Source organism: Sphingobacterium sp. UBA2480 (assembly GCF_002341965.1).
Taxonomy (GTDB): Bacteria; Bacteroidota; Bacteroidia; order Sphingobacteriales; family Sphingobacteriaceae; genus Sphingobacterium; species Sphingobacterium multivorum.
Map to the genome: position 1 here is coordinate 576,715 of NZ_DDPA01000009.1, position 57,671 is coordinate 634,385.

At 39.9% G+C, this 57,671-nt stretch carries 51 protein-coding genes and 1 pseudogene (2 of these 52 only partly in view); 37 read left to right on the top strand and 15 right to left on the bottom strand.

The annotated features are described in order from the left end of the window. Together B3600_RS22995 and B3600_RS23000 are read right to left on the bottom strand one after the other, a co-directional pair. On the bottom strand, positions 1 to 246 hold the 5' portion of the coding sequence (locus B3600_RS22995) for an NUDIX hydrolase (RefSeq protein ID WP_286754528.1). The gene continues 159 nt to the left of window position 1, outside the view; the window shows 246 of its 405 coding nt (coding positions 1-246); its start codon is at positions 244 to 246; the stop codon falls past the left edge of the window. A gap of 134 nt (positions 247 to 380) precedes the next feature. Further along, on the bottom strand, positions 381 to 1,169 hold the full coding sequence (locus B3600_RS23000) for a PhzF family phenazine biosynthesis protein (protein WP_286754529.1): 789 nt from the start codon (positions 1,167 to 1,169) through the stop codon (positions 381 to 383). A gap of 329 nt (positions 1,170 to 1,498) precedes the next feature. On the opposite strand from B3600_RS23000, the gene ligD reads away from it, so the two are divergent. Then, positions 1,499 to 4,198 carry a DNA ligase D gene (gene ligD / locus B3600_RS23005; protein ID WP_286754530.1) on the top strand — a complete coding sequence of 900 codons (2,700 nt, stop codon included), beginning with the start codon at positions 1,499 to 1,501 and terminating at the stop codon, positions 4,196 to 4,198. A gap of 39 nt (positions 4,199 to 4,237) precedes the next feature. Further along, positions 4,238 to 4,423: a hypothetical protein gene (locus tag B3600_RS23010; protein WP_046675983.1), complete on the top strand. Its 186-nt coding sequence runs from the start codon at positions 4,238 to 4,240 to the stop codon at positions 4,421 to 4,423. A 77-nt stretch (positions 4,424 to 4,500) separates the two neighbouring features. Here the strand turns inward: B3600_RS23010 and B3600_RS23015 are convergent. Further along, positions 4,501 to 4,683 (bottom strand): annotated as a pseudogene (locus B3600_RS23015) (zinc-binding dehydrogenase); the annotation flags it as partial. A gap of 636 nt (positions 4,684 to 5,319) precedes the next feature. Here B3600_RS23015 and B3600_RS23020 point away from each other — a divergent pair. The 11 genes from B3600_RS23020 to B3600_RS23070 all read left to right on the top strand — a co-directional run bounded on the left by B3600_RS23020 (position 5,320) and on the right by B3600_RS23070 (position 16,775). After that, the gene (locus tag B3600_RS23020) at positions 5,320 to 6,156 is read left to right on the top strand and encodes an SDR family NAD(P)-dependent oxidoreductase (protein WP_286754531.1); all 837 of its coding nucleotides are present in this window, start codon (positions 5,320 to 5,322) and stop codon (positions 6,154 to 6,156) included. A 99-nt stretch (positions 6,157 to 6,255) separates the two neighbouring features. Then, positions 6,256 to 7,206: a helix-turn-helix domain-containing protein gene (locus B3600_RS23025; protein ID WP_286754532.1), complete on the top strand. Its 951-nt coding sequence runs from the start codon at positions 6,256 to 6,258 to the stop codon at positions 7,204 to 7,206. A gap of 142 nt (positions 7,207 to 7,348) precedes the next feature. Further along, positions 7,349 to 7,921: a Crp/Fnr family transcriptional regulator gene (locus tag B3600_RS23030; protein ID WP_286754533.1), complete on the top strand. Its 573-nt coding sequence runs from the start codon at positions 7,349 to 7,351 to the stop codon at positions 7,919 to 7,921. A gap of 78 nt (positions 7,922 to 7,999) precedes the next feature. Then, a complete protein-coding gene (locus B3600_RS23035) occupies positions 8,000 to 8,389 on the top strand; it encodes a RidA family protein (RefSeq protein WP_286754534.1) in 390 nt (129 codons plus the stop codon). 240 nt (positions 8,390 to 8,629) lie between these two features. Then, positions 8,630 to 9,247: an alpha-ketoglutarate-dependent dioxygenase AlkB family protein gene (locus tag B3600_RS23040; RefSeq protein WP_286754535.1), complete on the top strand. Its 618-nt coding sequence runs from the start codon at positions 8,630 to 8,632 to the stop codon at positions 9,245 to 9,247. Positions 9,248 to 9,517: 270 nt separating this feature from the next. Next, entirely contained in the window at positions 9,518 to 12,361 is a 2,844-nt protein-coding gene (locus tag B3600_RS23045) for a response regulator (RefSeq protein ID WP_286754536.1), read from the top strand. A 210-nt stretch (positions 12,362 to 12,571) separates the two neighbouring features. Then, on the top strand, positions 12,572 to 12,940 hold the full coding sequence (locus B3600_RS23050; protein ID WP_112374817.1) for a nuclear transport factor 2 family protein: 369 nt from the start codon (positions 12,572 to 12,574) through the stop codon (positions 12,938 to 12,940). A 49-nt stretch (positions 12,941 to 12,989) separates the two neighbouring features. Then, a complete protein-coding gene (locus B3600_RS23055; protein WP_239468885.1) occupies positions 12,990 to 13,829 on the top strand; it encodes a helix-turn-helix domain-containing protein in 840 nt (279 codons plus the stop codon). 35 nt (positions 13,830 to 13,864) lie between these two features. Next, positions 13,865 to 15,016 carry an FAD-dependent oxidoreductase gene (locus B3600_RS23060; protein ID WP_286754537.1) on the top strand — a complete coding sequence of 384 codons (1,152 nt, stop codon included), beginning with the start codon at positions 13,865 to 13,867 and terminating at the stop codon, positions 15,014 to 15,016. Between the two features lie 116 nt (positions 15,017 to 15,132). Further along, entirely contained in the window at positions 15,133 to 15,849 is a 717-nt protein-coding gene (locus B3600_RS23065; RefSeq protein WP_286754538.1) for an FAD-binding oxidoreductase, read from the top strand. Positions 15,850 to 15,983: 134 nt separating this feature from the next. Continuing rightward, entirely contained in the window at positions 15,984 to 16,775 is a 792-nt protein-coding gene (locus B3600_RS23070) for a hypothetical protein (RefSeq protein WP_070568446.1), read from the top strand. 138 nt (positions 16,776 to 16,913) lie between these two features. Here B3600_RS23070 and B3600_RS23075 read toward each other — a convergent pair whose 3' ends face one another. Beyond that, positions 16,914 to 17,795 (bottom strand): DJ-1/PfpI family protein, encoded by an 882-nt coding sequence (locus B3600_RS23075; protein ID WP_070568443.1) that lies wholly within the window; start codon positions 17,793 to 17,795, stop codon positions 16,914 to 16,916. Positions 17,796 to 18,200: 405 nt separating this feature from the next. Here B3600_RS23075 and B3600_RS23080 point away from each other — a divergent pair, with 405 nt between their 5' ends. Then, positions 18,201 to 19,136, top strand: coding sequence for an alpha/beta fold hydrolase (locus tag B3600_RS23080; RefSeq protein ID WP_286754539.1), 936 nt, complete (start codon positions 18,201 to 18,203; stop codon positions 19,134 to 19,136). A gap of 53 nt (positions 19,137 to 19,189) precedes the next feature. Here B3600_RS23080 and B3600_RS23085 read toward each other — a convergent pair whose 3' ends face one another. Continuing rightward, entirely contained in the window at positions 19,190 to 19,429 is a 240-nt protein-coding gene (locus B3600_RS23085; RefSeq protein WP_286754540.1) for a hypothetical protein, read from the bottom strand. Positions 19,430 to 19,634: 205 nt separating this feature from the next. Here B3600_RS23085 and dinB point away from each other — a divergent pair, with 205 nt between their 5' ends. Both dinB and B3600_RS23095 read left to right on the top strand, forming a co-directional pair. Beyond that, positions 19,635 to 20,816, top strand: a complete 1,182-nt coding sequence (dinB, locus tag B3600_RS23090; RefSeq protein WP_070568437.1) for a DNA polymerase IV — start codon at positions 19,635 to 19,637, stop codon at positions 20,814 to 20,816. Then, a complete protein-coding gene (locus B3600_RS23095) occupies positions 20,797 to 23,733 on the top strand; it encodes a DNA polymerase III subunit alpha (protein WP_286754541.1) in 2,937 nt (978 codons plus the stop codon). The genes dinB and B3600_RS23095 overlap by 20 nt, the downstream gene beginning before the upstream one ends. A 9-nt stretch (positions 23,734 to 23,742) precedes the next feature. Here B3600_RS23095 and B3600_RS23100 read toward each other — a convergent pair whose 3' ends face one another. Continuing rightward, positions 23,743 to 24,378, bottom strand: a complete 636-nt coding sequence (locus B3600_RS23100) for a DUF4382 domain-containing protein (protein WP_286754542.1) — start codon at positions 24,376 to 24,378, stop codon at positions 23,743 to 23,745. Positions 24,379 to 24,612: 234 nt separating this feature from the next. Between B3600_RS23100 and rsgA the strand changes: the two genes are divergently transcribed. Then, the gene (rsgA, locus tag B3600_RS23105) at positions 24,613 to 25,665 is read left to right on the top strand and encodes a ribosome small subunit-dependent GTPase A (RefSeq protein ID WP_286754543.1); all 1,053 of its coding nucleotides are present in this window, start codon (positions 24,613 to 24,615) and stop codon (positions 25,663 to 25,665) included. A gap of 650 nt (positions 25,666 to 26,315) precedes the next feature. Here the strand turns inward: rsgA and B3600_RS23110 are convergent. Together B3600_RS23110 and B3600_RS23115 are read right to left on the bottom strand one after the other, a co-directional pair. Beyond that, entirely contained in the window at positions 26,316 to 26,552 is a 237-nt protein-coding gene (locus B3600_RS23110; RefSeq protein WP_112374587.1) for a hypothetical protein, read from the bottom strand. 158 nt (positions 26,553 to 26,710) lie between these two features. Further along, positions 26,711 to 26,995, bottom strand: coding sequence for a hypothetical protein (locus tag B3600_RS23115; RefSeq protein ID WP_070568770.1), 285 nt, complete (start codon positions 26,993 to 26,995; stop codon positions 26,711 to 26,713). 317 nt (positions 26,996 to 27,312) lie between these two features. On the opposite strand from B3600_RS23115, the gene B3600_RS23120 reads away from it, so the two are divergent. Beyond that, a complete protein-coding gene (locus tag B3600_RS23120; protein WP_286754544.1) occupies positions 27,313 to 27,585 on the top strand; it encodes a hypothetical protein in 273 nt (90 codons plus the stop codon). A 67-nt stretch (positions 27,586 to 27,652) separates the two neighbouring features. Here the strand turns inward: B3600_RS23120 and B3600_RS23125 are convergent, their stop codons facing one another. After that, entirely contained in the window at positions 27,653 to 28,261 is a 609-nt protein-coding gene (locus B3600_RS23125) for a hypothetical protein (protein WP_286754545.1), read from the bottom strand. Positions 28,262 to 28,677: 416 nt separating this feature from the next. Between B3600_RS23125 and B3600_RS23130 the strand changes: the two genes are divergently transcribed. The 3 genes from B3600_RS23130 (at position 28,678) to B3600_RS23140 (ending at position 31,563) form a co-directional block, all read left to right on the top strand. Further along, a complete protein-coding gene (locus tag B3600_RS23130; protein WP_286754546.1) occupies positions 28,678 to 29,424 on the top strand; it encodes a nucleotidyltransferase domain-containing protein in 747 nt (248 codons plus the stop codon). Beyond that, entirely contained in the window at positions 29,421 to 30,488 is a 1,068-nt protein-coding gene (locus tag B3600_RS23135) for a DNA polymerase beta superfamily protein (protein WP_286754547.1), read from the top strand. The genes B3600_RS23130 and B3600_RS23135 overlap by 4 nt, the downstream gene beginning before the upstream one ends. A gap of 328 nt (positions 30,489 to 30,816) precedes the next feature. Continuing rightward, the gene (locus B3600_RS23140) at positions 30,817 to 31,563 is read left to right on the top strand and encodes a hypothetical protein (RefSeq protein WP_286754548.1); all 747 of its coding nucleotides are present in this window, start codon (positions 30,817 to 30,819) and stop codon (positions 31,561 to 31,563) included. An 81-nt stretch (positions 31,564 to 31,644) separates the two neighbouring features. On the opposite strand, the gene B3600_RS23145 is transcribed toward B3600_RS23140, so the two are convergent. Next, positions 31,645 to 32,172, bottom strand: a complete 528-nt coding sequence (locus B3600_RS23145; protein WP_286754549.1) for a hypothetical protein — start codon at positions 32,170 to 32,172, stop codon at positions 31,645 to 31,647. A gap of 205 nt (positions 32,173 to 32,377) precedes the next feature. Here B3600_RS23145 and B3600_RS23150 point away from each other — a divergent pair, with 205 nt between their 5' ends. The 4 genes from B3600_RS23150 to pgl all read left to right on the top strand — a co-directional run bounded on the left by B3600_RS23150 (position 32,378) and on the right by pgl (position 36,833). Next, on the top strand, positions 32,378 to 32,983 hold the full coding sequence (locus tag B3600_RS23150; RefSeq protein WP_286754550.1) for a DMP19 family protein: 606 nt from the start codon (positions 32,378 to 32,380) through the stop codon (positions 32,981 to 32,983). A gap of 212 nt (positions 32,984 to 33,195) precedes the next feature. Further along, positions 33,196 to 34,614, top strand: coding sequence for an NADP-dependent phosphogluconate dehydrogenase (gndA, locus tag B3600_RS23155; protein ID WP_286754551.1), 1,419 nt, complete (start codon positions 33,196 to 33,198; stop codon positions 34,612 to 34,614). Between the two features lie 9 nt (positions 34,615 to 34,623). Then, positions 34,624 to 36,105, top strand: a complete 1,482-nt coding sequence (zwf, locus tag B3600_RS23160) for a glucose-6-phosphate dehydrogenase (protein ID WP_070566428.1) — start codon at positions 34,624 to 34,626, stop codon at positions 36,103 to 36,105. Between the two features lie 17 nt (positions 36,106 to 36,122). Next, positions 36,123 to 36,833, top strand: coding sequence for a 6-phosphogluconolactonase (gene pgl, locus B3600_RS23165; RefSeq protein WP_286754552.1), 711 nt, complete (start codon positions 36,123 to 36,125; stop codon positions 36,831 to 36,833). A 143-nt stretch (positions 36,834 to 36,976) separates the two neighbouring features. Here pgl and B3600_RS23170 read toward each other — a convergent pair whose 3' ends face one another. After that, entirely contained in the window at positions 36,977 to 38,071 is a 1,095-nt protein-coding gene (locus tag B3600_RS23170) for a hypothetical protein (RefSeq protein ID WP_286754553.1), read from the bottom strand. Between the two features lie 151 nt (positions 38,072 to 38,222). Here B3600_RS23170 and B3600_RS23175 point away from each other — a divergent pair, with 151 nt between their 5' ends. Beyond that, complete coding sequence (locus B3600_RS23175) at positions 38,223 to 40,568, top strand: TonB-dependent receptor (RefSeq protein WP_286754554.1); 2,346 nt, start codon at positions 38,223 to 38,225, stop codon at positions 40,566 to 40,568. Positions 40,569 to 40,782: 214 nt separating this feature from the next. On the opposite strand, the gene B3600_RS23180 is transcribed toward B3600_RS23175, so the two are convergent. Next, the gene (locus tag B3600_RS23180; protein ID WP_286754555.1) at positions 40,783 to 41,058 is read right to left on the bottom strand and encodes a hypothetical protein; all 276 of its coding nucleotides are present in this window, start codon (positions 41,056 to 41,058) and stop codon (positions 40,783 to 40,785) included. A 629-nt stretch (positions 41,059 to 41,687) separates the two neighbouring features. Here B3600_RS23180 and B3600_RS23185 point away from each other — a divergent pair. From B3600_RS23185 to B3600_RS23200, 4 genes are read left to right on the top strand one after another with little or no spacing between them, the layout of a single operon-like run. Next, the gene (locus B3600_RS23185; protein WP_286754556.1) at positions 41,688 to 42,803 is read left to right on the top strand and encodes a hypothetical protein; all 1,116 of its coding nucleotides are present in this window, start codon (positions 41,688 to 41,690) and stop codon (positions 42,801 to 42,803) included. 18 nt (positions 42,804 to 42,821) lie between these two features. Next, complete coding sequence (locus tag B3600_RS23190; RefSeq protein WP_286754557.1) at positions 42,822 to 43,946, top strand: thiol-activated cytolysin family protein; 1,125 nt, start codon at positions 42,822 to 42,824, stop codon at positions 43,944 to 43,946. Next, positions 43,933 to 44,955, top strand: coding sequence for a thiol-activated cytolysin family protein (locus B3600_RS23195; RefSeq protein ID WP_286754558.1), 1,023 nt, complete (start codon positions 43,933 to 43,935; stop codon positions 44,953 to 44,955). The genes B3600_RS23190 and B3600_RS23195 overlap by 14 nt, the downstream gene beginning before the upstream one ends. After that, positions 44,948 to 46,489, top strand: a complete 1,542-nt coding sequence (locus B3600_RS23200; RefSeq protein ID WP_286754559.1) for a thiol-activated cytolysin family protein — start codon at positions 44,948 to 44,950, stop codon at positions 46,487 to 46,489. The genes B3600_RS23195 and B3600_RS23200 overlap by 8 nt, the downstream gene beginning before the upstream one ends. A 428-nt stretch (positions 46,490 to 46,917) precedes the next feature. On the opposite strand, the gene B3600_RS23205 is transcribed toward B3600_RS23200, so the two are convergent. Continuing rightward, positions 46,918 to 47,202: a hypothetical protein gene (locus tag B3600_RS23205; protein ID WP_286754560.1), complete on the bottom strand. Its 285-nt coding sequence runs from the start codon at positions 47,200 to 47,202 to the stop codon at positions 46,918 to 46,920. Positions 47,203 to 47,468: 266 nt separating this feature from the next. Here B3600_RS23205 and B3600_RS23210 point away from each other — a divergent pair, with 266 nt between their 5' ends. The 3 genes from B3600_RS23210 (at position 47,469) to B3600_RS23220 (ending at position 49,249) form a co-directional block, all read left to right on the top strand. Beyond that, on the top strand, positions 47,469 to 47,942 hold the full coding sequence (locus tag B3600_RS23210; RefSeq protein WP_286754561.1) for a hypothetical protein: 474 nt from the start codon (positions 47,469 to 47,471) through the stop codon (positions 47,940 to 47,942). Between the two features lie 111 nt (positions 47,943 to 48,053). Continuing rightward, a complete protein-coding gene (locus B3600_RS23215) occupies positions 48,054 to 48,851 on the top strand; it encodes an SOS response-associated peptidase (protein WP_286754562.1) in 798 nt (265 codons plus the stop codon). 11 nt (positions 48,852 to 48,862) lie between these two features. Next, positions 48,863 to 49,249 (top strand): hypothetical protein, encoded by a 387-nt coding sequence (locus B3600_RS23220; protein WP_286754563.1) that lies wholly within the window; start codon positions 48,863 to 48,865, stop codon positions 49,247 to 49,249. Between the two features lie 49 nt (positions 49,250 to 49,298). Here the strand turns inward: B3600_RS23220 and B3600_RS23225 are convergent, their stop codons facing one another. Next, on the bottom strand, positions 49,299 to 50,081 hold the full coding sequence (locus tag B3600_RS23225; protein ID WP_286754564.1) for an AraC family transcriptional regulator: 783 nt from the start codon (positions 50,079 to 50,081) through the stop codon (positions 49,299 to 49,301). Positions 50,082 to 50,162: 81 nt separating this feature from the next. On the opposite strand from B3600_RS23225, the gene B3600_RS23230 reads away from it, so the two are divergent. From B3600_RS23230 to B3600_RS23245, 4 genes are all read left to right on the top strand, one after another. Continuing rightward, positions 50,163 to 51,296 carry a 2-isopropylmalate synthase gene (locus B3600_RS23230; protein ID WP_286754565.1) on the top strand — a complete coding sequence of 378 codons (1,134 nt, stop codon included), beginning with the start codon at positions 50,163 to 50,165 and terminating at the stop codon, positions 51,294 to 51,296. A gap of 316 nt (positions 51,297 to 51,612) precedes the next feature. Next, entirely contained in the window at positions 51,613 to 52,476 is an 864-nt protein-coding gene (locus B3600_RS23235) for a hypothetical protein (RefSeq protein WP_286754566.1), read from the top strand. Positions 52,477 to 52,516: 40 nt separating this feature from the next. Further along, positions 52,517 to 53,635: a lipid A-modifier LpxR family protein gene (locus B3600_RS23240; protein WP_286754567.1), complete on the top strand. Its 1,119-nt coding sequence runs from the start codon at positions 52,517 to 52,519 to the stop codon at positions 53,633 to 53,635. A gap of 11 nt (positions 53,636 to 53,646) precedes the next feature. Then, on the top strand, positions 53,647 to 54,273 hold the full coding sequence (locus tag B3600_RS23245; protein ID WP_286754568.1) for a hypothetical protein: 627 nt from the start codon (positions 53,647 to 53,649) through the stop codon (positions 54,271 to 54,273). Between the two features lie 192 nt (positions 54,274 to 54,465). Here the strand turns inward: B3600_RS23245 and B3600_RS23250 are convergent, their stop codons facing one another. Further along, on the bottom strand, positions 54,466 to 57,671 hold the 3' portion of the coding sequence (locus B3600_RS23250) for an AAA domain-containing protein (RefSeq protein ID WP_286754569.1). 1,303 nt of this gene lie beyond the right edge of the window; 3,206 of the gene's 4,509 nt are visible here — the last part of the coding sequence; its start codon lies beyond the right edge, outside the window — the gene reads right to left on this strand; the stop codon is at positions 54,466 to 54,468.

Below are 57,671 nucleotides of genomic sequence, written 5' to 3' on the forward strand. Positions count from 1 at the left end.
GATTACATCGGCCTCTTTGCCATCGGCCGGGGCTTGGAAGGTCTCAAAATAACGGATCGAATCTTCTTGGACCTCAACGTTGAGTTCTTCCTTAATTTCTCGCTTCAGACATTCTATGTCGGATTCATTAGGTTCTCTTTTGCCTCCTGGCAAATAGAGCTTTGATTTTGATTTGGAAAGTGCCGTCAACACTTTTTTATTCGAAATGCTGATCAATGCGACCTTATCTATAACCTTATTGTCCATATTATAAATTTAGTGAATTAAAATGATGTAAGCGGTTAACAAGCTATGATCACTTCGCTTTTTCCTGTTTGGATTAAAGTTTTTTTTTATTCTTATTACAGCATTTTAACGATGTACTTCTAAAGCAATGATCGTTAATCGATCCAAATGAAACCCTGAGAATAGGTACGGGCCTTACCGGCCACGATCACTCTATCGTTTTTGTTTTCGCAATAAAGTTGCCCCTCTCTTTCAGACAGCTGACGGGAAAAAAGAGTATCCTTGCCCAATCTTGATGCCCAAAACGGAATAAGGGAACAATAGGCAGACCCAGTAACGGGATCTTCGAGGATCGTTGATTGTGGTGTAAAGTATCTGGATACAAAATCACTGTCGTTTCCTGTTGCTGTGACGACCACACCTCCGGGATCAAGATTAATCAGATCAAAAATGGATCTGTTAATGTGGATGTTTCTGACCTCTTCCTCAGATTCGTATAGTAAAACATAATCTCTTGATTTATAAATCTCTTTGGGTTGTATGTTAAGCGAGTTTTTAATAACGTCGGGCAGTGCGGAAGGCTGTGGCATTCTGGATGGAAAATCCATATAATAAACTTCGTCTTTTATATCAACAGTTAATTCACCTACTTGCGTTTCAAAAACAATTTTGCTTTTTTGATAGTCTAGGTGCTTAACCAGGCAATGCACGGTCGCTAAGGTTGCATGGCCACATAGGTCCATTTCAATTTCAGGTGTAAACCATCTTAAATGGATTGTATCACCGTTATCTATGAAAAAGGCCGTTTCCGCCACCGCATTTTCACGTGTAATTTTAAACAGTGTCTCATCGGGTAACCACTCTTTTAACGGTACCACGCAGGCTGGGTTTCCCCGGAAAATTTCTTCTGTAAAGGAATCTATTTGATATAGTTCTAACTTCATGATGGATAAATTGCTGTCGTTTGTAAAGTTAATTCAATTCATGAAGATTAGCTTCATTGTTTACAGAATTTGACAGTAAACGCTATATTAACCGATGCTGTACAATCCCTTTGAACAGGTCCCGGGCTGTCAAATCCAAAGATTATTATGTTCTTTTTCGCTCAAATTTTTCCTAACTGTAATTAGGTAGAAATACAGCAGATGTTATTGTGAAGCAAAATGATGAATAGTAATAAACAGTTGAACAACATTTTGAGGGAAATATTTTAAACCTTTTTCATGCTACTATTGTGTTATAGAGAAAATGGGGGTAAAGTAAATAAATAGCTATGGGACTATCGAAATATCGTGAAAAGCGTTCTGAAGAGAAAACCCCGGAACCGTTTGGGGGACAGCCAAATGGGACTGAACTACGCTTTGTTGTGCAGAAACATGATGCCTCTCATTTACATTACGACTTTCGTCTTGAGATGGATGGTGTTCTGAAAAGTTGGGCGGTGCCAAAAGGACCTTCTATGGATCCTAGTATTAAGCGCCTCGCTATGATGGTAGAAGATCATCCCTATGATTACCGAGACTTTGAAGGGGTGATCCCCAAAGGTCAATACGGTGGCGGTACCGTGATCGTCTGGGATGAAGGGACGTATGAGCCAGCTGAAAGTGGCATTAAGGAAGTAGCTAAACAAGAAAAAGACCTGTTGCATCAGCTCTATTCCGGCAAGCTTAAATTTAAGCTCAATGGTCAAAAGTTAAAAGGAGAGTTCGCTCTTGTTAAAGCCCACGGACGTGGAGATAACGGGTGGCTGCTCATGAAACTAGACGATAAATATGCCAGTGAGAAAGATATTACAACAAAAGATAAATCAGTGATCTCAGGCAAGACAATTCCACAGATGGAAAAATCACCCGATCAGGTTTATGGTAAACATATTATCAAAAAAGACAGTACGGTAAAAGATAAGCGTTCAACAAAAAACAAAGCATCTGAGCTAATCAATGATCAGCTTGAAGCTGTTCCTACGGCGACTTCCAAAAAGAAAACGAATATTCAGGCACTTTTAAAAAATGCGCCAAAACAAAGATTCTATTCCCATATCGAGCCTATGCTCGCTACCTTGGTCGATAAACCCTTTGATGATGAGGGCTGGATCTATGAAGTCAAGTGGGATGGATATCGCGCAGTAGCTTTTATGAATAAAGGTGAGGTGGAACTAAAATCCCGTAATGACAAGAGCTTTAATGAAAAATTCTATCCCATCTATGATCAATTGAAGGAGCTGAAATTAGATGCCATCTTGGATGGGGAAGTTGTTGTTTTAGGTGGAAACGGCACGGCCAATTTTGGCTCGCTCCAAAATTGGCGGAGTGAAGCGGATGGCGATCTGGTTTATTACGTTTTCGATATCCTTTGGTATCAGGGACAGGACCTGAAAGACCTAACATTGCTCGAGCGTAAGGCAATTTTAAAAGAAATCATTCCCAAAGGCAACAGCATCCTGGTCAGTGAACATTTTGAAACTTCCGGAATACATTTTCTGGAGGAAGCTAAAAAGCTTGGTTTAGAAGGGATTATGGCGAAGCGTAAAGATAGCACCTATCATATCCATAATCGTTCAAAGGACTGGCTTAAAATTAAAGCAAACAAAAGACAGGAAGTTGTCATAGGCGGGTATACACTGAATGATGATTCAAGTAAGCAGTTTAGTAGCCTTCTTGTAGGCGTCTATGAAGGAAAAAAATTGATCTACACCGGAAAAGTCGGTACTGGCTTTAATGTTAAGCTTCAAAAAGAAATGATGAAGCTATTTAAACCGCTTGTTATTAATAAAGCACCTTTTTCTGAAGAGCCCGACGTCAATAAGCCCTCGCGTTTCAGGCCAAATCCGCCACATGCTACCGTGACATGGCTTAAACCTGAACTTGTCTGTGAGGTGAGCTTTGCGGAATTAACCAGCGACGGTATTATGCGGCATCCTTCGTTTGACGGAATGCGGGAAGATAAAAGTGCCAAAAAAGTAATTCTCGAGGAGGAAACTCCTACAGAAAAAATGGTAGACGATATGGAAGATAAAATTGTTACACCCAGAGTAAAAGGGCCGCGGAAAACACTATTAAATCCGACCGATAAAACCCAGGTCAGAAAGGTAAATGGCCATGAACTAAAGTTTACCAATTTAGATAAGGTGTTTTGGCCGAAAGAGGGAATAACCAAAAGAGACCTCATCAATTATTACTATCAGGCTGCTCCATTTATATTGCCCTATCTTAAGGATAGGCCACAGAGTATGAACCGTTTTCCGAACGGCATTGAAGGCGAAGGTTTTTATTTTAAGAACGTGACTGATACGGCACCGGAATGGGCAGATACCTATCTCTACCACAGTGAAACAGATGAAAAGGACCGTCATTATCTTGTGGGCAAGGACGAAGCCACATTGCTCTATATGGCAAATCTTGGCTGCATTGAAATGAACCCCTGGAGCAGTACGGTTAAAAAGCCTGAAAATCCATCGTTTTGTATAATTGACCTTGATCCGGACAAAAATTCGTTTGATCAGGTTGTTGAAGCTGCTCAGGTCACAAAGAGCATATTGGATGATATGGGGGCGACTAGCTATTGCAAAACCAGTGGCTCTACAGGGCTTCATATTTATATACCGCTCGGTGGCAAATATACCTACGAACAATCTAAAGAGTTTGCCCGGGTAATTGTCACGCTAGTCCATCATGAGCTTTCTAAATTCACCAGTCTAGAGCGGTCCATAAAAGACCGCAAAGGGAAAATGTATCTTGATTTTTTGCAGAACAGGCCACATGCGACCATTGCAGCCGCATATTCTGTCCGCCCCAAGCCAGGAGCGACAGTGTCTATGCCACTTCATTGGGACGAAGTGAAAAAAGGGTTAAAAATAAGCGATTTTCATATTTTAAATGCGATTGAAAGAATGCAGAGCGAAGGAGATATTTTTAAACCTGTATTGGGAAAAGGGATTAACCTAAAAAGTATAGTGGATAAATATTATAAATAAATTTCATTTTTAAAAATCAATAACTTTAAACGAGTATTTATGAACGTAAAACGCTTTTTCGGAACAATACTGACTATTCTTGGTATTGTCGGTTTAATTTATACAGGCTATGAACTCATCAATAAAAGCACTGCGTACACCAATTTAGGGGTAGTGGGCGTATTAGCTTTGATTTTCTTTTTTGCCGGTATCGGTCTGGTGAAAAATACCAAAGACGAGTCTTAGTATTAGCCACCAGTTAAAGACCAGCAGGGATTATAGTATATGGTGATCTCGATACATTTTTTGCATCGCTGACCGTTTTATAAGGTAACCACTATCTTTCCGACGGTACGGCCGGTTTCGATTTGTAGATGAGCTTTTGCCATCTCGTCGAAACCGAAAACATACGAAATGTGTGGTTTTAAAATACCATTTTCCAATAAGGATGCTATTTTCTGCATATCGCGACCATTTGAATAGACCGACATGAAATAACAGGCATGTAACTGTTTTTTTTGAGCCTGAAGCTCATCCGCTTTGCTGGCTTATGAATTTGGATTTACAGACGAAAGCCATATCAACAAGTTCTTCAAAAGACATAAGGGTATGATTTTAAAAGGGTTTCGTACCAGTGCGCTCTTGGGTAACAGGGAAGAGGCTTAAGTCAGATGCTCGGCTTTTTTATAAAAGATCAAACGAATACTCCATTTCGGTTGTTCCTAATACGAAAAATGAGACGATTGCTTTTGCTGGCCTGATTTACACTTTGTCAAGCCAGCATTTTTTGAAACCGACTATCCCTTATTGGGATCATAACTATATATCAGGGCCGGACTATTCCGGCCTTTTTTAGTATATGGTAGCAAATCTTGAACCTGGGATATTTATTGTATATGTCGGGTTGCCTTTTGCAGATATTGCCTTTAGCTACTTCATCTTGCTGTACGACTAATGTTTTTTCTAGATCATCCCAATGCTGTTTCACAGCCTTGAAAACATGTTGAGAAATTTTCTAATACCATGATACTAAATTCCAGTAGCCCGTTGTTCTTTATTTTGGTTAGGATAATCCTCATTATGGCAACGTAAGTAAATCCATTTTAGAAGCAACTTTGCATTCATATTAATATTAGTTAAAAATGGAAAATAGGCAAAAGGAAAAAGTTTGGTTCATTACAGGATCTTCAAGAGGATTTGGAAAAATATGGACAGAAGCCGCTTTGAAACGTGGCGACAAGGTGGCAGCTACAGCACGTAATATAAATAGTATTGCCGCGTTAAAAGAAACGTATGGCGATCAGGTTTTGGTTCTTGAAGTGGATGTAACCAATCGCTCCCAAGTGCAAAATGCGATCCACCAAGCCAAGCAGTATTTTGGCAGATTGGATATTGTGCTCAATAATGCAGGGTATTCTTTAGTGGGGACCATTGAAGAGAGTAGCACTGATGAGGTAAAAGCCATGTATGAAACAAATATTATCGGACCTATCCATGTGATTCAGGCAGCATTACCCATACTGCGAGCCCAAGGGCATGGCCATATTTTAGGTACATCCAGCGCTGTCGGCATTTATAGTAATCCCCTAATCGGCTACTATTGTTCTTCGAAATTTGCGTTTGAAGCTATTTACGATAGTTTGTCTAAAGAAGTTGCGGCATTTGGCATCAAAGTAACGCTGATTGAACCTGGGGCTTACAATACCGAATTTGGCAGCACCGAATCACTGAAAATAGCCAGCAAAAAGCTACCGGATTATGACGATTTGAAAAGTCAGGTGATGAAAAATTTACAAACGATGAAGCGGGGAAATCCTAGTGCCACTGCCGATGCGCTATTTGCTGTTGTAGATGCTGAAAACCCACCGTTGCGATTCCTTTTGGGTAAAAATGATCTGCCATATATCCGTCAAATTTATTCAGAGCGTCTCCAGGAATGGGAAACCTGGAAAGCGATTTCTCAAGCAGCCCAAGGCTAGTGATCTATGTCGTCGTTAACAATCTTGCGATCTATTCGCTTTTCTTTTTTGTGAGGAAAAGCGAATATTGTTTAACTTGTAACCTAGAATTTTTATAATATGGTTTCCAAAAAATCGAATCATTCCGTAAAAAGATTTAATACGCTGGCCGATGTCATGCAGGCATCAGGTTTTCCGCCGCCGCAGCATCCCTTAATTGTTTTGTTGAATGGGGTAGACAAGCCACTTGAAGGTCATGCTCCTCCTAAATCACATGTGTTGAACTATTATAAAATAGCTTTTAAACCAGATGCCGGAGGGGAACTAATCTATGGCCATACCAAATTTGATTTTAAAGAGGGCGGTCTGTTTTTTGTTGCTCCTCAGCAGATTCTCTCTGCTATAGAAACGGATAAGCAGAAGGAAACTAGAGAACAAAGCATACTTCGCCCACAGATCACGCTGCTCATAGATCCTGATTTTTTATTGCACTATCCGTTAGCCCAAAAGATCCATCAGTATCACTTTTTCTCCTACGCTACCAATGAAGCGTTGCACCTTTCGAACAAAGAAAAAGAAACCATTCTATCACTTTTCAGAAATATAGAAGAAGAACTTGAGAACCGTATAGACGAGATGAGCCACAATGTGATCATCGCCCAGATTGAACTGTTGCTTAATTATGCCCAACGATTTTATAACAGGCAGTTTCTGACCCGAAAACAAAACTATCCAAGTATTGCCGAGCGTATTGATCAATTGCTAGAGGATTATTTCAATAGCGATAAGGTCCTGAGTGGAGGAGTTCCTACTGTGAATTATCTTGCTGAGCAGCTGCATATGTCAGCGAGTTATTTAAGCGATCTGTTGCGAAACCTTACCGGTCAAAACACCCAGCAAATCATTCATGATAAAATGATTTATCGGGCAAAGAATAAGTTATCTACCACAACTCTCCGTGTTTCTGAAATTGCATTTGAATTAGGTTTTGAACAACCGCAATCTTTTAGCAGATTGTTTAAATTAAAAACCAAACAAAGTCCACAACAATATAGAGCCCAATTCAATTAATTTTTACGGATACTTAAACTCTCCGCACTATTTTTTCCGCGGCGGATTTGTATCAGCGTTTTTGAGAAAACACTTCATTTAGTCAATTTTACAATGGAAGTTTTAACACTTGTAATCAGCAGTAAATGGTACTTACAATCTAATGGAAGATAAATATAATCTGTTAAAAGAACATATAGAGAAAGTCGTTGTACTTACTGAAGATGAATTTGACTTGGTAAAAGCATGTTTTATTCAACGGCAGTATAGAAAGTCGGAATGTATTTTTAGGGAGGGCGATACCGTAAACTATATTTACTTTGTATTGTCTGGTCTTCTTAAATTTTATTATACAGACCATGACGCTAAGCAACATATTGTTTCATTTGCAATGGAAGACTGGTGGGAAACCGATGTTTCAGCCTTTTACACGGGCGGAAATGCTTCATTTACTTTGGAATGTCTTGAGAGAACAGAATTACTTTGTCTGTCGCTGGAAAATTTTGAAAGGTTGTGCAATAGGCTTCAAAAGATGGAACGCTTTTTCCTTCGTAAATCAATTGCCGGGCATATCGGTTCCCAGCAACGGATCTTATCATTTTTAACCTCGGGAGCAAAGGAAAGATATGAGCAGCTGATCAAAAGAAATCCCGCTTTGCTGCAACGGATTCCAAAATTGTTGCTTGCTTCTTACCTAGGCGTATCCAGGGAGACATTAAGCCGTCTATTTTCTTGATTTTATTTAATTGTGAGGTTTGTCACACAGGTGAATGTAAAAATATTTTGAGCTTTGCTCCATAATAATTTTACAGAAATGGAAAAGAAAATAATCAATCCTTGGAACTGGCAGGAAGCCAGAAATTATGTGCAGGCTGTTGAAATTAAACATGCCCATTCAACCTTATATGTGTCGGGACAATGTGCTATTAGTGATGATGGCGTATCGAGCACTGCTGATATGAGAACCCAGATTTTTCATACTATTGAAAATCTTGAAAAAGTTATTCAATCAAGTGGATATGAAGCTCGACATCTCGTTCGCCTCAATATCTACACGACCGATTCTACAGCGCTATTTGAAAACTTTGATGTAATTCAGGATTGGCTTACTAAAAATAAAGTGAAGCAAACAAGTACAGTTTTGGAAGTCAAGACATTGTTTGAAACTTTGAAGGTAGAACTGGAAGCAACACTGGTTAAATAACGTCAGGATTAAAAAAATGGCGATAGCTCACTATTTGCCATTTTTTTATTGTTGAATAACGTCCATAAACCGCATTTGGTTGGAAACTCATAAAGGACAATTCTAATAGCTATAAAACGAAATAATCAGCAAAACTTTTCCCCTAAAATCGCAAACGCTTTGCAGCGAGGATTGTTCTTTCTTTGCAGGCATAGGCTTTTGATGCTTCGGAAAATCGTATAAATTTTAGCTCATTACTCCATGGATCAGCTTAGCTTATTTAAACATGAAGGATATATTTTTCCGGAAGATCTCCTGAACTTTGAACCGGACTTTCTTATGCAGGAGGAAGCTGATCAGTTGTTTGATTTCCTGCTGAAAGAAGTACCCTGGCAGCAGACATCCAAAATAATGTACGACCGAACGATATTGACTCCTCGCTTGACCGCCTGGTATGGCGACGAAAATGCGACTTATCAAATGGCCGGAAAAACGATAGCCGTGAACGAATGGCTTATCTCATTAAAGGCGTTGAAGGAGCGGATTGAACAGCGGTTTCATTGTACATTCAATTCCGTCTTGCTCAATCTATATCGCGACAATAACGATTCAGTCGCCTGGCACCGCGATCGCGAGAGCGAATTGGGCAATAGACCCGTGATCGGGTCGGTGAGTCTGGGACAAGCACGCTATTTTGATTTCAGGAAAGTGGACGATCATAATAAGAAGTATTCGTTGCTACTGAATCATGGTTCTTTGCTGTTGATGAAAGGCAATCTGCAGGAGACATGGGAACATCGAATCGCAAAATCTACGCAAAAGATGAGCGCAAGGATCAACTTGACATTTCGCCTGATCAACGAACTAGAGAATGAATAAACAATTTTTGTATAAAGATCAAAAGAAAGAGAATCGTCCATTGTTATAACAATACTTTTCATAAATAAGGTTAATAACAGATAGTAACAACCTTAAGTTCTCGATTTAAGGTTGTTTATCTAACATATTTTAATTTGAATTAATTCTTTTTTTATTAAAAAACTATTCAAATAAAATTGTTGTTTTGTTATAAACTAAATTTCTATAGCATATTACAACTTTATGCACAATCAAAGATACCCCAAAAACGATAACAGCCATCCTCTTATCATGGATAATAATTATAAGCTGGTCGCTGATATGATTAAAAAAGATCTTTTTGGAGTGCTCCTTAAAGCTAAATTAATATGTAATACGGAAATTGCAGTGTTGACTTTATTTGATAACAGTCAAAATTTTGTACAGACTTATTTTCATGATGTCGATGGCAATATAAGTATCGATAAGGTATTTTTCGATTATGTGTTTGATGTCAACGGCACGCTAGAAATTCCAGACGTTAGCACTGAGCCTCAGTCGCAGCGCAATTCAGTTATTTTCCAAAATTTTGGTATACTATACTATTATGAGGCACCATTAATCGGTTACGACGGAAAAATAGTTGGTTTTTTAAGCGTTATGGATAGACGCCCCAACAAGCTTACGGATAGTCAACGGACTCTTCTTTCATTATTGTGTATAGAAGTTTTTAATTTACTTCAAGAGAAAAACCGGCATCTCCAGTTAACTAGTAAGTTGGAATATGTGAAGTCTACACTAGACATGACCAGTCAGGTTGCCAGAGTAGGGAGCTGGGAGTATGACTTAGTTGATGATTATATCGATTGGTCTGAAATGACCAAGATTATTCATGGGGTCCCAAAGGACTATCGTCCATCTATTGAAACAGCAATAGAGTTTTACAAGGATCCTCAACATAAAATGAAAATTGTTCAGGCTATAAATTGCGCAATATCTACGGGAGCATCATGGGATCTTGAATTGGAGATTGATACCTATCAGGGTACAAGGTTGTGGGTTAGAGCATTAGGCAAAGCAGCTTTTAAAAAGGGTAAATGTGTTCGACTATATGGCACTTTTCAGGATATCGATAAGCGTAAACGCTCTGAAGCGGAATCGATACGTTCTAAGAAAATGCTTGAAGATGTTTTGAATGCCACTACTGCCGTTGCTATCATAGCAACTGACGCAGAAGGGGTGATAACCCTTTTCAACCGGGGCGCAGAAAATTTATTGGGGTATAAAAGTGAAGAAGTGATCGGTAAAATTACGCCGACATTATTTCATAGCAGTAGAGAAGTTAGAGATCGCGCGAAGGAACTTGAAATTGAATTTGGCTATCCGATTAGTGAATTTAGAGTGTTCGTCGAAATAGCGGAGTGCTACGGATACGAGCAAAGAGAGTGGATTTATATAAAAAAGGATTTTACGCAACTTTATGTATCTCTTGCCGTTACTGCAATGCGTGATATTTCTGGTCAGATCATAGGTTATCTTGGCATTGCCACAGACATCACGAAGATTGTACTTCAAAGAGAAGAGTTAGAGAAAGCTAAAAAGCTTGCTGACCAAGGTAGCGTGGCGAAGTCAGAGTTTCTCGCCAATATGAGTCATGAAATTCGTACACCTCTTAATGGGATTATAGGGTTTACGGATTTGATGAGTCGAACAAAACTAGACGATACACAAAAAGAGTATCTTTCCATTGTTGATCAGTCTGCTAATCTTCTTTTGAGTATCATAAACGATATACTTGATTTCTCTAAAATTGAAGCTGGCAAATTGGAGCTTTCTATTGAAAAAAATGATCTGTATGAGATGTTTGCTCAGGTGGCAAGTTTGATTGATTTTCAGTGGAAAGCCAAAAAATTAGATTTTCGGGTAAATTTATCAGAATCACTACCACATTATGTTTGGGTTGACTCACTTCGTCTCAAACAGGTGCTCATGAATCTTTTAAGTAATGCAATAAAATTTACGGAAAAGGGAAGTGTTGCGCTACATGTTGATGTACTATCTTCGGACGAAAATTCCACGACGCTTCGCTTCTGTGTTACGGACAGCGGAATCGGTATTAAACCGGATAAACAGCAAAAGATATTTGAAGCATTTTCTCAAGAAGACGCGTCAATAAGTAAAAGATTTGGAGGAACAGGGCTAGGACTTAGCATTTCCAACCAATTGCTAAAAATGATGGACAGTAAATTACAATTGGAAAGTGAACACGGAAAAGGTAGCAAATTTTATTTTGAAATAACATTGAGATCTCTAAAAGGGGATGTATATGAATGGAAACTTTTAGAATCTTTACATATTATGATAGTCGCCCGGCGAGATGCCGAACGAGCAAATATTGCATTGATGTTGCAGATGAAGAAAGTTAATGTCTCGTTGGCCGATAACGGATTTGAAGTTCTTCAATTGTTGACTAAAGGAGAACGGTATGATGCGATTATTATCGACAATGATCTACCTATTATGAACGGTATCGATACTGTAAAAAAAATCAGGGAAAAGTTACTTTACAGAGGAGTTGGACAGCCCGTAGTTTTAATGTTATCAGTGCTTGAAACCAACCCAGCCCTTATTGCTGAAAGCAGCAATATTATTCATTGTATTAACAAACCAGTTAAAGTAGATCAACTGTATTCAACATTAGTTGCTGCGCTACAGCTGAATGAAGGATCTATCAAATATGCTGAAAAAGAAACGCTCTTTTTGGAAGGCAAATACAAGATTTTAATTATTGAAGATAATAAATTTAGTATGTTGCTCACCAGAACCATTGTACAGAATGTTCTTCCCAATGCTGAAATCATAGAGGCTGTCGATGGTTTCGCGGGATTTGAATTGTTTAAGGACAATAGGCCTGATTTGGTATTCATGGATATACAGATGCCTGAAATGAATGGATATGAGTTAACTGAATTGATTAGGAAAAATGAGGACGGTAGGATGCATACACCAATTATAGCATTGACTGCAAGCAATATTAAGGAAGAAAAAGAACGATGCATTTCGTGTGGAATGGACGATTTTGCAGTGAAGCCTTTTGTTAAGAAAACGGTGCTGGAGCTTTTGAGAAAATGGTTGATAAACGACGACAATGAGTAAAGAATAAATCTAATTCACAATTATCGAATGTCCTACTTAAATCCTAATCTCTACAGTTCGTCGTAGCATTGAATATATCTTATTTCATCGTTTAAAACAACATGTTCCTCTGTGTGGTTTTATAAACTAACGGGGTATCATACTGATCCATCACAAGATCTAATGCTTGTAGACCGACAAAAATTAATGATTCAAAACAAATTGATAAAAATGAAAAATATAAGAATATTACAGATAGCCAATGAATTTATAGCAAAGGGAGATTATGAAAGCTTCTTAGCTTATTGTACTGCAGACACGAAATGGGTCTTTGTAGGGGATCGTATCCTCCATGGAAAAGAAGAAGTCCGTGCTTATATGAAAGAGTTCTATCAGGAACCACCAGTTTTTAATGTGGAAAAATCGATTGAGGAAGGCGATTCTGTTATGGTGACCGGAGAAATTCGGTTGAGAAATAAGGCCGGAAAATATGAGCATTTCGATTATTGCGACATTTGGCGATTCGAAGATGGAAAAATGGCAGAGCTTAAAGCATTTGTAAATGAAAAACACGGATCGCCGCTATCGTCATCCGAATAGGCTTGGTATTTGATCTATTTCGTGTGTGGTTATACAATAATCCGTAATTTTGATTGAACGTGTGGGGCTTTTCACCGGATGTGCCATATTGAATTTAGCGGGGAAGGCTATTGCGCACAAACTCACTAAAGCAATGGAAAATGAATTAAAATATCAGGCAGTAAAACCTGACAGGCCGTTAGCGGATTTTGTTGACAGCTTTTGGCTTTTACAAAATCAATCGGATTGTGATAAAGAAGTTGTGGTACTGCCTGACGGAAGAGTTGATCTATTTTTTACGCAATCTGCAACAGAGCCTTTCCACATGACGCTTTTGGGCATCCAAACTAAGCCGGGGCGGGCGACCATTGCGCCTTTGCGACAGACTTACGCCATCAGTTTTAACCCGCTTGCAATCCAATCTGTTTTTCAGACCAGCATCGCCAACTTGGTGGACAGGGCAAGCCTCTCGCCTCCTAATTTTTGGAACTTTAGTGCCGACGACCTGAATGACTTTGATTTATTCTGTGCGAAAGCTACAAAAAAAATACAGTCACTTTTGCCACGTGAAGTTGACAACAGGAAACGAACACTGTTCGACCTTATTTATACATCAAACGGGGCGATTACAATTAAAGAACTTGCAGCACAATCGTTTTGGAGTCGGCAGCAGATCAACCGTTATTTCGATCAGCAGTTCGGACTTACGGCAAAAGCATATTGCAATATTATCCGCTTCCGTGCTTCCTTCCAGCACATCAAAGAAGGCAAATTGTTTCCACAACAAAACTTTGCCGATCAATCCCATTTTATTAAAGAAGTCAAGAAACTTGCTGGTGTTTCACCAAAAGAACTGTTGAAGAACCAAAATGAGCGTTTTATACAATTTTCAACGCTCAGATCCACCTAATTTTGTTCAGTCAAAAAAATTAAATTGTACTGGATATGAAATTACAAGACAAAAAAGTGGCAGTCGTTGGCGGTGGTCCTGGCGGACTCACACTAGCCAAACTCTTACAATTAAAAGGAGTAAATGTAACTGTATATGAGCGTGATAGTAATAAAGAAGTTCGCCAGCAGGGAGCCACACTGGACCTGCACGAAGAAAGTGGATTGGAAGCTCTTCGCAGGGCAAATTTGATGAATGAATTTAAAGCTAGCTTTCGACCCGAGGCTGGACGTTTAAGGGTGTTGGACAAGCAGGCCATCATCAAAATGGATGAGCACGAGCTTCCACATAAGGATCAGGAAGATCGTCCTGAAATTGATCGTGCCCCTTTGCGTGATATTTTAATAAACGCATTGCATGAGGGTACCATTGTCTGGGACAGTCAGTTTGTTTCAATGGAAGAACAGGATCATGGCTGGCTTCTGCATTTCAAAAACGGAAAATCTTTTTACGCTGACCTTGTCGTCGCAGCGGATGGTGCAAATTCAAAAATTCGCCCTTATTTAACCGATATTAAGCCAATTTATTCTGGCATCACGATTGTTGAGGGAAATGTCTACGAGGCTGAAGAAAACGCACCGAAACTTTGGGAAATCACAAAAGGCGGAAAAGTCTTTGCGCTTGGAAACGGACAATCCATTATCTTAAGTGCAAAAGGAGAGGGCAGTTTATCGTTTTATACCGGTTGTAAAGTCCCTGAAAATTGGGTGCAGGAAAGCGGCATTGACTTTAACAACAAGCAACAGGTATTTGATTGGTTTAAAGTCGCGTTCTCCTCCTGGAGCGAACAATGGCATGAACTTTTTGCAAGTAATGAAATTTGGTTTATGCCACGCCCGCAATATTATTTTCCATTGGACGAGACTTGGCCCACATTACCCAACTTGACCATGCTTGGCGATGCGGCACATCGTATACCGCCCTATGCCGGTGAGGGTGTAAACCAGGCAATGCAGGATGCTTTTGAGCTGGCCGAAAATTTGACCAGCGATCATTTTCCGGATATTCAGACGGCAATTTCACAGTATGAAAAACAAATGCAGGCAAGGGCGGCCGAAGTTACCAAAGATACGTTGGAAAACACCGAAATATTACACGCGGAAGGTGGACTTGACAATTTGCTGGCGATGTTTAACGAGCGGAGGTAAACCACGCTCGGCCATTTCGTGGGCAAAAACCACGATTAATCCAATACCTACTCTTTTCCGTTCTATTTTATACGATCGGTTCTGCTGTACTTTGCTTTGAACAAAATATAAATACTATGCCAAGTGCACCAAAGTGGTTATTTGATACCTTAGAATTCTTAACGCCCAAGCTGCCTTTGATCGAAGTTGTCGAAACAGTCTCTTTATCAAAATCTGTGAAGAGGATTTGTTTCAAAGGGGATTTAAAAAATGTACAATTTACGGTCGGTTCGTTCATAGACTTCAGAATTAATGATACAGAGGCTCGAAGATATACCGTTTCCCATGCAGATACTGAAAAGGGCTTGTTTGAATTCGTCGTTTATTTGAATGGTAAAGGTTGTGGAAGTCGTCTTATGGCGGATTTGAAAGTGGGCGATCAAATTGTGATGTATAAGCCAAGAGCGTTAAGTAGGTACTATGATAAAACAACGCAAAGATTTGTCATTTTTGGCGATGAAACTTCGTTAGCACTTGCTTGTTCTTTTCTTCCAGTGTTAAAGAAGAACAAGCATCAGTTTATGTTTATTTTTGAATTAGAGGAAGAGAACAAAGATGTTCCAAAATTATTGGGTTTGGAAAACTGCCTGATATTTTCCAAAAACTTTTTGTCCAACAAGCAGGAGTGGGTAGGCAAACTGCCGGTGATCGATACTCCAGATTGGCAAGAAGCTAAGTTCGTGTTGACAGGTAATGCAAAATCGGCTCAACTCTTCAGAAAAATTATTAGAGAAAACACCAATGGTACCGTTTATTTACACGGCTACTGGTTAGCCGGTAAAAAGGGATTATAAATAGCTTTGAATTATCATACACATCATTAGCCGCCTGGGCTGGTCCAGCTTGGTAACTAAAGGTGAACCGTGGGCGATGAAGATGAAGGATTGTCAGCATTAAACCGTAATTTTATCGTTCAAACACGTTGAACATGACATTTCTATACCAGTATTTTCGCTTGTATTGGGTGCTAGCGGCATTCCTATTTTCCTTCCATGTTTCTGCACAAAAGCAATCAGGAGTGGACAGCAATGCGTTGGCTATTCACTTTGTTGACGGACAACTTCCTGAAGGTAACTATACCGCAGCGGTGTTGGGAATTCCTCGACCTAATGCATCGCAGCTTGCAATTGTTGAGAAAATGAAACAAGCCTTGAAAGCCAATGAAGATTGGTTTTTCAAAACAATGAAGGAATTAAAACCCGGAGAGCCTATACCATATCACAAAAATCTAGGGATTAGCGAAGCGGAGTATGCTACTTTTATGGAGTTCTCCCAGGCTATCAAAATAGATAAAATAGGGGCTATGGAGCTCAAGATCGTTCGAAAGGACAATAGCATCCATTTCGAACCTAAAGACTTCGGCGATTACTTAAAATATGTGGTCATCAATTTAAAAGACCAGCGGGTCAGGGTTGATAGCCTGGGCTTGGAATACAAAGGGCAGATCATTATGGATGCTAAACGGACAACACTGGTTGCTGGACCTTGGGCAGGTTACTCCTGGCAACTCGAAGAATTTAAGAAAGACGGACAATTAATTTTAGATCCGAATAAAGTGGATCCTGCAGAGATGGGAGAACTGAATATAAAATCTATTGAGGTGATAGTTGGCAAACTCGATCATAATAATCAGTGTTTTCTATATGTCAAGAGCAATATTGTCGATAAAGGCCATGTGCTTGCAAAACAGGATATAGCCCTTTTATTAACGAAAGAATAGGCAGAAATTCAGAAATATACCTAACTTTAAATTAGAGCAAAGCCCAAAGCCGGTTTAACATTGGCTCAAGCGGAGATCTAGCCAAAAAAAGGCTCCCTTATCGGTTAATAAGGGAGCCTTTTATTTGAAAAAAATCGCCTATCCATTTTCCACTTTTGATTTTTCATGGGCGAGAAGTTCATCTGCGCAGAGTTTTCCGAATTTATCGGCCGCCAATGGGCTATCCCCAGTAATCAATTTTCTGTCAACGTGACAATCGCCGGCAATTTTTTTATTCAAAATTTCTACCCCAAGTTGTTTGAGTTTTTCGCCATAAAACCAGGGCATCTCGCCCGGCTGGTAACCACTTTCTGGCAAAGTCTTATCCATTTCATCGGGAAACGAATTGATCTTATACCCCTTAAAGGGAAATTCAGCGTCTCCGCAATCTGCAGCACTTAAGAGCGCTGCCGGGCCATGGCAGATTGCCAAGAGATATTTATCTTCAGTTACTGCCCATTTGATAAGTTCTTTTACATCATTATTTTCAGGTAGCCCGAGCATTGCGCCATGTCCACCTGGAATAAAAACGGCCACGTAGTCAACATATCCTTTGTTCGTATCAGCTATAAAATCCCGTAGGTTGTGCGGGTTTGAAAATTGTGTATTATACTTGTCGAGGATGTTACCGATGTTTTCATCTTCGTACGGCATAGCCCACATTTCGAATTTTACAGGAGCACCGGTTGGTGTGTAGAAGTCAACCTCAAATCCAGCCTGTTCGAAATGAAGAATGGGAACGAGTGTTTCGACCGGATGATTGCCTGTTGAAAATTTCTTTCCATTTTTCATGGTCATATACCGTTCTTCTGTGCAAAGCACAAGAATCTTTTTTCGGGTGTCCTTGTTGACATCGCTGTACTTTTTTTTGCTGTAATTTGTCTTGGTCGTAACCATTGTCTTTCTTGAAAAAAAAGAAGGTTCGTAACCAATCCCGTCAAATACGGGTTCTTTGCTCAAATCGTTTGAAAATAATGACATAGTAATATTTTTTTTGGTTCGACATTCGTGCTATTGATAAGCTTCGAAGGTCAAACTTTCCACATTTATTAATCTTTAAGAGATAACAATATCAAAACCCATGCTGTTTCGCCTAAAAAATATTTGTAATCAGGGCAAAATATTTTACGAGGAACTTGGCTTTATGTACTCAAAAATATTTCATCGCTAAAGTAACTAACCATATCAGGTTTTAAGGTAGCTTGGACGCTGTTCAAGCGGGCTTTTTCTTTTTGTACATGAGGGAACATATTTTCCAATTTGCCGTCTCTTCAATACAATCCAACAGATCGATATCCGGCATCAAGGTATACGTTTCATTTGGCAGGAGTAAAAAAAATATTAGCTCCAGTGTAACAGATGTTTACCTCCATATACTTATTGTATATGAAAGAACTATTCAAAGCAATGCTGTTGCTGTTTTTAGGCACAGCTTTTACGAAAGCTGTATCGGCGCAGTCTAATACGAGTCAATCGGTTATGGTTGAGGGAAAAAAAATGGCCTATAAAACCAGCAATCTTGCCAACCGCAAAGCGGGGGAACCTATTTTGGTGTTCGAAGCCGGATTGGGCGGCGGTACATTTGATCCGATTTTACCCCTTTTGCCCAACCATATCGCGAGTATTCAGTACGAAAGAAGTGGTATTGGTAGTTCCGAACCCGACTCCCGTATTGTGACAGATAGCCAGGTGGTGGCGCGCTTACATGGCCTTTTGCAAACCTTGGCCATTCAGCCCCCTTACTTGTTAGTGGGGCATTCCATGGGAGGCCCTTACATCCGTCTGTTTGCAGCCCAGTATCCCGATGAAGTATGCGGACTGGTATTTTCGGACCCGACGGATTTTATGTTAACCGAGCAAGAGGATGAACATGCTAAAGTGGTCTCGCAGAGTAAAACGAGCTATCAGCAGATTACAAAGATTATTATGGAGCAGATGTCCAAAAATAAAAATTCCAGTGCGGGAGCACATATTGATGCTGCTCGAGCGCTAACGTCCATTTCAAAAGGATACTTTCATGAATACCGAACATTGCCGCCATTGAAAAAAGAAATTGCTGCTACAGTGATCATATCCTACAACAAAAATATTGAACTGCCGGATGAAGAGCTGGACCGTAAACTAAATCTGGGTATCAATTTTAAGGCATGGTGGAAAGAATACGATGAATTGCGAATCCAGCGCTATGCAGCATTGTTAAAAGACAATGACCATAGCATGCTTGTCCTGCTCCCGAAATATTCACATGGTATTTACTACCAAAATCCGCAATTGGTTGCAAAACTCATACAGGACAATTTTAATAGCTATAAAAAGGAATAACTACCTCGAGTCCCTTGATTCGAGGATGGATCCGATGTAGGAATCAAGGCTTTTTATTTTCCCCTTTTCTGCTTTACCAGCACGATCCAATCGTCCTGTACACTTTCTGTGCCTACCAATAATAGCGCATTGTCTATCGACAATAAATCGTCTTCCGCAAGTGGAGTTGTGCTGGTTTGCGCGAGCAGCTGTTCAAGATTCCCTTTCATGGGTTTATAGGCGTGCTCGCCAAATTTTCGCCATAAGTACGTAAATCCTTCACGCTTTAAATAGCTGAGTATCTTTTCGTTCATAGGTCGCGTTTTGTAATAAACAGCACATCCGCCATCTTGTTTAAGCCAACGACCAACTATAAATTATATCGCTGACAATGAATGTGATAAAAATTAAACCATTGTGCCTTCTTGATTGTTTGCTAATAATATTAGTAATTTTGAACAGAGCAGCTACCAAATTAAGAGAGGCCGAAGGACGGCTTTTTTATACAATTGAAAAAACATGGAGAGGAGTATAGTACATTGTGATCTCGATACATTTTTTGTATCTGTCGAGCGCTTGCAGAACCGCAAGCTCATCGGAGTACCCGTGCTCATAGGAGGAAGTAGTGACCGCGGGGTAGTTGCGTCTTGTTCCTATGAAGCCCGTAAGTTTGGCGTGCATTCCGCTATGCCGATGCGGCTGGCACTACGCATGTGTCCCGAAGCCGTTGTAGTCCGGGGCGATCACGATCGATACAGCCACTATTCCGGTATCGTTACACAGATTATCGAAGAAGAAACGCCTATTGTCGAAAAAGCCAGTATAGACGAACATTATCTCGATGTCTCCGGTATGGACCGCTTTTTTGGTTGTTGGAAATGGACCCAGGAGCTCCGCCAGCGTATTATCCGAGAGACTGGGTTACCCATTAGCTTTGGCCTGTCGGTCAACAAAACCGTCTCTAAGATCGCCACCGGTACGGCCAAACCCTGTGGCGAAAAGCAGGTACAAAATGGTACCGAAAAAGGTTTCCTCGCACCGCTATCCATCCGCAAGATTCCCATGGTAGGCGAGAAGTCCTTTACCTTGCTCCGAAATATGGGGATTTCCAAGATCGGAACCCTACAGCAAATGGAGGTGTTCACCATGCAGAAGGTCCTCGGGGAAAATGGGATCAACATCTGGCGCAAAGCCAATGGGCTTGATGATTCCCTGGTGTTGCCTTTTCGGGAGCAAAAGTCCATGTCCAAAGAAAATACCTTTCAGCAGGATACTATCGATATGGATGTACTCCGTCGCACGCTGATCAGCATGGTCGATACACTCGCTTTTGACCTGCGCAAAGAGCAGAAGCTGACGAGTTGCGTCACCCTCAAGATCCGTTATAGCAACTTCGATACCCATACCCAGCAACTACAGATCGGTTATACCAATTCGGATCGAAAGCTTACCGATGTGGTGCTTTCGCTATTCAAAAAACTCTATAGCCGCAGGATGCTGATACGGCTTATTGGGATCAAGTTCTCAGGCCTGATATACGGTTCTTACCAGACCGATCTCTTTGACGACAGTGCCGAGGAGGTCAACCTCATGCAAGCCATGGACAAGATCCGAAAACGCTATGGGGCTGAATTTCTGATGAAGGCCATCTGTGCACCGCTGCCAGAGAAAGGAGGGGAGCATGCTCTTAAATCTACATAGCTATTATAGCCTGCGTTTTGGTACCCTCAGCCTGCAGGATCTTGTCTCGGGCATGCTTGCTGGCGGTTATGATACTGCGGTTCTTACCGATATTAATAATAGTTCGGGTTCGCTGGACTTCATTAAACTGGGCCGCGCTGCTGGACTGAATCTACTTGCGGGAATGGAATTTCGCAACGGCGAACAGATTTGTTTTGTCGCCATTGCCAAAAACGAACAGGGCTTTCGTGAGATCAATGAATACCGCACCAAACTCAATCTAGAAAACCGCGCTACACCAGAGCGTGCGCCCGAATTTGAGCAGGTCTTTGTCATCTATCCCTTTAGCAAGCTCAATGGCTTTCCATTGCGGGATTTCGAATACATCGGCATCAGACCCAGCGAGCGTACACGCGCCCAGCTGATGGGCCGCAAAGTTCTTGATCGCTGTGTGATACTCGCACCAGTCAGTTTCCGAAAGGCCGATTATACCTTACATCGGCAGTTGAGGGCGATTGATAACAACTTGCTGATCTCGCAGCTCGGCGATGAGCAGATAGCTGCCGAGGACGAGGTATTTATCCCTCGTGTGAAGCTGATGCGCTTATTTTCCGACTTGCCCCAATTGCTGGCCAACACCAACCGTATACTGGGCCAGTGTTCTTTCAGCTTTGATTTTACCAGTGTCAAGAATAAAGCAACTTTTACCGGTAACCGCTACAACGACAAGCAGCTCCTGCACAAGTACTGCATGGATGGCTTTTCCAGACGCTATGGTCGTAACGACCGGGTGGCAACCGAACGCATCCAGCGCGAGCTCGAGATTATCGAAAACCTGCGTTTCTCCAGTTATTTTCTCATTACCGACGATATCTGCCGCTACGCACGTGGGCGCAATTTTCACTATGTAGGCCGTGGATCGGGGGCCAATTCTGCTGTTGCTTATTGCTTGGGGATCACCGATGTTGACCCCATTGCACTTAAACTTCCCTTTGAGCGTTTTCTCAATCCCAAGCGCAAGAGTCCGCCTGATTTTGATATAGATTTTAGTTGGAATGAGCGCGACGAGATGTACGACTATATCTTTAACCGCTATCAGACCGGTCATACAGCCCTGATGGGCGCCATGAGCACCTTTCGCTCGCGGAGTATCCTGCGCGAGCTGGGTAAGGTGTACGGACTGCCCAAGGCCGAGATCGACCGCCTGGTGCATGAGCCCGATCATATGCTCAACAAAAATGAGGTGACTAATACAATTCTGAGCGTTTACAACCGCATGGCCGATTTTCCCAATCAGCGGACCATCCATGCCAGCGGCGTGCTCATTTCGGAGGAACCGCTCACCTGTTATTCAGCGATGGACAATCCGCCCAAGGGATTGCCGACCATGCAGTTTGATATGTATGTGGCCGAAGATATCGGTTTTGAAAAGTTCGATATCCTTTCGCAGCGCGGTATCGGCCATATCAAAGATTGCCGGACCATTGTGCGGGAAAACTTGGGTGTGGTGATCGATACCGACAACCCCAAGCGTTTTTTTCAGGATGCCCATATTGCGACGCAATTAAAATCAGCCAATACCATCGGCTGTTTTTATATCGAGAGCCCGGCCATGCGGCAGCTGCTCACCAAACTGCGTTGCGATGATTACCTGACGTTGGTGGCAGCGTCCTCCATTATTCGGCCTGGTGTGGCCAGTTCGGGTATGATGGGCGAATATATCCGCCGGCATCACGACCCCACGACGGTCATCTACCCGCACCCCGTGTTTAAGGAACAGCTCGAAGAGACCTATGGCGTGATGGTCTATCAGGAAGATGTGATGAAGATCGCCAATGCCTACGGTGGACTCGATATGGCCGATGCCGATGTGCTGCGGCGCATGATGTCGGGCAAATACCGGAGCAAAGACCACCTGATCGAAATCGAGGATAAATTCTTTTCCAACTGCAAGGCCAAGGGATACCCCGAAAAGACGAGCCGCGAGATCTGGCGGCAGATGGAAAGCTTTGCGGGCTATTCCTTTAACAAGGCGCATTCCGCATCCTTTGCTGTAGAGAGTTATCAGAGTCTTTTCCTCAAGACTTACTATCCTTTGGAGTTTATGGTTGCGGTACTCAACAATTATGGTGGGTTTTACAATCGTAAAGTCTATGTCAATGAGGCGCGAATTTCAGGCGGCAATATCTGCCTGCCCTGTGTCAATCAGTCCGTTTTTAATACCTCCATTCAGGGTAAGGATATTTATCTGGGTTTTGACTGCCTGCTCAACTTGGAGGGTAAACTGGCCCATCGCATTATCGAAGAGCGCGAAGCGAATGGCACCTATACGAGTCTGGAAAATTTTGTTAAGCGCACACAGACGGGTATTGAGCAGGTTGTTATCTTGATCCGTGTTGGAGCCTTGCGCTTTACGGGGACGGGAAAAAAGCAATTGCTGTGGGCTTCGCATCTGATGATGAGCAAGCATAAGCCTGTGGCGAGGGGTATGGCGCTCTTTGAGACTGAGAGTCGCAAGCCTATACTGCCACCCTTAGAAGAAGATATCCTGGAGGACTATTACGACGAAATGGAGCTGATTGGGTTTTGCGTTACCGGGACGCTTTTCGACCTTACCAAAAGCGATTACCGGGGCGATATGCCAGCTAGAGAGCTTTATCTGCATGAAGGGAAAATAGTCCGCGTTGTGGGGGATTTTGTCTGTGAGAAATTTGTGAAGACCAAGCGTGGCGACCTGATGAAATTCGGTACTTTCCTCGATGCCGAAGGGCGTTTTTTTGATACCGTCCATTTCCCACAGAGCCTGGTCAAATATCCGCTCCGTGGGGCGGGAATCTATTTGGTTGAAGGCAGAGTTGTCGTAGAATATGGTTGCCCTTCCATTGAGGTGATCCGCTGTGCTAAAATGCCGTTAAAGCCAGATCCTAGAAGCGAGTAACCTGCCGCTTTAATCCAGTACTGCGGTGAGGTTGGGATTAATCACAAATTTACCTTCTGCAGTCTCTTGGATGAAATCTGATAGATTGATATGAAGCATTAGCGTATGGTTTTCATTCGGAGAAAGTTTATTGTCGGCTGCGATATTCACCGCGATAATTTGTCCTTGCGGCATCTCTAAAGCATAGGGAAGGTCATCTATGACTATTTCATTTCCTGTAGGGGCAACTTTTAGCATAACTTCCTGTAGGCTGCCATGGGGCACATGTCCACCCGCGATGATGCTATCCTTTTGAATTCCGAGGATGTTTACCCTTTTATTTGCCTCGATTTTTCCTCCACCTGCAGACGTGCGGGTCCATAACTGCTGGATCTCGAGATGGACTGCATCATACTGATCACCTTCAGTTTTTATCTTCACTTTTAAGTGCGCCTGCTCGGGTGCGGGGCTATCATCCTCATGGCAGCTACCTAAAAGTATGAGGAGGACCAGGCCTATAAGATGCAACAGCGCAGACACCCTGCGGGCGGTTAAATTTGTATTTTTTCTATTGGAAATCAGGGGCATAATTGTTTTTTCTAATTGAACACAAGAGGAGCGGTCATCGTTTGCTTTTTTGTAAAAACAGCCCGCTACGTGAGCCATATACACATTGTCCATTTTTCCCTTACTATTCAATTTAACTTTTCATATCTTTGTAGTTCATGCAAAAACAACTATTCACATATTATAGTTTAGCGATTGGAATGATTGCCTGATTCCGGGTGTCTTGCTTCTAGCGTTTCGCTGGTAATAAGCATGTTACCAGTGGTATACCTGTGAGTCATTCGGATGACCAATAATCAGCATTTTAATTTCATCATTCTAAATTAATAATAAATGAATAACCTCGCATTATTTGGTTGGAATAGTGACCTATTTCAGCTTAAACAAGAATCTACATATTCTAATCTTTTTCATGGTCGTGTTTCGGCTGTGAACAAAACTAACTACGAGATCATGTCCGAGAACGGCTTGCTATTTTGCGAGCTGGCGGGCAATCTGCTCTTTGGAAAGTCAGCGTTTGAGCTACCCTGCACGGGGGACTGGGTTATCTTTCAACCTTTTGACGACAACAAAGGAATAATTGTCGATATCCTATCGCGTACCCACACATTGTACAGAAGAAAGAGTGGTACCATTTCGGATAAACAGGCAATAGCATCTCATATAGACAAAGCTTTTATTGTTCAGAGCTTGGATGCCAATTTTAATCCCCGTCGAACGGAACGGTTTATGGCCCAGGTATTGGAAGAAAATATTCAACCGGTGCTCATACTCACTAAATCTGATTTGGATTTTAATCGACAGGATATAGATGAGTCGTTAAAACACCTTACCAGCAACGTGCAAGTATTTTACACAAGCATTCATTCCACAGAGTCCATTGTTCTTGTACGTGAATCTATCCTGCCTGGGGAAACAATAGTATGTATAGGCTCCTCTGGTGTAGGAAAAAGTTCTTTAGTCAATGCGTTATGCGAACGCACAGTGTTGCTCACCTCCGAAACAAGTAACGCCACAGGGAAAGGTAGGCACACCTCAACCCGGAGAGAAATGGTCTTGATGGATGGTTCCGGCGTTTTGATTGACACGCCCGGTGTAAGAGAATTCGGTTTAGCGTTAGAAACTCCCGAAACATTGGAAGATGTATTTGATTTCTCTGGATTTGCTGGCTCCTGCCGCTTTGACAATTGTGCTCATCTTTCCGAACCTGGATGTGCAGTTAAGAATGCGTTAGACAATGGTCTTTTAGAACCTCGTGTATACGAAAGCTACTTAAAATTGAGAAAGGAATCATGGCATTTCTCCGTATCTGAACACGACAGGCGCAAAAGAGATAAATCCTTCTCAAAAATCGGGGAGGAGGCGAAGCGAATAAAGAAACGCTAATCAATTTTTCAATTTTATACAGATGTTCCTTAACAATGTTGAACATCTGTATATTTAAGATGCAGATATCAAACCTTGGTAGTCACGAATTCACTTTCTAATATACTATACCACCCGAAACGACCACTTTTCGGGGGAACATTTCATGTAGCGGATATAATAACAGAATCGAATGAATCAGGGAAAATTACTACTTTATTAAAAAGGCCGGCGACATGAATTACCGACCTTTATAACTACTAAAACAAACTAACTTAACCTATCAGATAACGATATCCATTTATAATAGTTCATTTTTTAGCAAAAAAAAGGACTAATCTTTCGATTAGCCCCTAACTAAATTATAGACAGATCCATAAAGGACCGGAAAATACGTTTAAAATGGCCAGGCCTAAAACCTGACCATACAATTAAATCAATCTAACTGAACTGATACATAACGATTGACGCTAAATGGACAATTCTGTTAACAGCTTGGTTTGATAAAAATGAAAAAGCCTTGAGGGGGGAACCCAAGGCTCTAATTATTATTAACCTATATTTTTGAAAAGTACTTATAATACAATGTCGAATTACTTTTAGTTTGAAAAAAATAAAAAAGGCTGATCCTAAGACCAGCCTTTAAAATCAACCATAAAAAATAAAACCTATTAATCGTGTCCTTCAGTCTTAACGATCTTATTGTAAATTCCCAATAATAAAAACGGTGCCGCCCATTGACCGACGAACAAAGCTGTATTATCATCTTTTGTTTTGCAACATTTTAATGCTGCTGAAATTCCCATCGCTGCAAGTGATGCCGCCAAGAATAAAATTGAGGGAATTTTAGAAGTTTGCTGTTCTACTTCTTTTGTTACTTTGTCTTCATTTCCTGTTGTAAGTGCCATAATATATATACTTTGGTTTATTAATGAACTACTTTCAAGAACGAATAGTTTAGTTTTATACAAAAAAAACCAGGACTCAGAATCTCGACCTTCCATTCAAGATATTGCACTAAAGACTTTTATGTCGTTACTTTGGTATTCCTAAGAAATAAAATACGCTATTTTGTGTTAAGGTTCTTCGTTATCTGCCATGATTTTAAATGATGATTATAGGTGAGCATCCAAGCCGTTTCATTGGCTCTCTTTCCTTTTTCATTTAAATATTCACCTACTCGTACTGTTATCAGTGTTGTATTATCTCTAAGTATTTCAGCATATGCTTTTTCACCAGTGCTAAGTTCTGCTATTGCCGGAATATTTTCTACACCTACTTCGGGTTCGAACAGGAATGTTGCTGTACACCCAATATTGAGACTTTTTCCTTGAAATATGATTCCGTTCATGATGTTATCTTTTTAAGGGTGAGAAATTTATATTACAAAGAGAACCGCTATGGCATTGGTACCCTTTTATAAGTTTTACAGTAATATAACGTTTACAAGTCGTGATTTATTTTTTCTTGCTAATTTTATGAAATAAATATTACATTTCTTCAATAAGATCGCGAGTCCCTTGATGCTGGGGTGATCCATTGCAAGCGATCGGTTTGGTTCGGGGTCAGCTGTAGGATCTTTGACTAAGCACAAAGTTAACGACTTTTTGAACTATATGGGCTGCATTACTGTTCCAAAGTAAAGAGAACCGTATATAGCTTTTGAAGATGAAATTTGTCAAAGTAAATCGAGTCGTATTAACCGCGCTGCGAGCGATGGGGTATAATGTGCTGATTTCACCTGTTGAAGTTCAGGATCCACAAAATATTACTTGGAAGGCGATGTCGGTAGAGAACGTCGATACCTGGATTAGGAACTTGTATTGTGGGCAGGGAAGTACGGCTCGTCCAAATATTCTTGACATTGATTATGTACTGGCCAACGTTCCCGAGTGCTATTTGTCAGGAAGTGTATTTATAGAAAGTGATAAGGTTTATTAGTCTATAAATCCGCTTCGTTATTTGGCGTGAATATCTTCCGTTTAAAGATTATTGTGGCCACGTTTTTTTAAGAGACCCAGAGGTTAAAGAATCGTTGTACGATTACCCATTTACCATTCACTTTTTCAAGCAGAAATGCATCACCGTTTCCACATAAAGGACCGCATACATAGTCAACCGGCACGTATGCTTTTTTGCGGTTATACCCCATAATGGGAAGATCAAAGTAATAAATGCTTTGATTACGGTTCATCCTGTATTTATCGGCGTCATCGACATTGTACGCTGCTTTGATAGCGGCTGGAATCGGGATGATTGCCTTCTTTTCGTTCATCTGATTAAGCATATCCAGCGAGTCTTTGAGCTGGTTATCCAGTATTTTCATCAGCGTCTGTGGATCGACGTTGTAAAAAACATAATTCCTGTCATGCAATGATGAGATAAAATCTCTGATAAACTTATTATGAATGAACGCCCTTCGTTCTCCTTCACGTTGCAGTTTGATACCAGCCGAATCGTCAGACAAAATTGTTTCTAAAATGGAAATATAGTCTTTTTGCACTGAGCTGTCATTGTATATTTTGGATTTATTATTTTGGACAGGTGTCATTGTACTTTTACGCATTGTACAGCCCTGGAAAACTAAAAAAAAGAAGATAATATATAGATAATTCATATGCAATTAGTTGTTCCTATTTCCGTACTAGATCTGTGCCAAAAAACTTCATTTTCAGTTTTTGGTCTAATCCCGCTTTCCATCTTTTGCGCCATCCCAGACTTCAGTAATGCTACAACTGGGTGCAGAAGAGGCAAAGCCTTTATTTTGTCAACGAAGGAGATTATGAGCTGTTCTTTATGAATAGCTTATATCAGTGGCATGAGATGGGGGATAATACTTTCGTTTAACACTGTAATACGCATTCTATCTGCGTACTTCTATATTTCTGTGTAAGCTTCAATTTTTTCAAGAAAATTATCTACCTGATAATAAGAGGTCTTCCATTGTTTTTATGCTCTTTTTTTAATGCGCAAAAAGGCTTCAGTAGCGCAATCGATCTTTGTGTTAATGAAAATTTAAAAAAGCATGAAGAAATGAAAGCATATATCATCAAGAAGCTCATGGAAATAGAAGCGAGCGAAGGAGTACGTATACTTTTCGCCTGTGAATCAGGAAGTCGAGGTTGGGGATTTCCGTCAATCGACAGTGATTACGATGTTCGGTTTATTTATGTAAGAAAAGCAGAGGACTATAGTCTTTTGTTTCCGCTTCCTACCGAAATGCGGTTTCCGATAACCGATGACCTTGATATCGCAGGCTGGGATCTGTTTAAAGTACTCATCTTAATGTATAAGAGGAATGTGAGCCCATTTGAATGGATTCAGTCACCAGTGGTCTATCACGAGTTTAACGGATTCAAAACAAGTTTTAGGACAATGATCGAAAATTATTTTGACGCACGTAGGCACGCCCATCATTATCTTGGGATTGTCCGAAGCAAAGTGAAAGATCTTCGGCGAGAAACGATGAAGCTCAAGAGCTTATTTTATATCCTCAGATCTTTACTAGCGGCAGACTGGAGTATGACCTATCGCAGTTATGCGCCGATGACATTGGCCGAACTATCCGTATTATTGCCCAATGTTGTTAAAGTCGAAGTCATGCAGTTACAGAAGTTGAAAAGCCAAGTCGATGAAGGTTTTGCATTCAGCTGTTCAGCTACCATAAGGAGTTATATCGAAACAAAGTTAATACATTTAGAGAGCCAAGTAGAACAGGTTCCCGTATCCGTATTGGATAAGGAAGGACTAGAGAATTACTTTAAAACTATATTAAGATGACTATAGACGAACTTCGAAAGAACGGGCTGATCCTGTTTGAGGCCGTTGTCGGCAGCCGGGCATATGGTTTGGCCACCGCATCTTCCGATACGGATATCAAAGGGGTATTTTATCTGCCTCTGGAAGATTACTTGGGTGGTCAATATACTGCCCAAGTGGCTAATGCGAGCAATGATGAAGTGTATTATGAGCTAGGTCGCTTCGTCGAGCTTCTATCAAAGAGTAATCCGACTGTATTGGAGCTATTGGCTAGTCCTGCCGATTGCATCGTATACCGAGATCCAATAATGGAGCAATTTAAAATGCAGGAATTTATTACGCGGGAGGCCGCTATGACTTTTGCGCAATATGCTATGGTACAGGTGCGTAAGGCAAAAGGGTTGAATAAGAAAATCAACAATCCGATGGATCACGAACGTAAAAATTTGCTGGAGTTCTGCTTTATCATAGCCGATAATGGTAGTTTACCGTTAAGCGCGTGGCTAAGCAGGCGGCATTGGAAGCAGGAAAACTGTGGTTTAGCAAAGATTGGACATGCAAAGGGAATGTATGCCCTATATTATGATCAGACTCAGACTTTGGGTTATAAAGGCGTCGTGGCTAACCTGGATAGCAATGAGGTGTCGTGCAGTTCTATCGCAAAGGGTCAGACACTTTGTGCGTACCTCTGTGTTAATTATGAATCTTATTCATCTTATTGCAAGGCGTATAATGAATATTTCAGCTGGGTGTCAGCACGCAATGAGGCACGTTTTGAGGGGACAATGGATCATGGGCAGGGTTATGATGCGAAAAATATGATGCATACCATACGTTTATTGCAACAGGCAAAGGAGATTGTATCCAAAAAGAAATTACAGATACAACGTCCCAATAGGGAAGAGCTCCTGCGCATCAAGAATGGCGCCTATAGCTATGAGGATCTTTTTGTCTGGTCGCAAAAGCTCTTTCAGGAAGTTGAAGAGCTCTGCTTGCACAGTTTATTTCCGGTAGCGCCAGATCAGGTTAAGCTGAAGCATCAATTGGTTGATATGCGTAAGCGTCTGTATCATGTTAAGATTTAATTCTTCATGTCAAGGAGAAGTCAGTAATGGATAGCGTTCCACCATCCTTAAACTTCATGGAAACTAATGCATACTTTGGATTTTAAGCAAAGCATTTGCGATTTCGGTTGCTTTCTCCCGGATGGTGACCGGTTGATTTTTATATGATGGTGGATAATCTCCATTATACCAAGGCATAATTCCTCATTTTTGTATTTAGAACAAGGCACGCGTAGGATATCAAATAAATTTATCTGTTTCTGTACTAATTAGTTAATTGACACAGGATTGTTACAGGAGGAATTTTTTCTTAATTTCGAACCGTTAATATTTATAATTCATTCCATTTATGCTGTTCATTTATACACGTTACGAGTACGTTTTAGGAAGTAAAAATATCACTGCAACATTAAAAAATGAGACCATACCGCAGAATTTCAATCTTAGTATCATTACACCTGCGACCAAATTTTTAGGGTTTCCGGTTGGAGGAGGTCTGGTAAAAATGTCTCGTTTAGTCAATCAGTACGGGCAGGTCATCCACGCAAGAAATTATTCGCCTGAAATAAAAGAAGAGGTAAAGAAATTTAAGAAGACACTAGAAATTCCCTATTTCAAACTTTGGAAAGGGTATTTGATTATAGCATCGATAGCAATTATCGGCTCTATTATTTACGGTATTAAACTGAACATGGATGGCAAGAAATATCGGAATGAAAAAGAAAGTCTTGCTAAGTCGGCTCAACAATTACAGGCAGGACAACTATATGGTGCAAGTTTCTTTACCGATGCTGAAGGAAATAACATCCAAGGTTTACCAGCAGGTTGGGTTAAGATTCTAAAGATAGAAGGAGATACAATCTTTGTCCAACGGTCTAAAAAAATATCGGATCGTGCGATGTTTGAAATGAAAGATTTGGAATCAATTAAGCCAACATCGGATGAAGATTGGAATAATAAGATCGAAAAAATGAATTATACGCTATTTAAAGAAGCTGTGAACAATAAAAATTTATCCGGTATTGATTTATCTTATATTGGTGCAGATCACGATAAATATTCTGGCGTTATTATGTCTTTTAAAGGCGTTGAATGATATTATTTCTAGAATTAAAACTGGAAAAATGGGATGAAAGCTCGCAAGTTTATTGTCAGGAAGAGAAGAAATACATCGATATTACCAATTATCAATATTGGTTGATTTTTCAAGAATGGATTTGATCAGCCCATTAAAGTACGCGTTTAAGAATTGATGTTTTTTCTCATTTTTGGGGCTACCGTTGCCTTTGAAATAAAATTTTTTCACGTTCATTTTATTCCAAGTACCGTTGTAATTCATAATTTGAGCACTGAAAGTTGGACTATTGATTTTTATTTTTCCATCTTTAAACAAAAAAGACAAGGTATAATCGACATCATAGTAAGCAATACCCGATGTTTTAAGTCCTCTTTGTTGGTAAGCTGCTAAAGTTATCGCCTGCCCGGGAACCAAAGTCAGGCCTTCTTTGGGATTGGAATACAAGCTATTGATCGACTTTAATACATTATTGTAAAGTTCTTGCTGTTTAACGCCAGGAACTTCTACTACGGTATAATCTAGATTCTCTTTAGAAACGAAACCTGTTGGAGCTAGGGTGAAATATTGTGGAAACGCCAAATTTGTGAACAGAAGCAAAAATATTCCGGTAATGATATAATTTTTCATATTAAATTGTTTTAAAGAGAATTAACTTAGCCAATTTTACAAAATAATTCTTTAGTCGCATTAATGTTTCTGCAATGTACTTCATTGTAAAAGAAAATCCAATTGAAAAGTGCATACAGAGGATGTCGAACCATTTTATAACTATACCACTGAGGAAATTGTTTGCAAATCAATGTATATATTTGAATACTAAAAAGATTTAAAGATGATAAAATCAATGCGAACACCAACTATTACCATTGGAATTATAATAATTATTTTAAATTTATTTGGCTGTTCTGGACATACTAAGCAAAATAATAATAATAAGCCATCAATTCAGAATCCATTAACCGAGCAGATTATTGATACGACTTCGGATGACATGTTATTGGAAGTCGTTTATGATAACCTCTTTCGTAAGTTATCGCCGGCATATGACAAAGAATATGAAATCGTCTTGTCCTGGAACAAATCCAGACAAGCAATTTATATGATCAGCCAATTAGAAGGAGAAGTAAATAATGGTGGTTATAACCAGTTTTATTTTAATTCAAGCGGTCAATTTGCTGCTGCGTTGCCAGAAGCGCTGAAATTAGTTGGCGCTACTCAATTTGCTGATCTGACCGAGCGGGCAAACAGCACATTTGAAAAGGAGAAATCGAAAATAACCGAAGATCAGGATGGTACGGTAGAAGGTTTTAGTAAATCTTATGAAAACAATCCGCTAAACAAATTTGACGAGGAGTTCTACAAACTTAATGACGCTAAAAACTTGCAAAAAATTCTGGTTGACTACATCCGAAAGAAAAAGAAAGAGTTTACTGATTAGCATGTATTTACATATAGCCAAAAGTAAAATTAAAATTAGAGAATTTGGACCTCGATAGTTTATATGTTGAACGATGCCCTTATCACCGTATTGATTAATGACATTTTCCAGTTGATGATAAAAATGTCACAATGGAAAGAAAATTTTAGATAATTTTTTTACTGACATGCATTTCAGTAATTTTGAATTTATAACATAAACTTTAAGTAAGAATGGAAAAGTATAATTACGGGGTCATTGGTCTGGGTGTAATGGGAAGAAATCTGCTTTACAACATTGCCGATAATGGTTTTTCTGTCGTAGGATTCGATTTAGATGAAGAAAAGGTAATCGAACTTCGTAAAGGAGTGGCTTCAGGTACACAGGTTGTTGGAACTGTTTCACTAGAGGAATTTGTATTGAATTTAGAAAGTCCGCGAAAAGTTATTTTGATGGTACCAGCAGGCAAACCGGTTGATGCTGTTCTTGAAAGCATAACCCCGCTGCTGAGTCCAAAAGATATTGTCGTTGATGCGGGAAATTCTTATTTCAAAGATACCGAGAGACGTATAGCCGATTTAGCTTCTAAAAACCTTCATTTTATGGGAATGGGAGTTTCTGGAGGAGAGCAGGGCGCCAGAAGAGGACCGAGTATTATGCCAGGGGGAGATTTGGAAGTTTTCAATTTGGTGAAGCCTATGCTGGAAGTTATTTCAGCAAAAGTAAAGGGGGAGCCCTGCACCGCTTATATGGGGAAAGGAGCTGCTGGGAATTATGTTAAAATGGTTCACAACGGTATTGAATATGCCATCATGCAATTAATCAGTGAAGCATATGATTTACTGAGAAAAGGAGCTAATCTTACGAATGAACAATTGTATGAAGTTTTCAAAAGATGGAATGAAGGCGAGATGAATTCTTTCCTTATTGAAATAACAAGAGATATCTTCCAGCAAAAAGATGATGTAACAGACGGTTTTCTTGTCGACAAGATTTTAGATAAAGCAGGAGCAAAAGGAACCGGAAAATGGACCTCCCAGGAGGCTATGGAAATTGGGGTTTCTATTCCAACCATCGATATTGCCGTAACATCAAGAATTTTATCCGCTTACAAAGATGAGCGAGCAAAAGCTTCTCAATTATATGCTAAAGAAGAAGTAAAAACTCCAGAAAATACAGAATTGTTTATCAAAGAGGTGGGGGATGCTTTGTATTTATCTACTTTAATCAGTTATGCTCAAGGTTTGGCATTATTGGTAAAAGCTTCTGAAGAATATCAGTTTGAAATTCCGTTAAAAGATGTTGTTAAAATCTGGAGAGGTGGGTGTATCATCCGTTCTGTTTTATTGGAGAAATTTTATCTGGCTTATTCAAAATACGAGAACTTATCTAATATTTTATTGGATCAGGAAATTTCAGAAATTGTAAAAGATAAAATTCCGTCATTAAGAAAAACAGCTGCTTTTGCTGTATCAAACGGAATTCCAAGTTTAGGAATTCAGTCGGCTCTAGGGTATTTCGAAGCTTACACCACAGCATCTTTACCTGTAAACCTGCTTCAGGCTCAGCGTGATTATTTTGGTGCGCACACTTACCAAAGAACGGACAGAGAAGGAGTCTTTCATACTTCATGGCAAACCCCAAATAACTAGATCCTAACAATGAGTGACAATACAATCCTGCATCCAACAACGATCGTTATTTTTGGTGCAACAGGGGATTTGGCAAAAAGAAAGCTTTTTCCAGCCTTCTACAATTTATACATCGATGGCAGAATGCCCAAAGGTTTTAATATTCTAGCTTTAGGAAGAGCCGAAAATACGGATGAAAAATTCAGCGCTTATATTAAAGAAAATCTGGAGAGTTTTTCCAGGAAGACCGTAACCAAGGAAGATTGGGCTGGTTTTCAGGCTCACATCAGCTATTTTCAGCATCAGCTTGATGAAGAAAGCTCTTATCAGAATTTATATCAGAAACTGGAGAATTTTGATAAGGTGTACGGAATGAGAGGAAACAGACTTTTCTATTTGTCGATTGCACCAAACTTTGTATCTGTAATTTCAAATCATCTTAAAAATACATCAATAGCATCTGATCCTGCAACAGATCGAATTATTATCGAAAAACCTTTTGGTCACAATAAAGAATCTGCCATTGAGCTAAATAATCTTCTTTCACAAACTTTCCAGGAAGAACAGATTTATCGTATTGATCATTATTTAGGTAAAGAAACAGTACAGAATATTTTGGCATTCAGGTTCGGAAATTCAATTTTTGAACCTCTTTGGAACCACAGACATATAGAATCGGTGCAGATCACGGTTGCCGAAGAAGTAGGAGTGGAAACAAGAGCCAGTTTTTATGAGCAGACAGGAGCTTTGCGCGATATGATTCAGAACCATCTTTTGCAAATTCTTTGTATGGTTGCTATGGAACCTCCGGCTTCACTTGGATCGGGTGAGATCAGGGACCGTAAAGTTGATGTTTTAAAATCCATCCGTAGGATTTCTCCTGAAAAAGTAGATCATTATGCGGTAAGAGGACAGTACGGACGAGGCAAAGTAAATGGGCTAAAAGTAAATGGCTATCGCCAGGAGGAGGGAATTGCTCCTGATTCCAATACCGAAACATTTGTCGCTATCAAGTTTTATCTGGATAATGAAAGATGGGAAGATGTTCCTTTTTATGTTCGTACCGGGAAGAAGATGAAAGAAAAGCATTCTTATATAACGATTCAGTTTAAGCCACTTCCCAATTCTATGTTTTCAGAAAGCACCTCGCTTCTGTCGGCTAACCGATTGATTATTAATATCCAGCCACAAATGGACATCAGATTGCAGTTTATGTCTAAAAAACCAGGCTTGTCCTTAGCGCTTAAACCTGTGGAAATGATTTTCGATAATTTTGCCTGTCAGACCGATACTCCCGAAGCTTATGAAACTCTTTTATTGGAAGCACTTGTCGGAGACCTTACACTGTTTATGCGCTCCGATCAGGTAGAAGAAGCTTGGGATGTGATAAAAACAATTCAGGAAACCTGGGAAAAAACCAAAGACCCCTCTTTCCCAAATTATGCTTCAGGAAACTGGGGACCTGATGACAGTGATGCACTGGTAGAGCGGCAGGGACATCAGTGGGTTTAAAATCTAATTAAAAGAAAATGAATATTACGATATTTGATAATCTGGATGCTTTATATAAAGAAGCAGCAGATACATTTGTTGAGCTTTCGAAAAAAGCAATCCAGAAGCATGATAAATTTGTGGTTGCGTTAAGTGGTGGCTCTTCACCGAAAGCTATTTTTAGTTTATTAGCTACTCCTGAATATGCCGATAAAATAATTTGGGAGAAAATCCATTTTTTTTGGGTAGATGAAAGATGGGTTTCTCTTGAAGATGAGAAAAGTAATTTTAAGATGACTTTGGAAGTACTTTTGAATAAAGTTCCAGTCAATAAAAATCAGATTTTCCCCATGTATAAAGAGGGAATTGAGCCTGAAAATTACGCTAAAGAATACGAAGCGCAAATTAGAAATGTTTTGGGAGCTGACGGTGTTTTTGATTTCATCCTTTTAGGAATGGGCGATGATGGCCACACAGCTTCTCTGTTTCCAGGTGAAAAGATTTTACAGGAAAAGGAAAAATGGGTTGATGCCTACTATCTAAAGCCGCAGGAAATGTTTAGGATTACGTTGACTGAACCTATCATCAATAAAGCTGAAAATATTCTGATTGTTACATTCGGTAAATCCAAGAAAAACGCTTTGAACGAGGTTCTTAATGGTGTATATAATCCTGAACTATATCCGCTACAGTTAATTGAAAAGAAAGCAGAAGTACAGCTTTTTACTGATAAAGAAGCTGGAATTTAATTTAATTGTCTTTTCGGGGTAAGCAATATTAACCTCCATTTCGAAATTGAGATTATTAAAAAGACCTTTCCGCTATTGCGGAAAGGTCTTTTTGATTCCTCTTATCATGCGATGGAAGAATCACTGTAACCAGGGTATTTCGGTTATCCTTCAGACATTGCTAAAGTGAGGTTAGCCGTAAATTCAAGCCCTGTGGTCGTCAGTGCCTTTATGGATACCTTATAGCTACCAGCTTTCAAACGATCACTTTTTTTCACGGAAACTGTACCTGTTTGGGCATTTACGCTAAACAGGTTTTCGCTATCTGTAAATGGCAGTCCATCTTTTTGTATTGAAACCAGTTCAAATGCAGATTTATATTTTTCGGGATATAGTGTTGGTGCTGCAGAGACATAACCATTTGAAAGACCGATGTGTATCAGACTAAAGTCGATTGTCAGGTTTAGATCGGGATAATATTGTCCAAACAAGAACTTAATTTGTGGAATCAGAATGACTCTAAAAGTCGTTGAAGCGACAGGAAAACCATCTTTCCTAAGTTCGGGAGTCAGTTCGAACGACCTTTCAGCTTTTTTTTCCGGATCGCCAGCATCTTTTGATAACTTGATATGTGTATCTGCTATTGAAGCGATATTTTCCTGGCCATCCTTTTTTGCCAAGTGGAAACTAGCGCCATTAATCGATAGGCCTAGAGGATCTATTTCAAAATCAGTAGATTGGTCGTCATACAATACATACGAATAAGGTAACTCGCCGCCGCTTTTTAGGCCTTTGATAGCGATTGTTCCAGCCGTTATCTTGACTGAAAAATTTTCTTTTCCTACCACTGTGCCATGCGATTCTTTGGCTATCACTGTGACTTTATAATCATCGGGAATGCGTGCGCTGCTCGATTGGGCTCCGTTTGGATAGAGTAGGGCACTGTTAATCTGTATGCTTTGTTTTTCGCTATCGTATTTGATTGCTTGATTCAGTTTGTCACTGAGCTTACTCCCGTTGCTCAAATTGATGTCTGCAGTCTGGGAAAAGTCAAAACTGAATGTCAGTCCTGTACTTGTAGTTAGGTCTTTCGGAAGATGAATTTCTTGTGTTTCGCCGTAGCGTAGACTGACCTGCGATGGTAACGAAAGTGAGATTTCAGTGGGAGTAGCGGCTGTTTCCTTTTTACAGGATGATGCCGAACCGAGCATCAGAGTCAGCGCTGCAGCTAGAGCGATTGGTGTGTTGATGTACTTCATATGATGTAAAATTTTGACGAAGGTAGTAATTGTAAATTATTAATGCAACATGATTGCATTTGCTATTATCTTTTTTATTTTTGCAGTTCAAACAGGAATAGGTTATACTATGTTACGGTATCAGAATAAAGTTTTTTTAGCATCTCTCGTGATGTTAACTAGCGCAAAAATTGCGCATGCACAGCGCAAACCATCAGTGGATACGTTGCGAAGCTATACGCTTCCCACCGTAGAGGCAACTGGCTTTGTGCCGGGGCATGGGCAAAAGAAGAGGCTCGATCGAAATCAGCTAGATCGTATTCAGGCGCAAACGCTCGGTGAAACATTGAGTCATATTTCAGGGATACAAAACGCTTCTTTCGGTCCTAATTCTGGTATGCCCATGATACGCAGCCTAAGTGGTAGCAGGATAGGTGTTCTTTCCAATGGTCTTTCGGTCAATGATCTGTCGGGAATCAGTCCTAACCTAAATCCCAATTTCGATATAGACAATCTACGCGAAATAGAACTTTACAAGGGTGCTGCTACTGTATTATTCGGAGGAAAGGCGATTGGTGGAGCGGTCAATCTCAAAGACAACACCATTCCTATGACCCGTCTGCCACAGAAGATTGCAGGCCAGGCCAGTGCGGAGTTAGGAACCAATAGTGGCAATAGCCAGTCGCTGGCCTTCAATGCAAACCTTGGAAAATACTGGGCGGGGCATATCGGCGCGATGAGGCTCAGGCACGGAGACCTTAAGATTCCGGGCAACACAAAGGCAGCTATTGCTTATGATCCTAAGATCGATCATTTGACAGCTGCAATGGCACAGGTAAATGTCGATCGCGAGACGATTCGAAATCTGACACTATATCCCTATTTAAGTCAGTTTGTGCTCGATAACATGGGCAATCCAAAGTGGGGTTTATCGGAGGCCGACCTGTATACCTTTGAAGATTATTCATTTATCAATGGTGCAAAAGTCCGAAATCCTCAAAATGACAAATATATCGCTGGGCAGGATCCCAACACACCAATGTACACCGAAGTCGTTCATGGGATTACAGATTACCTACCTGTCAAACGCGGAGTGATGCCCAATAGTCATGCCGAGAGAAGCGCTGTCAATGCAGGAGCCAGCTATATCAGAGACAACTTTCGAGTAGGTCTAGGGCTTTACGCTCTTGAAAGCTATTATGGTATTCCTGGTTTTGCACAGCGCAACAAGCCTGTCCATAGCCACAGCACAGTTTGGACCCCCATATATGAGCCGATCAATACACGCACTTATTCCTATGCCTGGCAGTTAGAATCTGCTTTTAAGCCAAACACACAGTTGATCTCGGAGATTAAATTTAGTTATAGAGGTGAGTTGTCGGACGACCGGGAGCTCTTGGGCAGGTACCGTGTCAATAAGTTTGATAGCGAGCGTCATGCGCTTCGATCGGAGATAACGAATCAGTTTACCCGTTTTTGGTCTGGGACGAGTGGATTTGATTTTTCATTTGTAGCCTTAAAGGGCGAGGGGGATCGGCGGTATATTCCCAATAATCTGAGTTGGGAAGGAGGGATCTTTACGTTGCAGAAAATAGAATTTAATCCAGTTACCCTTCATATGGGCTACCGGCATGACTGGATTGCCCGACGTACTTTGAGCGATCCTACCTACCAGCGGAGCCGGGGGATGGCCGGGGGACAGCTTTTGGCTCGGGATTTTAGCTTAAACCACTTTTCGGGAGATATCAACTATTCTATTTTTGACATTGCCTATTTACAGGCTACATTTTCTCACGCAGAACGAGCACCAGGGGTCAATGAACTTTATGCAGGGAACGACCATTTCGCGATCCTGGTAGAAGAAAATGGAGATGATCGACTTAACAAGGAAAGCTCAAATTCCTATGAGTTATCCGGAGGGATAAAATATGCTGGATTAAAACTGTCGGCGACGCATTACCGCAGCTTCTTTAAAAATTATCTCTATTTGGCTCATACAGGCATTTCCCGTTCTGGTGGTTTTTTGGTTAAGGAATGGCGTGCTTCAGACACCGAGATCCAGGGTTGGGAGTTGGAAGGAGGTTATACCTATGCGTGGGCAGCCGGTTGTCATCTCGCATTAAATGCGTTCGCCGATCTTGTCAAAAATATAAATACATCAGATGATAGTATGCGCAAATGGGCCGAAGGAGATTATATGCCCAACCTACCGACCAGTAGATATGGAATATCCGCGTTACTTCAATATAAAAAGTTTTTTGGGAACGCCAATTTCGACCGGTATCTGAAACAGCGTTATTTAGGCAAAAATATCAATATTGAGCCACCGATGCCGGCCTATTCCTTGCTATCTGGTCAATTAGGTTACAAGGGGAATCTAAAAAAGTATGAATTTGTCTATTTTATTTCCGGAAATAATCTGCTGAATGTTGAAGCACGTCCGCAAAATTCCATACTCAAATATCTAGCTCCATTACCGGGGCGTAATATCTCTATTGGATTAAAGCTATTGCTCTAATGAAGAACGGTGACGATCGATTCATATAAGTCCGTTACCTCCCGACTTTTGAAAAAGGGGCGAAACCAAATCGAAAAATTCTGCTGGTGATTCACTTTCATTATTTAATAGATTGTTGCCCTGAATGTTTTTATAGGGGACATCGATATTGACGACATCAGCTTTATAAGCTGAACTAATGTTTTCTATTTCCATTTTAGCGAGCTCCCCGTGTTTAACTGTTTAGAGGACGCAAGATTATTGCCGACCTGTTCTCCCGTACCAAATTAATGTATTTCGGCAGGGTAGCAGTTCCCGAAAGTATGGTCTCAAAATTATCTTCACTTATGAGGTTCCAACTAGCCCAAGCTTTATACCATCGGAGTTCATAGGAAATACTGGTGCCATTTTTTTTCAGAATAAGTTTATGCTCACCAGGTTCATCCATAAAAACAACTGATTTGTCAACTTTAGTTCTTAATTCAATGGCAGATTGTGCCAATTCTTTCAACGAATCGTGAAAAAAGGAAATGTTGAGTGTGACAGTCTTTTCTATATTGCCAATTTCAAGAGCAGCCTAGTCTCCAGTATTAAAGGTGAAAACTGATTTCATTGTTTTTAGCGATTTCCTCTACAATTTAAAAAGAATATATTATATCCGTGGGATTTTGTATTTCAAACCTCACCCTTTTCGGTATCTCCCACATACCGCCTAAATACACCTCATCGAAGCTGATCGTTGGCAGATCGGTATTGTATTGGCGTGTTCTATTATTGCACAGGTTACTTGCAAATAAAGTTGATGATTTTTCATTGTTAGATAGAATACATATATGGTTTCCTCGTCAACAATATATTAGCTGTTTTCAGCTTTGTGTTAACTTTTTGTTATAGAATATTTAAAAAATTAACATAAACCTTTTTTTATTTAAAAATTTATTACACAAAAGTGTAGGATTGAATATTTCATTTCATTGAAAGAAAATTATAATTAAATTTGTGAATCAAGTTTCTGTATGTAATAGTGGTTTTTAGTATTTTTTTTAAAATATGTTCTTCCTTTTCAATAGAATGCTTGATAGAAGAAAACGTATTCAAATAATAGCAAGCTGACTTGCTTGATTTTTAATTTTAAAATTAATGATAAAGATCATATCGAATAAGGTTATTGTAAATACCAGAATTGCTGCGGCATGTTTTATAGTTTTAGGATCAGCATCTTGCAGTAAAAGTCCAATGCCAGTTAAGCCACCTATCGTCGATAGTACAGGTAAGAAGATAGACTATAGTGTTTATGATTTTGAAAGAATGGCAGCGCTTAGTAATCGTTGGATATCCGATACATTATGGAATGAAAAAAAGAACGAAATTATCGGATTTAGGCTTAAGAAGGCAGCAGATTATGCTTTTTCGTATGATTCTGAAAATTATTTAAAACAACCTTATTTTAATGTATTTGTTTCCTTAAACGATTTTCCAGAATTTAATTTGACCCAATATCAATCGCAGTCTGCCTCCTATATTCCTTATGTGCGATTTAATCGTTATAATTCAAATCCCGTCGCGTATCAAAAAATTGCGAGCAGACAGGATCTAGATCAATTTATAAAAGATAAGTTTGTTGACAAGGGCCCGGTAAATTACTATGGCCATCAGGATTATATTTATCATTTTAAGCAATTTGAGAATCTACGTCTTGTTTTTAGCGGAGATGTGGATATAAAATCGAAGTTCGCCATCCCTGATTCACGTTATAATAGGATGGAAAATACGGGCTGGCTATACTATAGTTATAAACCGACATTTAATATCAAATCACATGCAGAGGAAAAAGATTTCAAGAAACTATTCCCTACGGCGAATTTAACTGGAGGCAACATTGTCAGGGTAGCAGAAATAGAATATGGAAAAAGTGCTTATATGGTCGTGGATGGCCCTGAAAAAATTAAGCCTATCATCTCTAAATTATCTTTAGACCCGCAGAGTTTAAGTGCTGACGATAAGAATCTTTTAAACAAACAACACGCTTATTTTTACCTTATTGGCTATCAATCTTCGGATTTAGATCTGATACGAAATGCGCCTAGCACCGTAGAAAAAATAGATGCTTATCTAGCCTTGGCAATTCGCTCCCCAGAAACAAAGACTTACGAATATCCCCATATAGGAGTTCCCGCTTTATATAAATTAGAGTCATCCAATTTAAATGATGAAACTTTCAAAACCCTTCAGTTTACAAAAGAAATAAAATTTTAATACATAATATAAACTAAAATGAAAAGTAGTCAATTAAGTCTTGTACTCCTGGCAGGGGTATTGGGATTCTATTCCTGTAAAAAAGACAACTCGAGTCTAAAAAATGAAATCGGAAATAACGAGGATTCCCTGTTAAAAGTTTTCCAAAACACGAAGATCATCGAAAATCCAAATATTGACCTGACTAAGAAAGGAAATTCGAGCAGACTCCGGGCCGGAGGAATCATTAGAGACAGCGTCTGGCAAAATGGGCTTGGCAATACCTATTTTGTTGAGTCTGATAATATAACCATTTCATCAGAAACGGAGGATTATGCCTATCCAGGTGCAATATTCAATAGCAAAAATATCATTAGGTCCTATCAGTTCGACCCACTCGGCAGGGAGCATTATGATGCTTTACCGATAAGAGCAAGTCTTTCAATTCCGGGTACAAATGTTTCTGGAACAATTGAATATCCAAGCCTGGACGAGACAAGGGAATTTGTCGGCAACATTTTGAAAAAAAATGGAAATGTGCCACAGATTAATAGTTTTTCTTATACTTCAAGTGAGTTTACAGATTACAATGAATTGAAGTACACCTTTGGGGCAAACGTCGACATAGGGAAAATAGTGAAAGCATCTGTGAATGGGGGTAAAAGTAAAATCACCAAGAGAACAGGGGTCATTGCCCGTTTTGTACAAGAAAATTTTACGCTCGATATGTCATTGCCTAAGAAAACTGAATTGATCAGCATTGCAGATGCAAATGCATTACAGGCGGAATACGCACCCACCTATGTGAGTTCGGTCACCTACGGACGGATAGGTGTTTTTACAGCGGAGACCGATGCGAACTACGAGGATTTTAATGTTGCTTTTAAAGCGGGAGTAAATATTGGCGTTGTGGGTGTGGATACGCACCTTACTGCAGCGCAGAAAGAGCTATTAGATAAAGCCAAAATTACGATCTACATGAAATTTGGTCCCGGGTCAGCATATGTACAGACAGTCCAGGGATATGCAGCATTCAAAAACGCAATTTTGGCGGGAGCGAATGTAACATCACAATCTTATGGTGGGCCAATCTCGATGCGCATGCGAAATCTTAAGAATTTTGGAATATTTAAATCAATATTTAAAATTGATGTTACAAAGTAAAACTTTCATCCATACATCAAAAGGGCTATTTAAAATAGCCCTTTTGATTTCAATCCTTTTTGTCGGTTGCAAAAAGGATAATGATTCCAAACTGACTGTACAGGAAACGAAGTCGCTTAATAAAAAAGCAAATAATGCAAATACTTCCGCTGCTGACATTTTGGTTATGGATAATAATTATGAAATTGTTTATTTAGGTGCAATTCTCAGCGGCACCGATATTCTCAGCGAATCCACATTTAATCCGCTAGGATCATATGCAAAATTACCGATTAAAGTCAGTACGTCTATCAGTGGAGCACCGTCTGCGACCATTAATCCGCCACGCTTGTCTACGTATCGCCAAACGGTTCAAGATATCTTAAGGTCAACCACATTGAGTAATCCAGATATCGCCTCATTTCTTTATTATTATCGACCATTTTATGATTATAAAGAAATTACAAGGGAATTTGGTTATAAAGTAAATACCAGAGGTCTGTTTTCCAAAACGAGTTCTAGCCTGACAAATCAGCTGACGACAATAACAAAAAAATATGGATTCGTTTCTGCTTTTGAGTTGGTCAATTTTACCGTTGACATGTCATCACCAAAATTGACTGAGTTGATTGATACTGCTGCGGCGCATAGACTAGTAGCTTCAGGAGAGAATCCTGTCTATATCAATTCCATTTCATATGGGCAGAAAGGCATTCTAGCGGTCGAAACGGATTACAATATGGAGCAGACGACCAAAATTTTCGAAAAGTTGACAAAGAAGATTTTTAAAAAAACCAAAGAAACGTTCTCTTCAACGGAAATAAATATCATTAATAACTCCACGATTCGTCTTTTTTTGGTAGGTGGATCAAGTGGTGGCTCTTCGGTTACGATTGATGGCTATAATGGATTTATCAACTATGTAAAAGATATCGGTGCATTTTCCGCTGATAATCCCGGTTATCCAATTTCATTTCGCTGTCGCAAATTAAAAGATTTCTCACTTTTTAAAGCATTGGAAAATGAATAATTATTATACAATAAATAGATTTGTGTATATATTTTTGGTTACAGCTTTCTTTGCCTCCTGTAACAAGGATCACTCCACTACTGACCCTAGAAACAATCTACAGATGCCCAATTTCTCAGAGATTTCCATTTTGGGGTCTAGTAATATATTGAATAATCATTCAGAAAATATATTTAACGAACAAGATTCCAAAAAGAAAGCTGGATCTCCTTTAATGGGGAGTAATCCCCGTCGAAAAGTTGGACGAGTTGAAGTAACAGACCGCACTCAATGGGATGACCCTGGTCAAGTAGGTTTTACAATTAAAGGCGTTGCCGACGAATTCATTATGACGCCTGACTGGTTGGGAAAATTGGATGTGTTTCATCTGGGCTCTATTATACAAGGTAATAGTATCCAAGATCTTTCCTTTATACCGCTTTCAGAAAGAAATGGAGAATATGAGGCAAAGCCGGTGTCGGTCTCCGTTTCCTTTCCTGCAAAAACAGTCACAGGAAGTTTCATGCCCGATGTCATGTCGTCGACCGAGTTTTTCAGCACATTAATGAAAAATAATAAGATGACTTCAATGCAGAATAGTGCATTTCAATATGAGATTGAAGAGTTTACATATTTTAATGAGCTTAAGACTGTTTTTGGTGCTGATGTTGATATAAAAGCCATTTTCTTTAAATCGGGAAGTAGCGGATCCACTTCTTCTGAACAGATCAGCGGTAACTCAGGACTAGTGGCCACTTTTACACAAAAGAATTTTTCCGTGGATATGAGCATACCTGAAGAGGGACTAGAGTTGTATGATAAATTAAATGTTGCCAGCGGTGTATCGCCTGTATATATCAACTCGGTCGTGTATGGAGCCAAAGGTATTTTATTGGTCGAGAGCAGTGTTGAATCAAATGTCTTAAAGTCCACCTTTGATAAAGTATTCTCCGTAATGGGAGGTTTGATCGACGGTTCAAAACAATTAACCAGCGAAGAAAAGCAGATAATTGCAAATTCGCAGATACAGATGGCCTTTATGGGTACTGGCGGAGCGGTCGTGAAGAAATTAGCTTCATTGGACGAGTTGATAGGGGTGATCAAGAAAGGTGTTCAGTTTTCGCCATCGACGCCTGGCGTCCCTATTTCTTATAAAATGAGAACACTTTTGGGGAATAAAACGGTTCAAAATAAATTTAATTTCCGGATCCCGATCAAGCCATTTTATGGAAAAAATGTTATTCAAGTTGAAAATGGTGTGAGCAATATGTATGCAATGTTTTTTGCTGACAAAAATTTGAAAGTACCAATTATAATCCCAGAGAATATCGCAATTAGATTAAGACATATTCAATATATTAGGGAAGGTAATCCTAGGGAAGGATTCGGTGTCGTAAAATATATGGATGATGAAAATATTTATAACAAAGATAAATCATCAAGATTTTTTTTAAGTCAAACATCATTCCCGCGGACCAATATTAATGATGGAGCCGGAAAATTTCTAATTGATTCACAAAGTGGTTTTTATGTAGTAATTTATGATAAAAATTGACGCTGTCATTAGAAACCTTACGAACTTCCGAATAAGTATGACCTAATTGCAGTATTCAGTGAACTTCAAGTAGTTTCATAAAACAAAATTACTAATATTATTAGCGATTTACAGGTGTGAATTTTCGATTTAATGCTTTTCACTTTTTATGCAATAACTATTTTTCCAGAAGCCCGACTGATCCGATTTTTAAGGATGAAGTCCATCAAGAGCACATAGGATGGATCAAGATAGTTTAACAGCGCTTGCCGCAAGGGGAATAGGGTGGAGCTTTGATGAACTCGTATTCAATATGCTCCTTCAAAATTGGTAGAAAAAAGGATCGAGTGAGAATTGCGACATATAACCCCAAATGGTAAATCTTGGTATGCGAATTATAATGGCGAGGATGCGAAAATAAATTTTAGTCTTCCTGGAAATAAAACACGCTATTTTGTTTTAAGGTTCTTCGTTATCTGCCATGATTTTAAATGATGATTATAGGCGAGCATCGAAGCCGTTTCATTGGCACTCTTTCCTTTTTCATTTAAATATTCACCTACTCGTACTGTTATCAGCGTTGTCGTATCTCTAAGTATTTCAGCATATGCTTTTTCACCAGTGCTAAGTGCTGCTATTGCCGGAACATTTTCTACACTTACTTCGGGTTCGAACAGAAATTTTGCTGTACACCCAACATTGAGACTTTTTCCTTGAAATATGATTCCGTTCATGATATTATATTTTTAAGGATGAAAAATTCATATTACAAAGAGAACCGCTATGGCATTGGTACTCTTTTATAAGTTTTAAAGTAATATAACGTTTACAAACAGTGATTTATTTTCTCTTACTTGTACTGTGGGCAGGGGAGTACAGCTCGTCCTAATATTCTTGACATTGATTATGTACTGGCCAACGTTGCCGAGTGCTATTTGTCGGGTAGTGTATTTATCGAGAGCGATAAGGTCTATTAGGATATAAATCCTATCTTAGCCCTATGCTGTACAATCCCTTTGAACAAGTCACCAAAAGTTCCTTTCGCGAGCTTGTCGAGTCGGGCTATGTCGACTTTGTACTGCAGCGCTTTGAATGGCCCGATGTTAAGGAAAAGACAGGATTTCTGTTCACACCTTATGATGATAAGGATGCCGCCGATCGGCATGCCCATCAACTGGAGGCAAAGGAGGGAAGAGCCCTGCAGCTGCCGCAAGATGCCGATAAAATTGAAAGCCTGTTAACCACAGGAGCACGCTATCGGATTTTTCTCAATCGCATTAAGGAGGAGAACTGGGACAAGCGCATGCTCAAGCTCTACGAGAAAAATATTATCAATTACCTGCGTACCAAGACCAGGTTTCAGCGTAAAAATCCCATCGACATCTTATTCTCCCTAGAGTATGGTCGGGTAGTGGCAAACATTACCGATGGGCAGACCCAAAAGAAAGTATTTGCTATTGAGATTCTTCGGTAATCAGATCCGGTCCGAACCAAAAAGCAATCATTTTCTTGCCTTGGGGCAATCCTTATTTACAGCACAAATTGTGTATATTCGTATCAATGCCAAAGAAGAAAGGATACCATTATGTGCTGGGATATTAGCCTCCATACCGATATTGAGATTATCAAAAAGACCTTTCCGCAGTTGCGGGATGAGCGTCGTCAATTGGATTACAATTATGACTATCTGGAAAACGTCCAGGCCATTACCTTTCCCAAGTATCCGATCCTGTATAAGGATAAGGATTCCAGCCAGCTTGCCTTGACCGAGATGGAGTGGGGGGTATTGCCTACCTATATTGAAGATCCGAAGCTGCAGGCCGATCGCCGGCGCAATATGATCAATGTACGTAGCGAACGTATTCTGGAAGATAAAAAATCCTATTGGTATCGCTTGCGTAAGCAACGTTGCCTTATCCCGGTCAGTGGTACCTTTGAGCATCGAGCGGTGAAGGGCTGGAAAAAGAAAGTACCCTATTTTATTGGTGCGGAAGGGAGAGATCTATTCTATTTACCAGGTTTGTACCAGTGGCATGAGACGGTGGATGAGGATGGCCTAGTGGAACGCGTAGGTTCCTTTGGGATGCTTACACGAGCAGCCAATGAAGTGATGGCCAATATCCATAATGATGGGCCCAATAAACATCGGATGCCTTTGTTCTTACCAGAGGATCTCGAGCGACAATGGATCGAGGATATTCAGGAGGATGATATGCCACCAATTTTCCTGTTTGAAATGTCCAATGATAGGCTGAAGCACTATCCGGTGTATACGTTGAGAGGATATCCAAACCGCCCGGATGGAAAGCATCGTTACGAGCAATTTGACTGGGAAGGATTGCCGCCGTTGGGAAGTGATACAGTGCAGACTTCGTTGTTTTAAATCAGTGTTCAATGGGAAGTTTAACGAAATATATATCGAACGATCACCCAGAATTCGCGGTGCTTATCGAAGATGACGATAAGGTTTGTTACGCATACTTATTGAATGAGGAAAGAATAGTTGGAGATATATGGTTATACAATAGCGTTCCTACTCCGAGCGAACCTGAATGGCATAAAAGGGACAATCTACCATTTTTAAATCCTGCAGCGTTTGTCAAAGAGAATCTTGAACCATTTGATGCGAGTTCACTTGTCGAGGTAATCTGGGATTTTGGAGAAGAAACAGTGGCTAAGATATTTTTAGCGTCCAGATTGATCGCAAAGCTAACCGTAGGATCGTGTCCCGGTTGGTCTAGCCTGGTCACTAAAGATGGGCCTTTAGCGCAGAAGATGTAACGTTTTCACGATTCGAATCGGAAGTAGGTAGAAGATATATTCAATAATATTATTTGCATAGTCTCGCCCGATACTGCTGTGGTGATAGTCCAAAATATTCTTTGAATAGATTGGAAAAGTTCGGTACACTTTCATACCCAATTTGATAAACAATCTCAGCGATATGCATATCCTTATTTTCCAATAATTGAAGCGCCTTTAGAAGTCTATGCTGTTTTATGAACTGGAATATGGTGATCTGCATTTCTTCCTTAAACTGTCTAAAAAGTGTCCGCTCCGAAAGAAAAAAATTAACGCTAATCTCAGCTATTGACAATTTATTGTCGAGATGTTGGAGGATATACGTGCATACCTGGATCATCAATTCACTTTTTGCAGGCGTAATTTGCAACAGGATCGGGTTTGCCAATAGTATCGGGAGCATAGACTTAAAGGCCTCTAAGGTAGATGCTGTCAACGTGTCGTGGTCTTTCAACTTCCAATGTTGCTGGCCAAAAAGCAAAAAATGATTCAATAATTCATTTGATGGATACACCTTAACGTCCTCGTGCATATTGTTCATATCGACAAAAATGGTTTTTATTGACAGTTGCTGTGAGCGGGAAATGAGTTTGTGCGGAACATGTGCTGGAATATATACAAAGAAAGTACTCGGTACACAGAAGCTGGCTTTTTCTGTATAGATAAAGAGGGTACCATTTGTTGGGCTAAGTACCTGTACTTGTTCATGAGCATGCATTTCTGTATTGAACTGTCCATAGGTACGTAATTCAATTGTGCCATCGCGGAAGTTTTTGGCACATTGAACGAAGGGGATGGTAGATTTTGGCATTATTGAATAACAATTGTTTTATTTTCAAATATATTAAATTTTATAGTTCTGGTACTTTTGATCTATAACAATAAGTTGAATATGAAACAAGTTAAGATTTTCGATACTACTTTACGTGATGGAGAACAGGGCCCGGGCTGCCAATTGACACTGAATGATAAATTAGAAATTGCAGAAAAACTCGATGCAATGGGGGTAGATGTGATAGAAGCAGGGTTTCCAATAAGTTCACCCGGAGATTTCAAGGCAGTCACAGAGGTTTGTAAATTGGTGAAAAGGGCAACCGTCTGTGCATTAGCTAGAGCCAATAGGAAAGATATTGAACAGGCCTCTTTGGCCTTGAGTACGGCTAAGGTGGCACGGATTCAGCTGGGAATTGGGACATCGGACATTCATATTAAACATAAGTTTAATACCACTCGTGAAGTAATCTTGGCGAAAGCTTATGAAATGGTGGCTTATGCGTCTGATAAATGTGATGAAGTACAATTTTTTGCAGAAGATGCTGGCCGCGCAGGCAATGATTTTTTGGTTCAAATGACCAATACGGTGGTTGAAGCGGGGGCGAAAGTTGTGAATCTTCCTGATACCAATGGTTTTTGTACACCCTTTGAGTACTTTGAAAAGATAGCCTACGTGAACCAAAATAGAAAGGAAAAAGAGAACGCAATTCTTTCTGTCCACTGTCATAATGATTTAGGTATGGCTACAGCGAATAGTATAGCTGGGTTAATGGCAGGCGCGCTTCAGGTGGAAGGAACAATTAATGGAGTGGGAGAACGTGCAGGAAATGCTGCCTTAGAAGAAATTATTTTGACACTCATTGTAAAGGAAAATCTAGGTATCGCGACCGGAATTGATCCAAAATATATTGTAGAATTAAGTAGTATGGTGGAACGGGCGATGTCAAATCCTATACAGGCCAATAAGGCCATTGTCGGCAAAAATGCTTTTGCACATTCTTCCGGCATCCACCAGGATGGCGTGCTGAAAGACCGTAGAAACTATGAAATTATTGATCCCCAAATCATAGGAGGAAAGTTGCCTGAATTGTTTTTATCTGCCAGGAGCGGACGTGCAGCATTAAAAGATCGGTTAAAAAATATGCAAATAGATTTCCCGGCTGAAAATTTTGAAAATATCTATAACCAGTTTCTTGTTTTAGCAGATCAGAAACGTTTTATTGAAGATAGCGACCTCCGGCGTTTGGTTTAGGTGTCCCCCCCGGTGCAGCGAACAATAATTACAATTATATTTTAAAATATCATGAATGAACATCCAAACTTAGTATTAATAAACAAATTTTTCGATGCATATTAGCACAAACGCCGAACCGGTTGAAAGATACGAGTTTACATTAGCTCATAGCACGTTCTTAGCAGCTGATAAGGAAGGCTATTATAATGCTTATAAATTGGACGTTGATAAATAGTATCAGGATAAAAATATGTGAATTAATTTTCATCAAAACCTTTGTAATTAAATTTTTCTAATATTAGATTAGTAGTGTAAAACCATATTAATCTAAATTATGAAAAGAGTTCTATTATTATGCACTATTTGTGCTTTATCTATGCCTGTTTTTAGTCAGGTTGATACCCTTCATGTAACTTCAAATGTTGCAATTTTAAAAGTTAAAAACCAAAATTCTTTGGCCTTCTATTCTGATGAGGAGGGGGCTGATGAGGAGGACCAGTCTTCATTCCAGGCTTTAAATGCACTCCTTTCTTTCAATTTTTCAGGGAATAATAAGGGGTTGTCCAATTTGACCCCAATTGTAAATTATGGTTGGATTGAAAAATGGAAGTTAAGAGAAAAATCAAAAATTGCATTGGAAATTCAGCCATATGCTGGAGGACAAATTAATATGCGGGACTCCTCATCATATATTCCAGGATTAATGCTTCCAGGAGTTGCAGGAATTAAAGTGGATTTATCCTATAGATATGAGAATCAGGACGGTTTTTCTTTCATGCTTGCACCCATCAATTTTGGATACAAACTGATTTCCAATTTTGCTGATACTACTGTAACCGTTGCTCAGCATAATCTTCGCACCATCGGTGCAATTCAATTTAAAGATAAATTCACCCTAAGTGTACAGTATACTTATGGATGGCATAATTCTATTTCGGAATCCAGTAGTGCTTTTCGATCCATATTTGGTAAGGATGCGACAGATATACAATATTTGAATTTAAATCTACAAACCAAGCTAACAAATATTACATCAAAAATGCCCACTTATTTATATATAGAATGGCGCGGTCTCTTAAATTCAGATAAGTATAATTCATTTCAGAATACTAGAATTATATCTATAGGGTTGCGATCTGAAATGGGATTTAAATTTAGTGGTAGTGCTAAGAAGCTTATTAATTCCTTTGTACTATAACATATTATGAGATTATCCTTTATTATTCTAATCTATTTTTATGATCGCAAATAAATTATATACCACAGTTTTTTGTTTGCTAATCTCCTTTTTCAGTTATTGCCAGGAGGAAAGGGCAAATAAGCAGCAAAGCAATCAGAAGTCGTTTCGATTGTACTTAGATGAAGATTTCAATCCGCTCCAGTTATTTCCCTCTGCCACAGATCAAAATTATACATTAGGTTTAGGATTTGGCTTCTCAAATTCAAATTATATCAATTCTCCTTTGTTTTATCCAATTTCAAAACTGGATCAATGGATACTAGGGAAAACCAATGTAGCGCATAATGATGTGGTGCCTATTGACCCTTCATGGATGGTCAATGGTGTTGCGTTTACGCCTGATGACCTTAGAGCCAAAGACCCGGTTTACAATGATCGGCCCTATGCCTTTCTATTAGGGTTATCAACCAGGAGGGGATATGTAAAGCCTAAAAATGGAGTTGCTTTTCAAACGGAGCTAAATATTGGTGCCTTGGGCCTTCCCATTGGAAAATGGGTCCAAACCGGGATACACAAATTGATGAATGATAATAATACGCATTCCCCTTATAATCCCGAGGGCTGGCATAATCAAATTGCCAACGGTTTTTCTCCCGTATTCCTTTACGCTGCAGATTTTGAAAAATTGATTTTTGGTAATCCAGGAATTGAACACGCGGAACGTTCTTATTTTAATTTTAAAGTTGGCGCTGGTAGCTCAATCGGATATTATACCCAAGTCCATGGTATGGCAACGATGAGGATGGGACTCTTGGATTCAAGGAAATGGGTTCAGAATTTCAATCCTCTAGGAAACATGAATCAACTAGTTGAAAATGCGCAAAAGGACCTGTGGGAATTATATTTCTTTGCAGCAGCAAGACCAACATTCATAGCCTATAATACCATGTTGCACGGTACACCACTTAGGTCATCAGTTCACAAGCTCTCCTGGAAACAAACCAATCCCTGGATTCTTGAATGGAATACGGGAATACAATGCCACATACCATTTAGCAGTTACCGCTCATTGGATATTACATGGGCGATTAATTCAGGACGCACCTCCGAATTAAAAACTGATTTGAAAAGAACACATTATTGGGGCGGCGTGTATTTAGTTTATAACTTTTTTTAAATTATGTTTTTATGAAAAAAATCATTCTATTCCTCGGATTTCTATTGTCATCCCAGTTATGCTTGAGTCAAAAAATAACAATTAAGGTCCATTCTGTAACCGGATATGGAAAGCATACCGAATTTGCCCAAAAAGCTTTTAAGGCATTTGAGCTGGTACTGAATTCCGATGAATTTAAAGAGGGTATTAAGGCCATGAAAGCTGAAAAGACACAGGGCTATACGACGGGGCAGCTTTATGGGATAATAATGAAAGCTCATGAAAAAAACATTCCAAAAGATAGTTTAGCAACTGATGGAATAGTGGACCTTTGGGTCAGGACCTTGGAGTTAGATGGAAGAGATTCCAGATGGAAAGATAATTGTGAAAAACCATCCATATTTGGGAATCAGACAATCGGCATTGATGGCGCTGGAGATGGAGTTATGGCTATTTGTCCAACAGCATTAGAACATTGGGCATCCACCAATGATTTAGCCGCCTTGGCGGGTCATTATGCACACGAATACATGCACGTATTAGGATTTGACCATTATCGGTTTCTCAGCACGCAAGCGTGGCGGGAAAGAACTTTTGTTTATAAAGTAGGGTACTTGGTCAAGTACTTGGTGGGAACGATGAATTCTACTAACCTATGAATAAAAAGCCGCACTAGTAGTTCGAATATACAAGTTCAATCATTTTCTATCACTTGCCATAGGACAAGAACTGACTGCTCCACTAATAAAAATGGGACAGCTTCCGATAACAATTCTACATATATGAAATGCTAAAATTTTGACTCAACCCATATGTGTTGTTTTTGGTATAGTTAGATTATTCATTCAACGCTAATTATCATTTATATTGATTCTCGTTGCGGCATGCACATGATTACCTAAATTTGCCTCTTCCTCATCCTGTTGACGGATAAAATCAAGTAGTCGCTTGAATTCTCCATTGGCATCATCCCACCATTTAATCGACCATATCCTATGGAATATAAATCCATGTCTTTCAAGTTGCTCCTGGCGGAAGCTGTCCCAAGCGTAAGCTTCAGGACTGTTATGGTATTTTGCGCCATCACACTCTATTGCGATGAGTGGTTTGTGGCTTATTTTTGATTTTACAACGATATCAATCCTAAAACCGCCTACGGAATGCTGCTGTTCTAAACGGTCTGCACCGATATGCTGTGCAAGTTGTTCAAATACTTCATCTTCAAATGGAGACTCAGACCCCAAGCTAAATTCCGCTGGTTCATACAGTTTATCTGTACAATACTGACTCAACAGCTGTAGAATGCCCCTTCGCAATTCGTCATTCCCCTCACTTACCGCTTTCGCATAGGTAAAGTAAGCGTACAGAATTCCACGGCCTTTATTGCCCTTTTGTTGGATAAGATTTGGGTACTGACCAACATACTCCTGCGGGAAAGAGGTACATAGATATACCTTCGACCGCGCTCGAGTAATGATTACATTCAACATGCGATGTCCTTTACCCTGTATAATCGGACCAAAGTTTTGACTAAACGAACCGTCGGCTTTTCGTCCAAATGTCGTTGAGAGAATGATAATATCTCGTTCGTCGCCCTGAATGTTCTCGAGGTTTTTAACAAAGAATGAATCTCCCGCCTGCGCCATTAAACTATCGAATACAGAATCGTTCTGACGAACTGCACTCAGCTCCTCCAGGATCAAGTTACGTTGGTAGATATTGAATGTAGCAACACCCACGCTTGGGATACTATCTTTTGCATCCTTCATGATCTGTTGTAACAATTCGACCACTTTCAATGCCTCTTGCTTATTTACTTGACCTTCATACAATCCGTCAATTTGTAGGTATTCGATAGGCGTGTAATGCTCTTTCGCCGGGACAGGCATCAACCTATTTCCGTAGAATGCATGATTGGAGAAGTCGATAAGATACGGATGTTTTGAGCGATAATGGACTTTTAGGTAAGACTCTACAAAACCCTTGTCTACAGCATAAGCTAGTAACGATTCGCTATCCGCAAGATTAAGCTGAGCCGCTTGTAGCGCAGTCCGATCTGAAAATTCGTCTTCCGAATCTTCTATCTCATCATCAATCGGGTCAAGTAGCGCTCCACTTCCTTCAAAGTAAGAGGAGGGAGCCATCTGGTGCTTATCACCCGAAACAATTTTAGCCTTTCCTCGGATCAGAGCCGCGTACGTATCTTCGAGACGCAACTGGCTTGCCTCATCAAATATGACCACATCAAAAATTCCTTCCTCCAGTGGTAGGATAGAACTGCAGACAGATGGATTGACCAACAATACCGGGAAAAAATCTGTAAATAGTTCAAATTCTCTATTCACAATAGTGCGGAGTGAATTGCGGCGCATTCCCTTCGATCCCTTTTTGTTAAACAAACTATTGATGTTTTGTCCTCTGGCTTTAAAATGTCCGACGGCGTCAGCTTGCCTTTCCGTCCATAAGGCAATAATACTATTCAGCTGTGCATGGTTAAACTCTTGTTTGTGCTGCTGATATTGTTGTAATTGGTAATCACTTTTTGGCAATTCCTGTGGCTCACTTGTCGTGAGTACCCAATACAGATACCAGCATTCAAATGCTTCAGCCCAATGATCTTTAAGATGTATGCTGATTCTGGTAATAAGCCTTTGTTGCGCTTCGTCCACTGAAAGAAAAAATGATTTCCACTCATGATAGATACGGAAATCACTCATATGTTCACCGAACGTTGTGACGGTATGCCTAATCTTATCACATTGTTCCTGTGCGGTTTGAAGATTTGTGTACGGCAAAAATATCCCATTTGTTATATTTCCTGTTAACTGGTTACTTTCAATATCGTCAAACGAGTTTTGTAGACTCCGATAGGCATCAGCGCGTGCCGCGTAATAGTCACGAAAATTATTAAAATGCCTTAATTGAAAAGTTACTCTTTCAGTTAGATAAGGTACTGCCTCAATCAGCCCATTGATATCAGTAACAGGAGTCGTTGGAACGATATTATAATCAGCGATTAGCATTTGCTCGATGCTATCCAGTTTTTGAAGTAGGGGAGCTATTTGCGCTTTTAGTTCACTCAGTTTAGTATGAAAATGATGATCATTAATATTAGACAAATAGCTACTGATCGTATGCGGGTATTGCTCTTTCCAAGCGGCTGTCTTTTGTCGGAGTTCCTCGATATTGTTTAGATAAATAGATAAATCAGTCGTTTCCAAATGATCGTTATATTGATGTTCAATATAATTTTTCTGAACATGGGCTGCTCTTACCTGCGCGATGCGATTCTTTAACTCGATCCTCGTTTGTTTTATCTGCTTATGCTTTCCCGAGAATATGCTCAACAAACTTGTTTTGAATTTTGCACCACTACTATTATCCAATAAATTATTGCCATATTGCGCAATGCTTGACTCAGCGTAGGCGAGATAAGTTGATATTGCATTGCTTAGCGATGAATGATAGCTGCTATAATGTTGTTGCAAAGCATCCTCATATTGCTTGAAAAATTGTTGCGCTTTTATCCGAACTGTTTGTAATCCTAAGACAATTTCGTTGACTCGCTGTTCCTGAGGAAAAGTGGATGGTAATACCTCTTCTTTCACTGAATCTCCAAGACAAAATGCCATATAGGACTTGAAATCCTGCTGCATTATTGCAGGGATGCCGCTCAAAAAATCGTCAGCCCACCGCTTCCCACTCACTTGAAGTTCGGCAATAAGCTGTTCAATAGTTGGTAGCTGTTTATGAGCGTATGCAACAAAATCCTCAATTCTTACACGCGATGGCCCAACCTGTTGATCTATAAATAGATCGTCTGCCAATGGTCTAAATATGGCATGGACCTGATGCGATTGCTTAAATAAATTATGGCTACGCTTTAAAACAACAAGTGTCCTTTCCAGTTCTGTTTGATCCTGAGCAAAATTAAAATCCTCTTTTGGTATAATATTCTTGAGCGGTACTTGATTAAAGTGTTTTAATAAAGCCAAATACCGTCCGACGATCTGCGGCCAATTCTTATCGCCGTAGACCGTTTGAGCTAAGGCAGCAT

What these genes read in the sequence shown, in the direction of transcription:
- B3600_RS23000 (WP_286754529.1), bottom strand. Translation starts at nt 1,169, where the DNA reads ATGAAGTTAGAACTATATCAAATAGATTCCTTTACAGAAGAAATTTTC.
- ligD (WP_286754530.1), top strand. Translation starts at nt 1,499, where the DNA reads ATGGGACTATCGAAATATCGTGAAAAGCGTTCTGAAGAGAAAACCCCG.
- B3600_RS23010 (WP_046675983.1), top strand. Translation starts at nt 4,238, where the DNA reads ATGAACGTAAAACGCTTTTTCGGAACAATACTGACTATTCTTGGTATT.
- B3600_RS23020 (WP_286754531.1), top strand. Translation starts at nt 5,320, where the DNA reads ATGGAAAATAGGCAAAAGGAAAAAGTTTGGTTCATTACAGGATCTTCA.
- B3600_RS23025 (WP_286754532.1), top strand. Translation starts at nt 6,256, where the DNA reads ATGGTTTCCAAAAAATCGAATCATTCCGTAAAAAGATTTAATACGCTG.
- B3600_RS23030 (WP_286754533.1), top strand. Translation starts at nt 7,349, where the DNA reads ATGGAAGATAAATATAATCTGTTAAAAGAACATATAGAGAAAGTCGTT.
- B3600_RS23035 (WP_286754534.1), top strand. Translation starts at nt 8,000, where the DNA reads ATGGAAAAGAAAATAATCAATCCTTGGAACTGGCAGGAAGCCAGAAAT.
- B3600_RS23040 (WP_286754535.1), top strand. Translation starts at nt 8,630, where the DNA reads ATGGATCAGCTTAGCTTATTTAAACATGAAGGATATATTTTTCCGGAA.
- B3600_RS23045 (WP_286754536.1), top strand. Translation starts at nt 9,518, where the DNA reads ATGGATAATAATTATAAGCTGGTCGCTGATATGATTAAAAAAGATCTT.
- B3600_RS23050 (WP_112374817.1), top strand. Translation starts at nt 12,572, where the DNA reads ATGAAAAATATAAGAATATTACAGATAGCCAATGAATTTATAGCAAAG.
- B3600_RS23060 (WP_286754537.1), top strand. Translation starts at nt 13,865, where the DNA reads ATGAAATTACAAGACAAAAAAGTGGCAGTCGTTGGCGGTGGTCCTGGC.
- B3600_RS23065 (WP_286754538.1), top strand. Translation starts at nt 15,133, where the DNA reads ATGCCAAGTGCACCAAAGTGGTTATTTGATACCTTAGAATTCTTAACG.
- B3600_RS23070 (WP_070568446.1), top strand. Translation starts at nt 15,984, where the DNA reads ATGACATTTCTATACCAGTATTTTCGCTTGTATTGGGTGCTAGCGGCA.
- B3600_RS23075 (WP_070568443.1), bottom strand. Translation starts at nt 17,795, where the DNA reads ATGTCATTATTTTCAAACGATTTGAGCAAAGAACCCGTATTTGACGGG.
- B3600_RS23080 (WP_286754539.1), top strand. Translation starts at nt 18,201, where the DNA reads ATGAAAGAACTATTCAAAGCAATGCTGTTGCTGTTTTTAGGCACAGCT.
- B3600_RS23085 (WP_286754540.1), bottom strand. Translation starts at nt 19,429, where the DNA reads ATGAACGAAAAGATACTCAGCTATTTAAAGCGTGAAGGATTTACGTAC.
- dinB (WP_070568437.1), top strand. Translation starts at nt 19,635, where the DNA reads ATGGAGAGGAGTATAGTACATTGTGATCTCGATACATTTTTTGTATCT.
- B3600_RS23095 (WP_286754541.1), top strand. Translation starts at nt 20,797, where the DNA reads ATGCTCTTAAATCTACATAGCTATTATAGCCTGCGTTTTGGTACCCTC.
- B3600_RS23100 (WP_286754542.1), bottom strand. Translation starts at nt 24,378, where the DNA reads ATGGCTCACGTAGCGGGCTGTTTTTACAAAAAAGCAAACGATGACCGC.
- rsgA (WP_286754543.1), top strand. Translation starts at nt 24,613, where the DNA reads ATGAATAACCTCGCATTATTTGGTTGGAATAGTGACCTATTTCAGCTT.
- B3600_RS23110 (WP_112374587.1), bottom strand. Translation starts at nt 26,552, where the DNA reads ATGGCACTTACAACAGGAAATGAAGACAAAGTAACAAAAGAAGTAGAA.
- B3600_RS23115 (WP_070568770.1), bottom strand. Translation starts at nt 26,995, where the DNA reads ATGAACGGAATCATATTTCAAGGAAAAAGTCTCAATATTGGGTGTACA.
- B3600_RS23120 (WP_286754544.1), top strand. Translation starts at nt 27,313, where the DNA reads ATGAAATTTGTCAAAGTAAATCGAGTCGTATTAACCGCGCTGCGAGCG.
- B3600_RS23125 (WP_286754545.1), bottom strand. Translation starts at nt 28,261, where the DNA reads ATGAATTATCTATATATTATCTTCTTTTTTTTAGTTTTCCAGGGCTGT.
- B3600_RS23130 (WP_286754546.1), top strand. Translation starts at nt 28,678, where the DNA reads ATGAAAGCATATATCATCAAGAAGCTCATGGAAATAGAAGCGAGCGAA.
- B3600_RS23135 (WP_286754547.1), top strand. Translation starts at nt 29,421, where the DNA reads ATGACTATAGACGAACTTCGAAAGAACGGGCTGATCCTGTTTGAGGCC.
- B3600_RS23140 (WP_286754548.1), top strand. Translation starts at nt 30,817, where the DNA reads ATGCTGTTCATTTATACACGTTACGAGTACGTTTTAGGAAGTAAAAAT.
- B3600_RS23145 (WP_286754549.1), bottom strand. Translation starts at nt 32,172, where the DNA reads ATGAAAAATTATATCATTACCGGAATATTTTTGCTTCTGTTCACAAAT.
- B3600_RS23150 (WP_286754550.1), top strand. Translation starts at nt 32,378, where the DNA reads ATGATAAAATCAATGCGAACACCAACTATTACCATTGGAATTATAATA.
- gndA (WP_286754551.1), top strand. Translation starts at nt 33,196, where the DNA reads ATGGAAAAGTATAATTACGGGGTCATTGGTCTGGGTGTAATGGGAAGA.
- zwf (WP_070566428.1), top strand. Translation starts at nt 34,624, where the DNA reads ATGAGTGACAATACAATCCTGCATCCAACAACGATCGTTATTTTTGGT.
- pgl (WP_286754552.1), top strand. Translation starts at nt 36,123, where the DNA reads ATGAATATTACGATATTTGATAATCTGGATGCTTTATATAAAGAAGCA.
- B3600_RS23170 (WP_286754553.1), bottom strand. Translation starts at nt 38,071, where the DNA reads ATGAAGTACATCAACACACCAATCGCTCTAGCTGCAGCGCTGACTCTG.
- B3600_RS23175 (WP_286754554.1), top strand. Translation starts at nt 38,223, where the DNA reads ATGTTAACTAGCGCAAAAATTGCGCATGCACAGCGCAAACCATCAGTG.
- B3600_RS23185 (WP_286754556.1), top strand. Translation starts at nt 41,688, where the DNA reads ATGATAAAGATCATATCGAATAAGGTTATTGTAAATACCAGAATTGCT.
- B3600_RS23190 (WP_286754557.1), top strand. Translation starts at nt 42,822, where the DNA reads ATGAAAAGTAGTCAATTAAGTCTTGTACTCCTGGCAGGGGTATTGGGA.
- B3600_RS23195 (WP_286754558.1), top strand. Translation starts at nt 43,933, where the DNA reads ATGTTACAAAGTAAAACTTTCATCCATACATCAAAAGGGCTATTTAAA.
- B3600_RS23200 (WP_286754559.1), top strand. Translation starts at nt 44,948, where the DNA reads ATGAATAATTATTATACAATAAATAGATTTGTGTATATATTTTTGGTT.
- B3600_RS23205 (WP_286754560.1), bottom strand. Translation starts at nt 47,202, where the DNA reads ATGAACGGAATCATATTTCAAGGAAAAAGTCTCAATGTTGGGTGTACA.
- B3600_RS23210 (WP_286754561.1), top strand. Translation starts at nt 47,469, where the DNA reads ATGCTGTACAATCCCTTTGAACAAGTCACCAAAAGTTCCTTTCGCGAG.
- B3600_RS23215 (WP_286754562.1), top strand. Translation starts at nt 48,054, where the DNA reads ATGTGCTGGGATATTAGCCTCCATACCGATATTGAGATTATCAAAAAG.
- B3600_RS23220 (WP_286754563.1), top strand. Translation starts at nt 48,863, where the DNA reads ATGGGAAGTTTAACGAAATATATATCGAACGATCACCCAGAATTCGCG.
- B3600_RS23225 (WP_286754564.1), bottom strand. Translation starts at nt 50,081, where the DNA reads ATGCCAAAATCTACCATCCCCTTCGTTCAATGTGCCAAAAACTTCCGC.
- B3600_RS23230 (WP_286754565.1), top strand. Translation starts at nt 50,163, where the DNA reads ATGAAACAAGTTAAGATTTTCGATACTACTTTACGTGATGGAGAACAG.
- B3600_RS23235 (WP_286754566.1), top strand. Translation starts at nt 51,613, where the DNA reads ATGAAAAGAGTTCTATTATTATGCACTATTTGTGCTTTATCTATGCCT.
- B3600_RS23240 (WP_286754567.1), top strand. Translation starts at nt 52,517, where the DNA reads ATGATCGCAAATAAATTATATACCACAGTTTTTTGTTTGCTAATCTCC.
- B3600_RS23245 (WP_286754568.1), top strand. Translation starts at nt 53,647, where the DNA reads ATGAAAAAAATCATTCTATTCCTCGGATTTCTATTGTCATCCCAGTTA.